The organism is Burkholderia lata (assembly GCF_902499335.1).
GTDB classification, from domain to species: domain Bacteria; phylum Pseudomonadota; class Gammaproteobacteria; order Burkholderiales; family Burkholderiaceae; genus Burkholderia; species Burkholderia lata_B.
In genome coordinates this window covers 1-55,037 of the sequence record NZ_CABVQK010000007.1, presented here as the reverse complement: position 1 = coordinate 55,037, position 55,037 = coordinate 1, and the positions used below count along the sequence as shown (strand labels likewise).

Genomic DNA, 55,037 nt, shown 5'->3' with positions numbered 1-55,037 from the left:
CAGCGGAAGGTTCGGCGTGATGGCCTGCGGCAGGGCTTGCACGGCCCGCGCCGCCCGCGTCGTGTTCGCCTTCGCCGAGCGACACTGAATTATCCGCCATCGCACGCGTGAGGCGCTCCAGCACGCCGTTTTTGACGGCATCATACCCGCGTTTGACCGCCCACTCAAACGCGTAGGCATCGGCCGAACCGTGGCTTTTGATCACGAGACTCTTCAGCCCCAGCAGCGCCGCGCCGTTGTACTGGCGGTGGTCGACGCGCTTCTTGAAACGCATCAGGACAGGCAGTGCGAGCAGCGCCATCAGCTTCGACATCAACGAACGGCCGAACTCCTCGCGGATGATGTCCGACAGCATCTGCGCGAGCCCCTCGGACGTCTTCAGCGCGACGTTGCCGACGAAGCCGTCGCACACGATCACGTCGACCGTGCCCTTGTAGATGTCGTTGCCTTCGACGTTGCCGCGGAAATTGAGCGTGCTGGCGCGCAGCAGTTCGCCTGCGCGCTTGATCGTCTCGTTGCCCTTGATCACCTCTTCGCCGATGTTCAGCAGGCCGATCGTCGGACGCTCCTTGCCTTCGAGCGCGGCCACGAGTGCGTGCCCCATTTCCGCGAACTGCAGCAGATGCTGCGGTTCGCAGTCGACGTTCGCGCCGAGGTCCAGCATCATCGTGTAGCCGGTCGGGTTCGGCAGCGCGAACGCGATCGCGGGCCGCTCGATGCCGGGCAGCGTCTTGAGTACGTAACGGGAAACGGCCATCAGCGCGCCGGTATTGCCGGCGGAGATGCAGGCCTGCGCCGCGCCTTCCTTGACGTGGTTGAGTGCCACGCGCATCGAAGAATCCTTCTTCTTGCGCAGCGCCACTTCGACAGGGTCGTCCATCGCCACGACTTCGGTGGCGGGAACGATGGTCAGCGCGGGATCGTCGAGGGCTTTCAGCTTTTTCAGCTGAGCGCGGATCGCGCTTTCGATGCCGACGAGCATCAGGTGCGCATCGGGATGCGCGCGGACGAACTTGACTGCCGCGGGAACGGTCACGGACGGGCCGTGGTCGCCTCCCATGCAATCGATTGTGAGCTTTACGGTCATGGAATGCGACGAATTTCAGGCACAAAAAAGCGGCAGTTGAATGCCGCCTTTTTGTTGAGCCAGGAAAGTGTCAAGCGAACCAGTTGTCACGCGAACGGCAAGCGTAGCGCGCAACGCGTGACTTGACGCTTAGTCGTTCTTCGTCTTGACGACTTTCTTGCCGCGATAGTAGCCGTTCGGGCTGACGTGGTGACGCAGATGCACTTCACCCGTGCTCGGCTCGACTGCCAGCGGCGCTGCCGTCAGGAAATCGTGCGAACGATGCATGCCGCGCTTCGACGGCGACTTCTTGTTTTGCTGGACTGCCATGACTAACTCCTAAATAATTTTCCGGATTCTAACACAGCCCGATCCGGCGCTTAACTACCCTGGCCCAAAGCCTTTACGCCTTCCCGCGCCACAACTGCTTAGTGTTTCTTGGTGCCGTCACCGTCCTTCTTCAGCGCTTCCAGCGCTGCGAACGGATTCGGCCGTTTGCCTTCGTCCCCGGCTTCTTCGGACTCCTCGTCCGTCTCTTCCGCGGGACCGCTCGCACCCGACACGAGGCTTTCGTGAACTGCCGGGCAAACCTCGTGCTTGGGCACGAGCGGCAACGAAAGCAGCAATTCCTCTTCGATCAAGTCGACGAGATCGAACTGGCGTGAGCCCACGATCACATCGGCTTCATCGTCGTCGAGCGGAAATTCTTCAGCTTCTTCTTCGGTCGCAACGACCCGGTACGTCATGTCGACACCGAACGCCTGGTCGTACGGGGTCATGCAGCGCTGGCACGTGAGCCACGCATCGCCGTGCACCGCAAGGCGCAGATACGGCTGCTGCCCGTCGGCGCCGTCGTCCTGCAATTCCTTCTGGGTGAACCCTTCCGCCTGCCATGTGAAGGCCGTGTCGCGATCTGGCGCGTCCGCAGGCACTTCGTTTAACATGCGCGGCAGTTGCGAGAGGCGCACCGCGCCTGCTGCCTGCCGCCCGCTGCGGGCGAACTCGAACAGGTCGATCGCGTGCGGATCAAGGGCCGCCGCAGGTTTGCCAGAAGAAGTGTTCATGTGCGCTCCTGCCTACAGGCTGACTTGCGGATCCGGCTTGGCACCGCTCGCGTACGGCTCATCCACGGATGACGTACTTTACTTCCGAAGACCCGGCAGGCACCACCACGGAAGCCTGCCGACGAAAAGCGGGAAAGCATACCTGTTTTACCTTTTGCGGTCAATCACTTAAGCTTGCGTCCGCGCAACACTGCACCACACCCGACGACTTACCGATCCAACCAACCATGCCGGATACCGTTTGCCGCCCGCCGCGGCTGATTCTTGCCTCCAGTTCACGCTACCGCCGCGCGCTCCTCGAGCGCCTCGGCATCCCCTTCGACGTCGTGTCGCCCGACCTCGACGAAACCCCGCACGACGGCGAAACGCCGGCCGCGACCGCCCTGCGCCTCGCCGAGGCGAAAGCGCGTGCCGTCGCTGCCACGATCGACGCGCCGGACGGCGTGCTCGTGATCGGGTCGGACCAGGTCGCGACCTTCGACGGGCTCCAGATCGGCAAGCCCGGCACGCATGAGCGCGCGCTCGCGCAGCTCGTGTCGATGCAGGGCCGTGAAGTCGAATTCCACAGCGCGCTCTGCCTGTACGACAGCCGCACGGGCGAAGCGCAGGTCGAGGACCTCGTCACGTGCGTGCGCTTCCGCTCGCTGCCCGAGGCCGAACTCGACGCGTACCTGCGTGCGGAAACGCCGTACGACGTCGCCGGCAGCGCCAAGTCCGAAGGGCTCGGCATCGCGCTGCTCGATGCGATCGACTCGAACGACCCGACCGCCCTCGTCGGCCTGCCGCTGATCGCGCTCACGCGCATGCTGCGCGTCGCCGAATATCCGTTGTTTGCAACCACCCGTGGAGACCGCGCATGACCGCCGGCACGCTTTACCTCGTCCCGAACACGCTTGGCGAAGGCGACGAATCGATGCTCGCGGCCGTGCTGCCCGCGACCGTGCAGGCGCGCGCCGGCACGCTCGGCTATTACATCGGCGAGAACGCGAAGACGACGCGTGCATTTCTGAAGAAGATCGGCACGACGCGCCCGATCCAGGAAATCGAGATCAGCGAACTGAACGTCAATACGCCGGCCGGCGCCATCGACCGGCTGCTCGCGCCCATACTGGCCGGCGCGGACGCCGGCCTCGTGTCGGAGGCCGGCTGCCCGGCCGTCGCCGATCCCGGCGCATTGCTGGTGCGCCGCGCGCACGAGCGCGGCGTGAAGGTCGTGCCGCTCGTCGGGCCGAGTTCGATCCTGCTCGCGCTGATGGCGTCAGGCCTGAACGGCCAGAGCTTCGCGTTCAACGGCTACCTGCCGGTCGACGCGGCCGCGCGCGCGAAACGCCTGCGCGAACTCGAGCAACTGTCGCGCAAGGCGCGCCAGACGCAGATCTTCATCGAAACGCCGTACCGGAATCAGGCGATGCTCGACACGCTCGTCGCGACCTGCGCACCGTCGACGCAGATCTGTGTCGCGGCCGACCTGACCCTCGCGACCGAGACGATCGCGAGCCGCACCGCAGCAGACTGGAAAAAGGCGCCCGCGCCGAATCTGCACAAGCGCCCGGCGATCTTCCTGCTGCTGGCGAACTGACGCCGCAGCGGGCGAACCGCCAAGCGACCGGCGGGCCATCGCGGCCCGCCCGCTTCCGGTCAGCGCAAGCTGACCGACGCGCCGCCGGCCGTCAGCGCCTTCATCGCGGCGCCGCCGACGGCCGCGCCGAACTTGCGCGCGACACGGTTCGTCAGGCTTTCCTTCACCGTATAGTCGACGAGATCCGGCGCCTTCAGCACGTCCCGCGCGACCGTATCGGTCGTGCCGTAGCCGTCGGCGAGCCCGAGCTCGACGCTCTTCTCGCCGGTCCAGAACAGGCCCGAGAACATGTCGGGCGTCTCGTGCAGCCGCTTGCCCCGGCCATCCTTCACGGCCTTGATGAACTGCGCATGCACCTGGTCGAGCAACGCCTGCGCATGCGCGTCCATCTTCGGCGTTTCCGGCGAGAACGGGTCGTAGAAGCCCTTGTTTTCGCCCGACGTATGCAGGCGCCGCTCGACGCCGAGCTTGCCCATCAGCCCAGTAAAGCCGAACCCGTCCATCAGCACGCCGATCGACCCGACGATGCTCGCCTTGTCGACGAAGATCTTGTCGGCCGCAGACGCGATGTAATAGCCGCCCGATGCGCACATGTCGGTCACGACGACGTACAGCGGCTTGTCCGGATACTTCGCACGCAGCCGGCGGATTTCGTCGTAGACCATCCCGGCCTGCACCGGGCTGCCGCCCGGGCTGTTGATCCGCAGCACGACCCCGGCCGTGCCGTCGTCGTCGAACGCAGCGTCGAGCGCCGTGTTGATGTCGTCGGCATTTGCGTTGACGCCGGCCGCGATCTCGCCGTCGATCGTCACGAGTGCCGTATGCCGCCCGCTCGAAGAAAACTTCGAATCGCTCGAGAAATCGATCAGCGCGAACGCGAACAGCACGAATACGGCGAGGAACGCGAAGCGGAAGAAGATCTTCCAGCGTCGCGCCGCGCGCTGCTCCTTGACGGCCGCGAGCGCGATCCGCTCGAGCGCCGCACGCTCCCAGTTCGGTTCACGGCTGTCGGGACGGGCGGAGGAATCCGGGGAATTCGGTTGGTCGGCCATGCAGTGTTGTCGTTAGTCGGTCGTGGCGGGAACGGCGGGACGCAGGTCGGCGTCGGGCACCCAGAATACCGCACGCCCGTCGGACGTGTCGCGCTCGTCGACCTCGACCGGCCGCAGGCGGCCGCCGCGGCACGGGCCGCCGACGCACTTGCCGGTGTTCGGCTCGTAGATCGCGCCGTGCGTCGCGCACATCAGGTAAAGGCCCGACGATTCGAAGAACTGCCCTTCCGCCCAGTCGAGCTCCATCGGCACATGCGCACAACGGTTCAGGTAACCGTATGCCTGGCCCTCGTAGCGCACGAAGAACACGACGGCCTGCTCGCCGCGCAGCGTCGCGTCAACGCGCACGCCGGCTCCGCCGTCGGCCAGCGCATCCGATGCGCACACGCGCACGGCGTCCGGCGCCGCGCTCATGCGTGCTCCCGCAGCCACGCGGCCAGCGCGTCGACGTCCGGCGCGACGAAGCGCGGCGTGAGCGCAGCCAGCGCGTCGGCCGTGTGCGCGCCGTACGCAACGCCGACGCCAGCCGCTCCGGCGCTCGCCGCCATCTGCAGGTCGTGCGTCGTGTCGCCGATCATCACGGTGCGCGACAGGTCCTGCCCCAATTCCCGGGACAGTTCATGCAGCATCGCCGGATGGGGCTTCGAGAAGGTTTCATCCGCGCAGCGCGTCGCATCGAACAGGCTCGTCAGCTTCGACTGGTCGAGCACGCGATTCAACCCGACCCGACCCTTGCCGGTTGCAACGGCGAGCAGATAGCCCGTGTCGCGCAGCTCGGCGAGCAGTTCGCGCACGCCGGCAAACAGCTCGATGCGCTGGTCGTCGAGCAGATAGTGATAGCGGTAGCGCTCGGCGAGCCGCGAATAGTCGGACGGATCAAGGGTCGGAGCCGTAATCTGCAGCGCATCGCGCAACCCGAGGCCGATCACGTAACGCGACGCCTCGTCGGACGGCGTGGGCAGGCCGAGATCGCGGCATGCGGCCTGGATGCTGTGCGCGATGTGCGCAGTCGAATCCATCAGCGTGCCGTCCCAGTCGAAGACGATCAGGTCAAATTGCTGTCGAGCCATGCGGTTCAGGCGGTATCGCGCAGTGCGCTGAGTTGATCGAGGAAGCGCCGGCATTCGTCCGGCAGCGGCGCATCGAACTGCAGTGCCTCGCCGGTCAGCGGGTGGGCAAGCCGCAGCCGGTACGCATGCAGGAACATCCGTTTCAACGACGGCTGCGCATTCGCGCGCGCCAGCGCCTTGTTCAGTGCGAAATCGCCATATTTGGCATCGCCGGCGATCGGCAGGCCGAGATGCGCGAGGTGCACACGGATCTGATGGGTCCGCCCCGTCTTGAGTTCCGCTTCGACGAGCGCGTACTCCGGCCAGCGGTCGACGAGGTTGAACACCGTATGCGACGGCAGCCCGTCGTCCTGCACGCGCACGCGACGCTCCCCTTCCGGGGTCGAATACTTGAACAGCGGCGCCTTCACCGCGCGGCGGCGACCCCAGTCGGGCTGCCATTCGCCGTGGACGCACGCAAAGTAGCGCTTGTCCATCTTGTTCTCGCGAATCTGTTCGTGCAGCCCCACCAACGCCGTGCGCTTCTTCGCGAGCATCAGGACCCCGGACGTCTCGCGGTCGAGCCGGTGCACGAGCTCGAGGAATTTCGCGCGCGGGCGCGCCTGGCGCATCTGCTCGATCACGCCGAACGCGACGCCGCTGCCGCCGTGGACGGCGACCCCGGCCGGCTTGTCGATGACGAGCATCGCGTCGTCCTCGTACAGCACGTTGAAATTCGCGGGCGGCACGACGGGCGTGTCGGCGCGCGCGAGGTCCGCCGCGGCCACGCGCACGGGCGGCACACGGACGACGTCGCCATGGGCAAGCCGATACTGCGCATCGACCCGACCCTTGTTTACGCGGACTTCGCCGCTGCGGAGGATCCGGTAAATATGGCTTTTCGGCACGCCTTTACAGACGCGCAACAGGAAGTTGTCGATTCGCTGACCGGCCGAGTTTTCGTCGATCTCGATCATCGATACCTGGCCGCTTGCGACCGAATTCTGGGATATTTTGCCTAACTCGTTCATACTGAATATAATTTTGCCCAGCCTGACGTTGCGGGCGGCCTCACCGGCCGGCCCGGACCAACCGGGCAAGGCGCAAGCGCAAACCGTTATTTTACTTGCGCCGGGGGTCTGCTGCTCACCCCTAATCAAAGAGATGCAGCAAGTTGCACGCACGGCGCCGCCCGTCGGCAAGGATCGCGCCCACAGGCGGATTCGGTCGGCAAGGCGCCGCGGTAACGGAAAGTTGGTTGAAAAGAATTTGATCGGCAGCCCGACGGCGCGAAGTGCGTCCGCGCAGGCTGCCGGTTGCGAAAATTACGGCGTTGCGCCCGATTTGGCTCCGCGAAGCGTGCGGGGCCTGGCGACGTCAAACCAGGGAAGTACACCCCAGGCGGGAAAGTCGGGCTGGATTCGATACTCCCCGCTGCGGCCCAAGCCGCAGCATCTGCCGCCCGTTGGCACGCGCGACGCATGACGTCGCGCCCCGCGGCAGTGCCCGGCCTCAGGCTTAGCGCGCTCTGACAGCGTGCGGTGTGTGGACGCCGTGCTTTGAAGCCGTGTTCGCAGGTGCCCTATGGCCGCCGGCCCCGTCTTTCGGGCCCAAGCGCCTCTTCAGGCAATTCTCCCCGCCATCGTTCCCGCTCCAGCGTGCTTGTGACAACACAACAAGGCGCGGCCTGCCGTCGTTCCCGCCCTCGCGACTGACAACCGCGAGGCGCCGCCAGCAGAGCCGCCTGGAGTCGTTCATGAAACGCATGCTGTTCAATGCGACGCAGCAGGAGGAGCTGCGCGTCGCCATCGTCGATGGGCAAAAGCTCATCGACATCGACATCGAGACAGCCGGGCGCGAACAGCGCAAAGGCAATATCTACAAAGGTGTCATCACCCGTATCGAGCCGTCGCTCGAAGCGTGCTTCGTCAACTACGGCGAAGACCGCCACGGCTTCCTGCCGTTCAAGGAAGTCGCCCGCCAGTACTTCAAGGAAGGCATCGACATGCGCTCCGCGCGCATCCAGGATGCCCTGCGCGAAGGCCAGGAACTGATCGTCCAGGTCGAGAAGGAAGAGCGCGGCAACAAGGGCGCTGCCCTCACCACGTTCATCTCGCTCGCCGGCCGCTATCTGGTGCTGATGCCGAACAACCCGCGCGGCGGCGGTGTGTCGCGCCGGATCGAAGGCGACGAGCGCCAGGAACTGCGCGAGACGATGGCGCAACTGCAGATCCCGGACGGCATGAGCATGATCGCCCGTACCGCGGGCATCGGCCGCAGCGCCGAGGAACTGCAGTGGGACCTGAACTACCTGCTGCAACTGTGGCGCGCGATCGAAGCGGCGTCGCAAAGCGGCAACGCCGGCCAGCCGATGCTGATCTACCTGGAATCGAGCCTCGTGATCCGCGCGATCCGGGACTATTTCCAGCCCGATATCGGCGAAATCCTGATCGATACGAACGAAATTCACGATCAGGCCCGCGCATTCATGGACATCGTGATGCCGGACAACGTCGCGAAGGTGAAGCGCTACCACGACGACGTGCCGCTGTTCTCCCGCTTCCAGATCGAGCACCAGATCGAGACCGCGTACTCGCGCACGGTGCCGCTGCCGTCGGGCGGCGCGATCGTGATCGACCACACCGAAGCGCTCGTCGCGATCGACGTGAACTCGGCGCGCGCGACCAAGGGTGCGGACATCGAGGAAACGGCCACCCGCACGAACCTCGAAGCAGCCGACGAAGTCGCCCGCCAGCTCCGCCTGCGCGACCTCGGCGGCCTGATCGTGATCGATTTCATCGACATGGAATCGGCGAAGAGCCAGCGCGAAGTCGAGCAGCGCCTGAAAGACGCGCTCAAGCACGACCGCGCGCGCGTCCAGATGGGCAAGATCTCCCGTTTCGGCCTGATGGAACTGTCGCGTCAGCGCCTGCGTCCGGCCCTGTCGGAAGGCAGCCACGTGACCTGCCCGCGTTGTAACGGCACCGGTCACATCCGCGACACCGAATCGTCCGCGCTGCAGGTCCTGCGGATCATTCAGGAAGAAGCAATGAAGGAAAACACCGCGGCGATCCACTGCCAGGTGCCGGTCGAGGTGACCGCCTTCCTGCTCAACGAAAAGCGTCAGGAAATCAACAAGATCGAGTCACGCTTCAAGGTCGGCATCGTGCTGATCCCGAACAAGCACCTCGATACGCCGCACTACAAGCTCGAGCGCCTGCGTCACGACGACGCGCGCCTTGACGATCCGCGCGCGTCCTGGAAGATGGCCGAGGAAGCAGCACGCGAACTCGAGTCGGAAACCGGCTACAGCAAGCGCACGGCGGAAGTGAAGCCGAAGCAGGAAGCCGCGGTCAAGGGCATCACGCCCGAGCGTCCGGCCCCGACCCCGGCGCCGCAGCGTCCGGTCGAGCCCGTTCCGGCACCCGCGCCTGTCGCCGCGGCAAGCGGCGGCTTCATCGGCTGGCTGAAGGGCCTGTTCGGCGTGTCGCCGGCTCCGGCGCCCGCACCGGTTGCTCCGGCACCGGCGAAGGAGCAGGCAGCCCGTCCGGCTCGCGGCGAACGCACCGAGAAGTCCGAGCAACGCGGCGAACGCGGCGGCGATCGCAACCGCAACCGTCGCGGCGGCGCCCAGCAGGCGCAAGGCGGCCGCGACCAGGCTGCAGCAGGCCGTGGCCAGCCGCAACGCCAGGAACGCGAAGGCAAGGAAGCACGCGAACCGCGTGAAGCACGTGAGCCGCGTGAAGGCCGCGAACCGCGCGAGGCTCGTGAACCGCGTGAAGGTCGCGAGAACCGCGAAGGCCGTGAGGGTCGCGAGGGCCGTGCCCCGCGCGAAGGTCGCGAGCCGCGTGAAAGCCGCGAGCCGCGCGAACCGCGTGAGAACCGCGAGCCGCGCGAGCGTGCCGAGCAGCCGGAAGGCGTCGACGCAGCCGGTCGTGGCGAGCGCCAGGAACGCGGTGAACGTCGCGAGCGCGGCGAGCGCCGCAAGCCGACCCAGCATGCGGCTACGCTCGAAACCGTCACCCGTGGCGAAACGCATCCGGAACCGGAAACCGACGAGGCCCTCGCAGAAGCACTGCCCGGCGCCGAGCTGGCAGCCGACGCGGAAGCCGTCGCGCGTGATGGCGAGGAACGCCGCCGTCGCCGTCGCGGCCGCCGTGGCGGCCGTCGCGAGCGCGAGGAAGACGGCGCAGTCGTCGACCACGCCGAGCAAGGCGCAGAGGGCGAAGCCACCGTGCAAGCGGTGACGCCGGAAGCACCGGCTGCTGCCGAACCGGCCCACACGGCCGCACCGGCAGTCGTCGTGGCAGCCGCCGCGGCAAGCGCCGTCGTCGCCGAAGCCGTGGTCGAGCGCCATGCCGAACCGGCAGCACCGGCCGCTGTCGAGCCGCAGCCGGCACCGGTACACGTCGAAGCAGCGCCTGTTGAAGCAGCCGTTGTCGCCCAGGCAGCAGAACCGGCACCGGTCGCGCCGGCCGTCGATACGGAAGCCGGTCCGGCTCCGGTCGCGGTTTCGCCGACCGACGCGTTCGAAGTGCCGGCAGCGCCTGCCGCTGTCGAGGCGCCGCAGCCGGCGCCCGTCGAGCAAGCCGCACCGGCCGTGACGACGGAAGCCGCTCCGGTGGCTGCCGAGCCGGCCCATGTCGAAGCAGCGCCGGTCGAGGCCGTCGCCGCGCCGGCACCGGCTCCGGCTCCCGCCCAACCGGCAGCCGCGCCCGCTTCGGCGAGCCTGGATGTCGTGCTGGAGCAGGCCGGTCTCGTCTGGGTGAACACGGACGCCGGCAAGTTCGCCGCTGCACAGGAAGCCGCGTCGCACCTCCCGCGCCCGGCTCGCGTGCCGCGCGAACGCAAGGCGCTGCCGCCGGCCGATACGGCCCCGATGCAGCAGGTCGAAACGACGCATCACTGATCGACGCATCGTCCGACCAGGAAAAGCCCGCCTCCGGCGGGCTTTTTCACGTCCGCGCTGCGGGTTTCCGCCCACCGGACCCGCCCGCCGCTTGCGGCTAAAATAGAGATCTGGTTCGCACTTCTTTCAACATGTCCCGACGCATCATTCCTCTCGCCGACGTCAGCGGGATGCCGGACGTCTCCGGCGTCGCGCATGCCCCGGACGGTACGCTGGCCGACACGTTCGCCAGGCCGCTGCGCGACCTGCGCATTTCGGTGACGGATCGCTGCAACTTTCGCTGCGTGTACTGCATGCCGCGCGCCGTCTTCGACAAGGACTACCCGTTCCTGCCGCACAGCGCACTGCTCACGCACGAGGAGATCGAACGCGTGGCGCGACTCTTTGTCGCACACGGCGTCGAGAAGATCCGCATCACGGGCGGTGAGCCGCTGCTGCGCAAGAATCTCGAATTCCTGATCGAGCGCCTCGCCCGTCTGACCACCCATGACGGCCGCCCGCTCGACCTGACGCTCACGACCAACGGTTCGCTGCTCGCGCGCAAGGCGCGCGCGCTGAAGGACGCCGGGCTCACGCGCGTGACGGTCAGCCTCGACGCGCTCGACGATACGTTGTTCAAGCGCATGAACGATGCCGAGTTCGCGAGCGCCGACGTGCTCGACGGCATCTTCGCCGCCCAGGCCGTGGGCCTCGCGCCGGTCAAGGTCAACATGGTCGTGAAGCGCGGCACCAACGACAGCGAGATCCTGCCGATGGCCGAGCGTTTCCGCGGCACCGGCGTGATCCTGCGCTTCATCGAATACATGGACGTCGGCACGTCGAACGGCTGGAACATGACCGAGGTGCTGCCGTCGGCGGACGTCATCGCACGGCTCGCCGAACACTTCCCGCTCGTGCCGCTCGAGCCGCACACGGCGGCCGAAACCGCGCAGCGCTGGGGCTATGCGGACGGCAGCGGCGAGATCGGCGTGATTTCGAGCGTCACGCAGGCCTTCTGCGGCGACTGCACGCGCGCACGGCTGTCGACCGAAGGCAAGCTGTACCTGTGCCTGTTCGCATCGACGGGCCACGACCTGCGCGCGCTCGTGCGCGGCGGCGCGAGCGACGCCGAGATCGCGACCGCGATCGCCCGCATCTGGCAGGCCCGCACCGACCGTTATTCGCAACTGCGCGGCAGCGCGTCCGCCGAGGCTCTGCCCGACGGCGCCGGCAAGCGGGTCGAGATGTCGTATATCGGCGGCTGACGCACGCTGCCCCTCCCGCCTTCTCACGATGCCCGCTTCCGCCTCCCCCTCGATCGCCGGCCTGCTGCTCGCAGGCGGGCGCGCCACGCGCATGGACGGCGTCGACAAGGGCCTGCAGTTGCTCGACGGCACGCCGCTCGCGCTGCACGTGCTGCGCCGGCTCTCGCCGCAGGTCGACGAGACGCTGATCAGCGCGAATCGCCATGCCGATCGCTATGCCGAACTCGGTGCGCCGTTCGACGCGCGCATCGTCGCGGACGAAACGCCGGACTTCCCCGGCCCGCTCGCGGGCCTGCTCGCCGGCATGCGGGCGGCGCGCGCGCCGCTCGTCGCGTGCTCGCCATGCGACACGCCCTATCTGCCCGCCGACCTCGTCGCACGGCTGCAGGCGGCGCTCGACGCGCAGCAGGCCGACATCGCGATGGCGGTGACCGTTGACGCACAGCAGGCGCGCTCGCCGCAGCCGACGTTCGCGCTGCTGCGCACGTCGCTGGCCGACGATCTCGCCGCCCGGCTCACGGCCGGCGACCGCAAGGTGCGTGCGTGGTACGCACGCCACAAGACGGTCGAAGTCGAGTTTCACGACGAGCGTGCGTTTTACAATGCCAACTCCTGGCAGGAACTCGCCGCGCTGGCCCGCCGCTGACGGCACCCGTGCGGTTCCCGCCCGGCGCCCGCCGCACGCGAAACCCGCGCCCAGGCACCCTCCTCGCGCCACCGGCCACGAACCCGATACGCCTTGCGGCGCAGTCCGACTGATGATCACGCAATCCTCGCCCGCCTCCCGAACCGCACCCGATTCCGATGCCCCGCTGTCGCTCGCCGACGCGCAGGCACTCGCGTGCCGCTTCGCGGTGCCCGTCGACGCGTGTGACACGGTGACGCTGCGCGACGCGCTCGACCGCGTGCTCGCGGCCGACGTGAACGCGCCGTTCGACATTCCCGCGTACGACAACTCGGCGATGGACGGCTATGCGTTCGACGGCAGCGCCGGCACGCACGCGTCGGCGCAGGGAGACGTCGCGCTGACAGTCGCCGGCACCGCGCTCGCCGGTCATCCGTTCGACGGCGCCGTGGCGGCCGGATCATGCGTGCGCATCATGACGGGCGCGCCAATGCCGGCCGGCTGCGACACGGTGATTCCACAGGAACGCGTGCGCGTCGACGGCGACACGATCCACTTCGCCGCGCACGACGTCGCGCGCGGCGCGAACTGCCGCAAGGCCGGCGAAGATCTCGCGCGCGGTGCCTGTGCACTCGCAGCAGGCCGCATCCTTCGGCCGTCCGATCTCGGCTTAGTCGCGTCGTTCGGTATCACCGAGGTCACGGTGCGCCGGCGCGTGCGCGTCGCCGTGTTCTCCACCGGCGACGAACTGCGCGAGCCCGGCGAGCCGCTCGGCCCCGGCGCACTGTACGACAGCAATCGCGGGATGCTGATCGCGATGCTCGAAAGGCTGCATGTCGACGCGGTCGATCTCGGGATCGTCCGCGACGATCCGGCCGCGCTCGAAGCCGCATTGCACGACGCCGTCGCCGCGCAGGCCGACGCCGTCATCACGTCCGGCGGCGTATCGGTCGGCGAAGCCGACTTCACCCGCGACGTCATGGCGCAGCTCGGTGACGTGACGTTCGCCAGCCTCGCGCTGCGTCCCGGCCGTCCGCTCGCATGCGGCACGCTCGCACGCACGGCCGATGGCGCCGGTCACACGCTGTTCTTCGGGCTGCCCGGCAATCCGGTCGCGTCTGCCGTGACGTTCTACGCGATCGTGCGCCCCGCGCTGCTGACGCTGGCCGGCGCGCAGGCCCAGCCGCCGGCGATGCATACGGCACTCAGCACGCAAGCACTGAAGACGCGCCCGGGCCGCACCGATTACCTGCGCGGCATCGCGACGCGCGCCGCCGACGGCCGCTGGCACGTCGCACCGGCCGGCTCGCAGAGTTCCGCGTCGCTGAGCGGCCTCTCGGCCGCCAACTGTTTCATCGTCCTGGGCCACGATACCGCGGCAGTCGACGCGGGCACCCCGGTCGACATCCTGCCGCTCGACGGCCTGATCTGAATTCCACTATCGGTATATCTCTACGGGGGCAATCCGCACATGAAGAAACAAATTTCGTCGATCGCCGCGGGGCAGACCGCCAAGGCACTGATCCTCGTCTACCTGACGTTCAGCGTGCCGATCGTGCTGCTCGGCATTCTCGTCGCGTACATCCGCTACGGGATGGTCGAACTGAGCACGATCCTGAGCGCGCTGCTGCTGAACGCAATCCTCGGCTTCGTGCTGCTGTGGATCGCATGCCATGCGTACAACTGGGTCGCATCGCGCTTCGGCGGCATCGAGATCGTGCTGTCCGATCCGCCGGAGGAAGCGTGAGCGGCACGCCGCTGATCCGCGCGGCAGAGGCACGCGACGTCGGCGCGATCCTCGCGCTGATGCGCGAGCTGGCCGAGTTCGAGAAGCTGACGCACCTGTTCGTCGCGACCGAGGCCGATCTCGCCGACGCGCTGTTCGGCGAGCAGCCTGCCGCCGAGGCGCGCGTGGCCGAACACGACGGCGCGATCGTCGCGTATGCGCTGTTCTTCCACAATTATTCGACGTTCCTCGGCCGTCGCGGCCTCTATCTCGAGGATCTGTACGTGCAGCCGTCGCAGCGCGGCACCGGCCTCGGCACCGCGATGCTGCGCCATCTCGCGGCATTGGCCGTCGAACGCCGTTGCGCTCGCTTCGAATGGTCGGTTCTCGACTGGAACCAGCCTGCGATCGATTTCTACGAAAAGATGGGCGCGACCGTGCTGCCCGACTGGCGCATCGTTCGCGTCACGGGTGACGCGCTGGACACGCTCGCCGGGCATTGACCGCGGGCCGGCCACACCGGCACGCACTGCAAAAGAAAACGGGCGCCGCGGCGCCCGTTTTTGCTTTCCGGCCGATGTCGGCCATGTGCATCATGCGTCGTCCGCGTCGGCACCATCGGTACCTTCCGCGCCGAGCAGCCCGGCCGCCGTGTCGCCCGGCAACGCTTCGACCTGCTTCAGCTTGCGGTTCATCACACGCGTGCGCTGCTCGGCCGCCTCGATCGAGCGCGTGACCGTTTCGAGCTGCGACTTCGTGCGCGCAAGTACGTCGCCGAACTTGCCGAACTCCGTCTTCACCGCGCCGAGCACCTGCCACACCTCGCTCGACCGTTGCTCGATCGCGAGCGTGCGGAAGCCCATCTGCAGGCTGTTCAACAGTGCGGTGAGCGTCGTCGGGCCGGCGACCGTCACGCGATAGTCGCGCTGCAGCAGGTCGGTCAGCCCCGGGCGACGCAGGATCTCCGCATAGAGCCCTTCGGTCGGCAGGAACAGCAGCGCGAAATCGGTCGTATGCGGCGGCGCGACGTATTTCTCGGCAATCGTGCGCGCCTCCATCCGCACGCGTGCTTCGAGCGCGCGGGCCGCTTCCTCGACGGCCACCGCATCGGCGCGCTCCTGCGCGTCGATCAGGCGCTCGTAGTCCTCGCGCGGGAATTTCGCGTCGATCGGCAACCACACGGGCGGCGCGTCACGCGTGCCGGCCTCGCGCCCCGGCAGCCGGATCGCGAACTCGACGCGCTCGCTGCTCTTCGGCACCGTCGCGACGTTCTTCGCGTACTGCTCGGGCGTCAGCATCTGCTCGAGCAGCGCCTCGAGCTGCACTTCGCCCCAGGTGCCGCGCGTCTTCACGTTGGTCAGCACTTTCTTCAAGTCGCCGACGCCCGCCGCGAGCGTCTGCATCTCGCCGAGCCCGCGATGCACCTGCTCGAGCCGGTCCGACACGAGCTTGAACGATTCGCCGAGCCGATGCTCGAGCGTCGCGTGCAGCTTCTCGTCGACGGTGCGGCGCATCTCCTCGAGCTTCGCCGCGTTGTTCGTCTCGATTTCCTTCAACCGCTGTTCGAGCGTCGCGCGTACCTCGCCGATCCGGCGGTCGTTCGCCTCGGTCAGTTGCGTGAGCTGCCGGTTCAGCGTGTCGCCGAACAGCCTGAGCGCGCCCGTCTGCTCCTCGCGCGCCTGCTGCGCCTGGCGCTGCAGGCTCTCGCGCATCGCGTCGAACTGCTGCGCATTGCCGGCGACGAGCTTGCCGAGCTGCTGTGCGAAACCCTCGATCTGGTTGTTCTGCACGGTCGCCACGCTCGTCAGTTGCGCGGCGAGCGTCTGCTGAAGCTGCGCGAAGCTACCGGCCAGCTCGGTGCGCGAGCCGCGCGCGTTCTCGACGATCTCGCCGCGCAATTCGCGTTCGAGCCGCTCGACCGCACGCGCCTGCGCATGCGCGGCGTCCTCGATCTGGTCGCCCAGTACCGCCGCATCGTCGTGGCGGCCACCGCCACGCACGAGCGCGACGATCGCCACCGCAAGCGCGACGGCCAGCACGACGACCGCCGCAAGCAACAACGTCATCGTCATGCGCGCGGCTTCCCGATCACGTCAGGGTTGATCGGATTCGGCGGCTGCCCCGCGCGCGGCCCCTCGCCCAGCGCGGCGATCAGGTTGTCGGCGGCGAGGTTCGCCATCGCGCGGCGCGTTTTTTCGGTCGCGCTCGCGATATGCGGCGTCAGCACGACGTTCGGCACCTCGAGCAGCGCCGGATGGACCGTCGGCTCGCCTTCGTACACATCGAGGCCGGCGGCGGCGATCGTGCCGTCGCGCAGCGCGACGGCCAGCGCCGCGTCGTCGACGATCCCGCCACGCGCGATGTTGGTCAGCGTCGCGGTGGGCTTCATCTTCGCGAGCTCGGCCGCGCCGATCGTGTGATGGTTCTCCTTCGTGTACGGCAGCACGAGCACGACGTGATCGGCACGGGCGAGCAGCGCATCCTTCGACACGTATTCGGCATTCAGCTCGGCCTCGATCTCGGGCGCGACCCGCGACCGGTTGTGATAGATCACCTGCATCCCGAAGCCGCGCGCGCGGCGTGCAAGCGCCTGGCCGATGCGCCCCATCCCGATGACGCCGAGCGTCGAACCGTAAATGTCGCTGCCGAGGAAGCCGTCGTACGCCCACTTCTGCCAGTGGCCGGCCCGCAGCCAGTGTTCGGATTCGGCGATCCGGCGTGCTGCGGCCATCATCAGCGCCCAGCCGAAATCGGCGGTCGACTCGTTCAGCACGTCGGGCGTGTTGGTGCCGAGCACGTTCGCCGCATTAAACGCGGCCATATCGAAATTGTTGTAGCCGACCGCCATGTTCGCCACGGCGCGCAGGCGCGGCGCCGCCGCGAGCGCCGCCGCGCCGACCGGATCACCGGCCGTCAGCGCGCCGTCCTTGTCGGCCAGACGCGCGGCGAGCGCGTCGGGCGCGAGCGCGTCGCCGTTGTTCCAGTCGACCTCGAAATACTGCTTGAGCCGCTCGATCACGTCCGGAAAGATCGGACGCGCGACCAGGATCTTCTGCATCGCCATCTCCGCATGCCGCGGACGGATCGCAGCGCGCCGTGCGCCGCCGTGACCGCCCGCTCTAGGTTGAAAATCGTCAGCTTACGCCGTGAAGAAGATCCACGACGTCAGCAGGAATACCGGTATCAGCACGACCAGCGCCCAGCCGAGATACGCGAAGAAGCTCGGCATCTTCACGCCGCGCGATTCGGCGATCGCCTTCACCATGAAGTTCGGCGCGTTGCCGATATAGCTGTTCGCGCCCATGAACACCGCGCCCGCGGAAATCGCGGCGAGCGTCGACGCGCCGGTCGTCATCAGCGACTGCGCATCGCCGCCCGCGAGGTTGAAGAACACGAGATAGGTCGGCGCGTTGTCGAGGAACGACGACAGGATGCCGGTCGCCCAGAAGTACATCGCGTCGATCGGCTTGCCGTCCGGCCCCGTGACGAGATGGACGATCTGCGCGAACGCACCGTCGGCACCGGCACGCAGGATCACGATCACCGGTGCGATCGTCACGAAGATCCCCGCGAACAGCTTCGCGACTTCCTCGATCGGCGCCCAGTTGAACGCGTTGCCCTCGCGCGCGGAGCGCGGCGTCAGTGCGAGCGACGCGAGCGTCACGCCCACGAGTGCGACGTCGCGCACGAGGTTCTGCAATGCGACGTGCGTGCCCCATACGTCGAACGTGATGCCCGGCTTCCAGATGCCGCTCATCAGCACCAGGCCGATCACGGCCGCGAGCAGCACGAAATTGATCTTGCCGTCGATCGACAGCCGGGCGCTGTCGGGCGTCGGGTCGAGCACGGCCGGCCGCTCCTCGCCGCCCTTCCGGTAGAAGTACGTATCGAGCACGAAGAACAGCGTCAGCAGCACCGCGCAGATGAACAGCATCGGCAGCGCGAGGTGTGTGGTCGTCCAGAAGAAGCTCACGCCATTCAGGAAACCGAGGAACAGCGGCGGATCGCCGAGCGGCGACAGCGATCCGCCCGCGTTCGCGACGAGGAAGATGAAGAAGATCACGACATGCACGACATGCTTGCGGTTGTCGTTCGCGCGCAGCAGCGGCCGGATCAGCAGCATCGCGGCGCCCGTCGTGCCCATCACGCTCGCGAGCAGCGTGCCGAGCGCGAGGATCGCGGTGTTCAGCTTCGGCGTGCCGTGCAGGTTGCCGTTTACGCAGATGCCGCCCGCGACCGTATAGAGCGCGGTGAGCAGCACGATGAACGGAATGTATTCCTCGAGCAGCGCATGAACGAGCGTGCCGAACGCGGTGCCCGCGCCGAACGCGACCCCGAACGGGATCAGGAACACGATTGCCCACCCGGCCGCAATCTTGCCGAAGTGGTGATGCCAGAACACGGGGGCGACGAGCGGGAACAGTGCGATGGACAGCAGGATCCCGGCGAACGGGATGCCCCAGAGGGCAGACAGCGTGGCACCGTCGAGCGTTGCGGCCGATGCAAGCGCGGGAACGGCGCCAAGCGCGATCCCCGACGCCATGCCCGCCCAGGCGGCATGTCGTTTCATGCAGAACTTCCTTGTTCGAGTGGTAGTGGATGCGGCGGGCGCGTCATGCGCCCCGTACGACGATCACGTGAACGCGGTACGGGCCGTGCGCGCCCAGTACGATGGTCTGCTCGATATCGCCCGTGCGCGACGGGCCCGACACGAAATTGACCGCGCGCGGCAATTCGCCGCGCTCCGAGCGGATCAGTGCAAACGCGTCTTCATGACCGGCGACGATCCGCGACGCGGGAACGATCGCGATGTGTGTTTCCGGCAGCAGGCCGGCCGACGCATAGGTGTCGGGGCCGGACAACAGCACCAGCGAGCCCGTTTCGGCAGTCGCGCAAAAACAGCCCGTGAGGCCGACCAGATCGCCGTCGCGCGGCTTGCGGCATTCGACCGACAAGCCTGCGCCCGCCCAGTCGAAATCGGCAAGCGTGCGCCACGCGACGGCCTGCGTCGGCAGGCCGTGAGCGGAAAGGTAGCGGGCCGCGGCGGCCGGTACCTCGGCCAGCGTCGCGACTTCGTCGACCGTCGTCGACAGGCGTGCCGCTTCGTCGACGAATGCCGCGACGAGATCGGCCGGCGCCGGCGGGCGCGGACCCTCCGGATGACGGGCGAGATAGTCGGCAACGCCGTCGCGCTCGGCCGCATCGGGTTCGGCCGCACGCCCCTGCGCCGCGCGAATGCGCGCGAGGATCTGGCGACGGGCAGCGGAAGTGTCCATGAACGGTCCTCGTGACGTTGGCGGCGATACCGTCGGATTATACCGGCCGACCTCGCCGCCACGCAGTTTTGGCCGTTCGGCCGACGCCTACTTCGACGCGTCTTCCTCGACCGGCTGCGCGATGCCGAACACCTGGCGCAGGTACGCGAGATACGCCTTGTCGTCGCACATGCTCTTGCCCGGCGAATCCGACAGCTTCGCGACCGGCTGGCCGTTGCAGCGGACCATCTTGATCACGATCTGCAACGGCACGTAGCCGAGATCGTTGGTGAGGTTCGTGCCGACACCGAACGCAAGCTTGCTGCGGCCGCGGAACCGTTCGTACAACTGCATGACCTTCGGGATGTCGAGCGCGTCCGAGAACACGAGCACCTTGGTACGCGGGTCGCAACGGTTCGACTCGTAATGGCGGATCATCCGCTCGCCCCATTCGAACGGATCGCCCGAATCGTGGCGCGCACCGTCGAACAGCTTGCAGAAGTACATGTCGAAATCGTTCAGGAATGCGTCCATCCCGTAAACATCCGACAACGCGATCCCGAGATCGCCGCGGTATTCCTTCGCCCACATCTCGAAGCCGTAGGTCTGCGAATCGCGCAGCCGCGGGCCGAGCGCCTGGCATGCCTGCAGGTACTCGTGCGCCATCGTGCCGAGCGGCGTGATGCCGTGCTTCATCGCGTAAAGCACGTTGCTCGTGCCCGCGAACTGCGGGCCGAGGCCGTCGCGCAGCGTGAGCGCGACTTCCTCGTGCCAGACCTTCGAGAAGCGCCGGCGCGTACCGTAGTCGGCGATCTTGCAGTCGGCGAACTCGGGCTTCGCACCGAGCAGCTTGATCTTCTCGCACAGCCGCTCGCGGCCTTCGCGATAGTCGGGCTCGCGCTGCGTGTTGCGGAAATACACTTCGTTGACGATCGCGAGCACCGGGATCTCGAACAGGATCGTGTGCAGCCACGGCCCCGTGATCTCGATGTCGATTTCACCGTTGCCCTTCGGCGACGGCGTGATCGAGATGTACTTCTCGTTCAGGTGGAACAGCGCGAGGAAATCGACGAAATCGCTCTTGATGAAGCGCATCCGCCGCAGGTAGTCGAGTTCGACGTCGGAAAAACGCAGCGCGCACAGGCCGCGCACCTCGTCGCGGATCTCGTCGATGTACGGCACGAGATCGACGCCGGGCGTGCGGCACCGGAACCGGTATTCGACGCTTGCAGCGGGGAAGTGATGCAGGACGACCTGCATCATCGTGAACTTGTAGAGATCCGTGTCGAGCAGCGAAGTGATGATCATGATTACGGCACCGCCAATATCGTGACAGGGCCTCGGCGCACCGCGCGCCGCCCGGTCTGTCGGCCATGTTACCCGAATGCGGGCCCGACCATCGTGAAACCGCCTGCGGCCCTGCTCCGGTCGCACCGCCCTGCCGGCACACGGCACACGCGCCCCCGCTGGTGCGTCCCTTCGCCGGCCCCTTGGCGGGGCCCCATAAACTAATCACGAAACGATATAAGCCGGATAGCCGACCACGCCATGCGGGTTTTGCGCTTCAGTTACAATGCCGGTTTTGGCGCAATCGCCACCCCATATATACCGCCAAGCAGGAGCGTTTTAATGACTCACGTTGTGACCGAAGGCTGCATCAAGTGCAAATACACGGACTGCGTGGATGTGTGCCCGGTGGATTGCTTCCGTGAAGGTCCCAACTTTCTCGCCATCGATCCGGACGAGTGCATCGACTGCGCCGTGTGCGTCGCCGAGTGCCCGACCAATGCGATCTATGCCGAAGAAGACGTTCCGGGCGACCAGCAGCAGTTCACCGCGCTGAACGCCGAGCTGGCGAAGGACTGGCCGTCGATCACGAAGACCAAGCCGGCACCGGCCGACGCGGACGAGTGGAAGGACGTGCAGGAGAAGCTGCACCTGCTCGAACGCTGATCGCGCGGCGGCCGCAAAAATTTTTTGTGCGCCGCGGCTCAAAAGTATTGACGACCTGATCAACGCTCCATATAATCTCGTTTCTCTGCTGTTGTTGTTTGTTCCCCGATAGCTCAGTCGGTAGAGCGCCGGACTGTTAATCCGTAGGTCCCTGGTTCGAGCCCAGGTCGGGGAGCCAAAAACGCAAAGGCCCGTTGAAAGTGGACGGGCTTTTTGCTGGTAGACAAACAAGCATGCAGATGTACCGATTTATTCCCCGATAGCTCAGTCGGTAGAGCGCCGGACTGTTAATCCGTAGGTCCCTGGTTCGAGCCCAGGTCGGGGAGCCAAATAGCGAAAGGCCCGTCATTCGACGGGCCTTTTGTTTTTCCGGCCCGCCTTTCATCGCCCGGTCGCGCGCATGCTAGAGTCTCTGTCCCGCATTCGCATCCGGTTCCGTCGATGAAGCACCGCATCCTCCGCTCAGCCCCCTTCGCCCTCCTGCTTTCCGCATTCGCCGCGGCACCGCTCGCGCACGCGGAGGAAGTCGGCAGCGTCAACACCCATTTCCGTGTCACGGGCTCCGATCGCGTGGTCGTCGAGGCGTATGACGATCCGGTCGTAAACGGCGTGACCTGCTACGTGTCGCGCGCCCGCACCGGCGGGATCAAGGGCACGCTCGGCGTCGCCGAGGATCCCAGCGAAGCGTCGATCGCATGCCGGCAGGTCGGCCCGATCAGCTTCAAGGAGCCGCTCAAGCAGCAGACCGACGTGTTCAGCGAGCGCATGTCGTTCATCTTCAAGACCCTGCACGTCGTGCGCGTGGTCGACGCCAAGCGCAACACGATCGTCTACCTGACCTACAGCGACCGCATCGTCAGCGGCAGCCCGAAAAACGCCGTCACCGCGGTGCCGATGCCGGCCGGCACGACGATTCCGGTCAAGTAAAGCCCGCGCCTGCCGGGTGCGCGAGCGATACACTGTCGATTCGACCGCTCCCGCGCCCGATCATGTCCGCCACCCGCCTTCCCGACTCCGCACGCTACTGGCGCACGCCGCTGCTGCCGGATGCGGATCTCGTCACGGCCACCTATCGCGACCACACGTTCGCGCCCCACTGGCACGACGCGTACACGATCCCGTGATTCTCGAAGGCGCGGAACGCTTCACCTATCGCGGCAGCGGCTACGTCGCCGAAACCGGCTCTGTGCCCGTGATCAATCCCGGCGAGGTGCATACGGGTTCGCGCGCAGCCGACGAGGGCTGGTGCTATCGCGTCAGCTACATGCCGGTCGAATTCATTCGCGAACTCACCCGTGCGATCACCGGCCGCCCGCAGGACGCGCCGTGGTTTGCGCCCGACGTGATTCGCGACGCCGATCTTGCCGCCCGGCTCACGCTGGCGCACCGGATGATGGAGGCCGGCAGCGAGCGCGCACTGCCGTCGCAGGCACACGGGCTGCCGGCTGCCGGCGATCCGGTGACCGGCGTACCGCGCGTCTACGATCCGCTCGCTGCCGAAACGGCAATGCTCGATGCGTTGTCGACGCTGATCGTGCGCCATGCCGACGCACTGCCGCGACCGGCACCGCTCGCGGCGGACGAACCGCGCGTCGACGCGATGCGCGAGCGGCTCGCCGCCGATCTCATGTGCGCGGTGACACTCGACGAAGTCGCTCAGGCGGCCGGCCTGTCGCCGTTCCACGCGGCGCGCCTGTTCACCCGCACGACCGGCATGCCGCCGCATGCCTGGCGCAACCAGTTGCGCCTGCAGCGCGCGCTGGCGCCGCTGCGCGCGGGCGTACCCGTCGCCGACGTCGCGGCGGCCAGCGGCTTCGTCGACCAGAGCCACTTCACACGGCATTTCAAGCGCATGTTCGGCGTGCCGCCCGGGCGCTGGCAGGCAAGCTGACGCGTAGCGTCCGGCCCACCACCGCACCGCCACCGGCGCCGGCGCGCGGGAAAGCCTCCGCCCCCATCCCGCGAGCGCAAGAACATACAAGCCGGCACACCACCAGCCCGCTATCCTCCAGTTCATGGAGGAGCACCCCTTGAACCCGACACCCGCATCGCCCGCTCGCCGCCCATTGAACGAATGGCTCGACGGCGCGCGCGACACGATTCCGATGATGATTGGCGCCGCCCCGTTCGGCGTGATTTTCGGCACGCTCGTTGGCGGCGGCCCGCTCGCCGCGTGGCATGGTGCGCTGATGTCGCTCGCCGTGTTCGCGGGCTCCGCGCAGTTCATCGCGCTCGGCCTGATCGCGGGCAGCGCGAGCTTCGTCGTCGTGCTCGCGACCACGCTGATCGTGAACTTGCGTCACCTGCTGTACAGCGCAACGCTCGCGCCCTATGTCGCGCACCTGCCGCTGCGCTGGCGCGCGACGCTCGGCGCGCTGATGACCGACGAGGTATTCGCGGTCGCCTATGCGCACTACCGGCATTTCCCGCCCGGTGCGATCGGCCCCCACTACTTCTTCGGATCCGGGCTCGCGATGTACCTGAACTGGCAGGTCTGGACGCTCGCCGGCATCGGCTTCGGCGCGGCGTTCCCGGGCCTGCAGTCGCTCGGCCTCGATTTCGCGATGGCGGCGACCTTCATTGCGATCGTCGTCCCGCAGCTCGGCACGCTGCGCTATTTCGCGGCGGCCGTGACGGCCGGCACGCTGGCGTACTTCTGGCAGGGCTGGCCGTACAAGCTCGGGCTGCTCGGCGCGGTCGCCGCCGGCGTCGCGATCGGCGTCGCGCTCACGCTGCTGCACGAACGCACACGTGCCGGCTCGCGTACGGAGGCCGCATCGTGAACTACGCGCTGCTGATTCTCGGGATGGCCGTCATCACGTACGCGATCCGCTCGACGCTGTTCCTGTTCGGCGAACGGCTGACCTTCCCGCCGCTCGTGCGGACCGCACTCGGCTTCGTGCCCGTCACCGTGCTGACCGCGATCATCGTGCCGATGACCGTCTCGCCGCATGGCGGCACGGCCGAGTTGACCTGGCGCAATCCGCAGCTCGTCGGTGCGCTGGCGGCCGTGCTCGTGTCGGCGGCAACCCGCCGCCCGCTCGTGACGATCGCGGCGGGGCTTGCGGTGTTCTTTTTCTGGCAAGGGGTCGTGCTGCCTCACTGGCTGCCCGCCTGAGCACACGCTCGGTCGCGCGCGCTCAAGTTTCCGCCCGGCAGGCCGATATAGGGGATGAAGACCCGCCACCGGCCTCGGCGCGCACCGGTCAGTCGACGCTGCGCCCGCCCCGGTGCGCCGTGCCGGCCGTCGGCTTGCGCGGGCCGCCATCGAGACGATTCATGGGCCAGATCACCCTTTCCCTCAAGGACGACACGCTAGAGTCCCTGCGCAAGGACTACGACGCGTTCGTCCGCGTGTCGCTGAAACTCGACCCGCAGTTCGCGACGCCGTCGTTCGAGGATTTCCTGCGCGCCAAACTGCTCGACAACATGGTGCCGCTGACCGAGCACGCGGTGCAGCGGATGCTGCAGGGCGGCCAGTACGCGTGGGCAAAACGCACGCTCGACAAGGAATTTCCGGACGTCGTCGCGATCCTGATGCGACAGGCCGGCGAATTCGGTTTCGGCTTCGCATCGCGTTCCGAATGGACCCCCGATGAGCTCGCGAAGGCTTGCCGCGACTGGGCGAAAGCGATCGTCGCCGAAGCCCAGGGCGACCCGTCGCTGATCGACCCGCTCGCCTCGCAGATCAAAGGGGCCGCGCAAGACATCCAGACGCTCGAGGAACTGATGCAGACGCCTGCATGGCGGCTCGCGGAATCGCTGCGACAACGGGTCTACGAGGCCAAGCTCGCGTGCGAGATGAGCGTCGGCAGCACCGCGCGCGACAAGCTCGGCGAACTGCGCGGGCTGCTGCGGCTCGGGCTCGCGCACGGCTCGTTCCAGAAGCAGGAAGCGCAGCAGATCATGGAATACCTGCGGCTGCTGAAGCCGGAGATCTTCGTCGAGGAACCGTACGACGTCTTCGCCCGGCTCGCCGCATGGCTGCGTAGCGTATTCACCCCGGCTGCCGCGCGGCCGGCGCAGGGCCAGGGACAAGGGCAAGGACAGCGCCGGCCGTAACGGCACGCTGATGCGCATCGACAGATGAATATGGCCCGGTTCGCGCAATGCGAACCGGGCCGTCGGATGGCCACCGTCGCGATGCACCGTCCGGGACGAGCGTCGCGCGGCACCAGGCACCGCTTACTGCGTGGCGCCCTGAGCCGATGCACCGCCCTCCGCGCCGACCGACGCGCCGCCTTCGGTCGCTTCGCCGGCCTTCGCCTTGGCCGAGCCGACATGGCTCTTGGCCGACTTCGCGGCATGCTTCGTGTGCTTCTTGGCCGAGTGAACGGCCGACGACGCCGTATCTTTCGCGCCATCGGCTGCCGCGCCGACTGCATCGGTTGCACCGCCGACTGCATTGCCCGACGCGTTCGCGCCCGCACTGCCCTGCATGCCGGCACCGGCACCGGCACCCGCCGCCGGCGTCTGCGCCTGTACGCCGGCACCGGCTGCACCCTGCACCGCCGTGCCCGTCTGGGCAAATGCGGCCGACGTGGCGAACGCCGTCAGCGCGGCACCGATCAGCATCGTACGAATCTTGGACATGGCAATTCTCCTCAGGAAGTTGTGCGCCCGAACCGCAGCGATGCAGTCCGGTGCGTCCCCCGCCACAACACGCGGCAGGTACGACAAAAGACCCGCGGCCCGCACGGCCGGTTCTCGAATCTCTCAGACTGTTACCCACCGTTTCATTTGCTGACGAATGGCTCACACTCCCTAACAACTGCATGCAGCGGCCGGCCGCGCTCGCGCGCCGGCCCGCGGTGCCGTATGATGCGAGGCGATTCCTCCCGCGCATTGCGCCCCTTCTTCGTCATGCCCAACCTGGATTTCACGCTGACCGGCGAATACGTCGAGCTGCACAACCTTCTCAAGATCACCGGCCTCGCGGACAGCGGCGGCACCGCGAAGCTGATCGTCGCGTCCGGCGCGGTGAAAGTCGACGGCGCGGTCGAACTGCGCAAGACCTGCAAGATCCGCGCGGGCCAGGTCGTCCTGCTCGGCGACACGCGCATTGCCGTGCGCGAAGCCTAGGGATCTGTTCCCCCTGCCTGCGACATGGCCATCGGCGCGCGCGTTCGACACGGTTCGAATAAAGCCGTAAGCTAGCCGTCTCTCAAAATAAATACATATAGCGCGGGCCCGCACCCGCGCGAGCGCCCATTCCATGTCGCATTCCGGTCTTACGCGGACGGCCGCCGCGCCGCCGTCCCTGTCCAGTCACGCCGCCGATACCGCGCGCCTCGCCGCGCCGCTCGCGATCGCACAGCTCTCGCAGATGGCGATGAGCGTCACCGACACGGTACTGCTCGGCTCGCTCGGCCCCGATTCGCTTGCCGCGGGCGGACTCGGCGCGAACTTCTTCTTCGTCATCGTCACGATCCTGCAAGGCGTGCTGTCGTCGGTCAGCGTCAGCGTCGCGCATGCGCGCGGCGCCAAGGCCGATGAGCGCGTACCGCACATCTACTGGACCGGCTTCGCGCTGTCCGTGCTGCTGGCGATTCCGGCGATCATCGCGCTGTCGCTGTCCGAACCGATCCTGCTGATGTTCCACGAGCCGCCATTGCTCGCGCATCACGTCGGCGAATACACCGGCATCCTGCGCTTCGCGGCGCTCGGCAGCCTGATCGGCGTCGGGCTGATGCGCGCATTCCTGCCGGCGATCGGCGCGGCGCGCCGGCTGCTGTGGGTGTCGATCGGCGGCGTCGGCGTCAACGGCGTGCTGAACTACGGGCTGATCCACGGCGCGTTCGGGCTGCCGCGCCTCGGCTTCCTTGGCTCGGCGGTCGCGACGACGATCACGATCTGGCTCACCGCGCTCGCACTGATCTGGCTGCTGCACGGCCGGCAGCGCTTTCGTCATTTCGTCACCGCCGCGCGCCCGAAGCTGCCGATGATGGGCGAACTGATCGGCATCGGCTGGCCCGTCGCGATCACGTACGGGGTCGAGTCGACGCTGTTCCTCGCGACCGGCCTGACGATCGGCGTGCTCGGCGCGACGTCGCTGGCCGCGCACCAGATCGCACTGAACGTCGCGTCGGTGGCGTTCATGGTGCCGCTCGCGATCGGCCAGGCCGCCAACGTGCGGGTCGGTTACTGGGTCGGCGCAGGGGCACCCGTCGCCGCGCGGCATGCGGGCTTCGTCGCACTCGGCCTCGGTGTCGCGTTCATGACGCTGTCGGGCATCGTGCTGGTCGTCGCGCCGCATGCGATCGTCGGCCTGTACCTGAACCTCGACGATCCGGCCAACGCGGCCACCGTGTCGCTCGCCGCATCGCTGCTCGGCATCGCCGCGGTGTTCCAGATCGTCGACGGCGCGCAGACCGTCGCGTCGGGTGCGCTGCGCGGCCTGAAGGACACGCGCATCCCGATGCTCGCGGCGACCCTCGGCTACTGGGGCATCGGCTTTCCGACCGGCTACTGGTTCGCGTTCCACGTGGGGCTCGGTGCGCGAGGCCTCTGGTGGGGCCTCGCCGCCGGCCTCGCAAGCGTGGCCGTGCTGATGGCGTGGCGCTTTCATCTGAAGAGCGGGTCGCTCGTGACGTCGCCGCACTGAGCGCGACACGACGCGAAATCCGAGCCGGCGCTATGCTTGCCGGTTGAAGATCTCAAGACGCCGCGCGAGCGGCGCGACTGCCTCAAGATACGTCTGATTACGTCTGATGCCGCGCGACGACGCGCGGCCTTTCCCCTTTCCTGGAGGAGTGGATCATGAACGAAGCAGTTCGGATGGAACGCGATACGTTCGGCGAGATCGCCGTGCCGGCCGACCGGCTCTGGGGCGCACAGACCGAGCGCTCGCTGCAGAATTTCCGGATCTCGACCGAGAAGCAGTCGCCCGAGCTGATCCACGCGCTCGCGATCGTCAAGCGCGCCGCAGCGGCCGTGAACCAGTCGCTCGGCGTGCTGGCCGACGACAAGGCGCGCGCGATCATCGACGCGGCCGACGAGATCATCGCCGGCAAGCATCCGCGCGAATTCCCGCTCGCCGTGTGGCAGACGGGCTCCGGCACACAGACCAACATGAATCTCAACGAGGTGATCGCGAATCGCGCGAGCGAACTGATGGGCGGCGAGCGCGGCGAAGCGCGCAAGGTTCATCCGAACGACGACGTGAACCGCGGCCAGTCGTCGAACGATGTGTTCCCGACCGCGATGCACGTCGCGGCCGCGTACGCGATCGTCAATCACCTGCTGCCGGCGCTGCGCACGCTGCGCACGACGCTCGACGCGAAGTCGAAGGCGTTCGCCGATATCGTGAAGATCGGCCGCACGCACCTGCAGGACGCGACGCCGCTCACGCTCGGCCAGGAGTTTTCCGGCTACGTCGCGCAGCTCGACCAGGGCATCCGTCACGTCGAATCGGCGCTACCGCACCTGTACGAACTCGCGCTCGGCGGCACCGCGGTCGGCACGGGGCTGAACGCGCATCCGGAGTTCGCGGTGCGCGTCGCCGATGAAATCGGCCGGCTCGCGAAGCTGCCGTTCGTGACGGCACCGAGCAAGTTCGAGGTGATGGCGGCCGCCGATGCGCTGGTGTTCGCGCACGGCGCGCTGAAGACGGTCGCGGCCGGCCTGATGAAGATCGCGAACGACGTCCGCTGGCTCGCAAGCGGGCCGCGCTGCGGGCTCGGCGAGCTGTCGATTCCCGAGAACGAGCCGGGCAGCTCGATCATGCCGGGCAAGGTGAACCCGACGCAGTCGGAAGCCGTGACGATGCTGTGCTGCCAGGTGTTCGGCAACGACGTCGCGGTCAACGTCGGTGGCGCGAGCGGCAATTTCGAGCTGAACGTGTTCCGGCCGATGATTGCGCACAACGTGCTGCAATCGGTGCGGCTGCTCGCCGACGGCGCGCAGAGCTTCAACGACCACTGCGCGGTGGGCATCGAGCCGAACCGCTCGCGGATCGACCTGCTGCTGAATGAATCGCTGATGCTCGTGACGGCGCTCAATCCGCACATCGGCTACGACAAGTCGGCGCAGATCGCGAAGAAGGCGCACAAGGAAGGCACGACGCTGAAGGCGGCCGCGCTCGCGCTCGGTTACCTGACCGAGGCGGAATTCGATGCGTGGGTGCGCCCCGAGCAGATGATCGGGCAGTAACGGCAGGAAAACGGGCGCGGCGCGATGCGCGGCGCCCGCAGCGGTCAGACCGCGCCCTTCGCGACCTCTTCCGGTTTCATCTCGACGATCTTGTCGAGCGCGGCCCGCACGTCGGCCGCGTATTTCGCGAGCACCTTCTGCTCGTCCGTCTCGGGCACGAACGGCGGCACCGGCACCGGGTTGCCGTTCTCGTCGACCGCGACGAACACGACGAGGCAATCGGTCGTCTGGCGCAGCACGCCGCCCTTCGGGTCGCCGGCATGCACGGACACATGGATGTGCATGCTGGTGCGGCCCGTCGCGACGACGCGCGCCTTCAGCTCGACCAGATTGCCGACCAGGATCGGACGCTGGAAGCGGATATTGCCGACGCTGACCGTCACGCAATAGCGGCTCGACCAGACGGCCGCGCACGCATACGCGACCTCGTCGATCCACTTCATCAGCGCGCCGCCATGCACCTTTCCGCCGAAGTTCACGGACGACGGCTCGGCGAGGAAGCGGAATACGGTTTCGGTGCGGTCGAGGGCCGCCGGTACGGGGGAGGATTGGGGCATCTTGTTGGCTCCAGGCGGCAGGGGCGCTGTAATCGGGCCATTATACGTTGCACTGCGGCAACGCGTCGCGGGGCGCCCCGTGTGGCGCGGCTGCCGGGGCCCTGCCCGGCGCACACGCGGCCGGCACCGGTCAGCGGCGCACCGTGATGCCCTGATCGATCGTTCCGTACATCTCGAGGCTGCCGCCGCGCTCGCCGGTCGCGCCACCGCCCTGCGCACAGGCCGTGCAGACGAGCGCGGCCGCCAGCAAACAGAAAATCGTCTTCATCGTTGCATCGTGTCACGTGCGGCAGCCCGCTGCTGCCGCTTTCGGCCATTCTACGCGCGCGCCGCAAGCGGCCGCAGCCTAGTTCCGCCGCATCGACCGCGCGCGCGCCACTGCATCCGACATTTCAGCCAAAAGCGAAACATCGAATGCGCACGCCCACTACACTGAGGATCATCCCGCCTGACGAGACACGACGATGACCGACCAAGACGACCACCACTTTCCGGGCCTGAGCCGCATCGGCTCGCTGATTGCCGACCCCGGGCGCGCCGCGATGCTGTGGGTGCTGATGGACGGCAGTGCACGGCCGGCTGGCGAACTGACGATGATCGCGGGGTTGTCGCCGTCCGCCGCAAGCGCCCACCTCGCGCGCTTGACCGAAGGCGGCCTGCTCGCGCTCGACGTGCGCGGCCGGCACCGCTACTACCGGATCGCATCGGCCGACATCGCGGCATCGCTCGAGGCGCTCGCGAACGTCGCCCGCGCGGCCGCACCGCATCGCCCGGTTCCGGCGCCGTCCCGCACGGTCCCGGCCGAACTGCGCTATGCGCGCACCTGCTACGACCACATGGCCGGCGAACTTGCGGTGCGCATCTTCGACGGGCTCACCGCGCGCGGCTGGCTGCTTGCCGACGGCGACGCGATCGAGACCACCGAACTCGGCACCCAGGCGCTCGCACAATGGGGCATCGACGTCGCGCAGCAGCGCACGCGCCGGCGCCGCTTCGCGTGCGGCTGCCTCGACTGGAGCGAGCGGCGCTCGCATCTCGGCGGCGCACTCGGTGCGGCGCTGCTCGAGAGCTTCTGCGCGCACGGCTGGATCGAGCGCTCCGCACGGCCGCGCGTGCTGCGCGTCACCGTGCCCGGACAGCAGGTTTTCGACGGGTGGCTTACGTCCGCTTGACGCCTGCATTGCGTCTGCACGACAACGGCGCGCGATCGACAGGTTTTGTTACATCGCGTGCCAATCGACTTACAAAACACAGAGCATTGAAACAGGCCGAGCGGATATTGTGAACTCAACGGCACGAATCGACGCGCCGCGACAATGACGAAGACGCTCATCATGGCCACCCTGTTCACGCTCAAGCGAACCGCCCGCTGCACGCTGCTCGCGTTCGTCGCGCTTGCGGCACTGCCCCCCGCATTCGCGCAATCGGCCGGTGCCCCGCCCTATGCGGCCGCGGCACGGCAACCGGGCGGCGATCCGCCCAGCCGTGTCGCACGACTCAATTACCTGTCGGGCGCCGTGACGACCGAACCGGCCGGCACCGATACGTGGTCGTATGCCGCCGTGAACCGGCCGCTGACGACCGGCGACCAGCTCTGGAACGACGCCGGTGCGCGCTCGGAACTGCACGTCGGCTCGACCGCGGTGCGGCTCGGCGAGTCGACCAGCCTGTCGGTGCTGAACCTCGACGACACGACGACCCAGCTGAAAGTGGGGCTCGGCACCGTGTCGACGCACGTGCGCGATCTGCCGGCCGGCGGATCGTACGAAATCGACACGCCTAACCTCGCGCTCGGCATCACGGGCCCCGGCGACTATCGCGTCGACGTCGCGCCGGACGGCGCGAGCACGACGGTCACGATGCGCAGCGGCAGTGCGACCGTCTACGGGAGCAACGGGCAGTACCCGCTGTCGCCCGGGCAGCAGGTCGTGTTCACGGGCACCGACCTGCAGGTCGCGCAGCAATCCGCCTCCCCGGGGCCCGATGCGCTCGACCAGTGGGCCGCCAGCCGCGACGCGGCCGAGGAGCGCTCGGTGTCGGCCCGCTATGTGTCCCGCGACATTCCCGGCTACCAGGATCTCGACGCGAACGGCACGTGGCGCGAAACCCCGAATTACGGTCAGGTCTGGGTGCCGAACGACACGCCGGCCGACTGGGCGCCGTATCACGACGGCCACTGGATCTGGCAGGCCCCGTGGGGCTGGACGTGGGTCGACGACGCGCCGTGGGGTTTCGCGCCGTATCACTATGGCCGCTGGGCGTACGTGGACGATAGCTGGGCCTGGGTACCGGGCCCGCTGGTCGTCAGCCAGCCGCCGGTCTATGCGCCGGCACTCGTCGCGTTCGTGGGCGGTGGCGGCGGCCCCGACTGGAGCGTCGCGCTCACGGTGGGCGGCGTCGCCGCCGCCGGCTGCGCATGGTTCGCGCTCGGCCCGGGCGAACCGTGGCATCCGGGCTGGGGCGGCTGGAGCCCGCACTACTACGACCGCCTGAACCGCAACATCGTGGTGAACAACGTCAACGTGAACAAGACCGTGAACGTGACGAACATCACCAATATCACCAACATCAACAAGACGTACGTGAACTTCCGCGCGCCGCATGCGATCACGGCCGTGCCGGCGTCCGCATTCGTGCACGGCCAGCCTGTCGCGCACTTCTCGCAGCATGTCGATCCGCAGCAATGGCGCAATGCGCACGTCACGCCGGGTACGCCGGGCATTGCGCCGGTGCGCCAGAGCTTCACGGGCGGACTGCGCAATGCGAGCTATCGTCCGCCGGCGGCGATCGCTCAGCACCCGTACGTCGCAACGCGCAATCCCGCCGTGCCGGCCGCGTATCACGACCAGGCCGCGGCTCACCTCGCACAGCAAGGCGGGCGCGTGCCGGGTGCCGGCGCGCCCGTCGTGAAGACCAACGTGCCGGCCGACTACACGGCTCGTCCGGTCCGCGTTCCGGGCAAGCCGGGCGGCGGCGCATGGGCGATGCACAACGTGCAGCTCGTGAATCCGCACGGCCCCGTCGTGCAGCCGGCTCGTGCGCCTCGCGAAGGCCAGCCGGCCGCCGTGCAGGCCGGGCGGCCGGAGGCACCGATGCCGGGCATGCCGAATGTCGCGCGGCCGGCGAACGGCGAAAACCCCAACGCACCGCGTTTCGCCAACGGCGGCATGCCGCAGGCACCCGGCAACCCGATGCCGCATCAGGCATTCGGGCCCGGCAACGGCGTCCCGCATCCGCCGGTCGCGACCAACAGTCCGTCGGGCATCGGCAATGCGCACGCCGCCGAGGCGCCGTCGCCCGCGTGGATGCAGCCGCACACGCCGATGGAACGTCAACGCCCTGCTCCGCCGACCGCGCTGCATGCCGCAGGACAGAATGCGCTGCCGCCGGTGCGCAGCGCAGCGATCCCGCATCCGGACGGCATGCCGACTGCGCAGGGCGCGCAGCCCGGCAGCCGGAACGAAACGCCGCGTGCACTGCCGCAACCGCGGCTCGACAACACGGCGCAGATTCCGCAGCCGCGTCCGCGCCCCGATTTGCCGACGCCGGCCCAGCATGGGCAACCCCAACCGGAACGGGCGGCTCCTGCGCCACAACCGCGCCCCGAATTCGCGCAACCGTCGCCACACCGCGAAGTCGCTCCGCCACATGTGAACGAGTACCGTCCGCCGGCCCCCGCCGTACATGACATGCCGCGCCCGCAACCGCAGGCGCCGCGCATGGATCCACGGCCGCAACCCGCTCCGCGTATGGAGCCGAGACCGCAACCGGCGCCACGCATGGAGCCGCGCCCGTCGATGCCTGCCCCGCACATGGAACCGCGGCCGCAACCGGCGCCGCGCGTCGAGGCGCCGCACCCGAGTAACCCGCCGCCGCAAGGCGGTCACGAAGAGCGGCATCGCCAGTAAGTGCCGCAAACGTGAAACAAAAAGGCCCGACCGGTATCAGCCGGTCGGGCCTTTTTCCTGCGGGGCGCGGATCGATGCATCCGCGCGGCCCGTCGTGCGCGATCAGACCGCCATCGGCGCGGTCAGCGGCTCGTGGTGGCGGTAGCCGACCAGCGAGAAATCGGACGGCTCGATCTGCTCCAGCCACTCGGGTGCGTAGACGCCCGTCTTCGCGTATTCCGGCACGCGCTCGGCAATCTCGAGCCGCGGGCTGTCGTAAGGCTCGCGCGTAAGCTGGCGCTGCAGCATGTCGAGCTGGTTCTCGTAGATGTGCGCGTCGCCGATGAAGTACGTGAACCAGCGCGGCGTGTAGCCCGTCAGCCGGCCGACGAGCGACAGCAGCGCGGCCCCTTCCGTCAGGTTGAACGGCGTGCCGAGGCCGACGTCATTGCTGCGGATGTACAGGCACAGCGAGATTTCGCGCTTCGTCGCATTCGGCAGGAACTGGTACAGCAGATGGCACGCGGGCAGCGCGATCTCGTCGAGCACGGCCGGATTCCACGCGTGAAACAGGATCCGGCGATCGGACGGGTTCTCCATGATCGTGTCCAGGCACTGGCGCAACTGGTCGATCGCCTTGTACAGCAGCACCTTCGGCGCGCCGTCTTCGTCGAAACGCGTGACGATCCGGAAGCCTCGGCGCGTCGCGTCGGCGATCTGTGCGTCGGCGCCCGCGTCGAGCACCTTGTATCCCGGCCACTGGCGCCATTGCACGCCATACACGTCGCCGAGATCGTCGACGCCCTGGCGATACGGGTTCGCGAGCCACTGCGCGTTCTCGTTCGCGTTCGCGTCCCACACCTTGCAGCCGAGCGCGCGGAAATCGGCCGCGCTGCGCGATGCGCGCAGGAAGCCGACCAGTTCGCCGATCGCGGACTTGAACGCGAGCTTCTTGGTCGTCACGGCCGGGAAGCCTTGCTGCAGGTCGAAGCGCAACATCGCGCCCGGCATGCTGATGGTGCGGATCCCCGTGCGGTTCTCCTGCCAGGTGCCGGTATCGAGAATGGTACGAACGAGATCGAGATACTGTTTCATGCGGGTTCCTTCGGCCGCGAGGGCGGCCGTACCCGCCAATTTTAGCAAGCGTGCTGCGGAAGGCCCGACAACGGCGCCGAAAACCCTGCCAGCGTGTCGCCGCGATCGCGCATGCCGTGCGCGCACATCAGCCGGTAGAGCGTGACGCGCGACACGCCAAGTTCGCGCGCGGCATCCGCGAAACGGCCGCGATGGCGCAACAACGCCTGCTCGATCACCTGCCGTTCGGCCGCCTCACGCGCCTCCAGCAGCGACACGGGCGCGAGCGTCGCAAAGTCGTTCAGCTCGAGATCGGCCGCGGTGATCATCCGGCCCTCCGACATGACGATCGCGCGGCGCACGCGGTTGATCAGTTCGCGCACGTTGCCCGGCCACGAGTAGCCGTACAGCGACGCGACCGCGTCAGGGGAAAAACCGCGCAGGCGACGATGCGCATCGCCCTTGAAACGCTCGAGCATGTGGCGCGCGAGTACCTCGATGTCCTTGCCGCGCGCGCGCAGCGGCGGCTCCTCGATCTTCAGCACGCACAGGCGATGGAACAGGTCCTCGCGGAACCGCCCTTCGCGCAGCGCCGCCTCCATGTCCACGTGCGTCGCGCAGATCACGCGCACGTCGACGGGCACCGACACATGGGCACCCAACCGCTCGATCTTGCCTTCCTGCAGGAAGCGCAACAGGCTTGCCTGGCTTTCGAGCGGCAAGTCGCCGATCTCGTCGAGAAACAGCGTGCCGCCGTTGGCGGCCTCGACGCGACCGATCTTGCGTTGGTTCGCGCCGGTGAACGCGCCGCGCTCATAGCCGAACAGCTCGGCCTGCAGCAGCGTCGACGGAATCGCGCCGCAGTTGATCGCGATGAACGGCGCCTGCGCGCGCGACGAGCGTTCGTGAATCGCGACCGCCGTCAACTCCTTGCCGGTACCCGATTCGCCGGAGATGAACACCGGCGCGTCGGTCGCCGCGACACGGCGTATCGTCCTGAAGAGACCGAGCATCGCATCGCAGGTCCCGACCATTTCGCCTTCGCTGCGTCCCGCGCCGACAGGCGGCGCAACGGGCTCGGTCAGCGCGATCATGCCGTGCGCATGACCGACGGTCTCGACGATCCGCGCCGTCTCGTACGGCATCGTCACGTAGTCGAAACAGTAGTCGCGAATGAGATGGCGCAGCGTGGCGTCCTGCAACTGGCCACGGCGCGTCGCAGCGATCCAGCCGATGTGCTGAATGCTCAGACAAGATTCGAGTTCGCGCAGGTCCGAGGGCTTGAAGCCCGGCGAAAAATCGAGCAGCCCGGCCGTTGCAACGCCATGCTGTACGACGCGTCGTACGTCCCGCACGGTTTCCGCGAGATCGACACGCCAACCGCATTCGTCGAAATGGCCGCGCAACGCGTCGTTCGGTTCGCGCGAATAGTAGATCACGTGCCGCTGATCGGCGCCCATATGCTCACCCCGTTCATCAACCGTCTAACGATTGCCGTGCACGCCAGGTCACGTGCGAAAGGATCGAATCGGGTCAGCCGAAGGCGGCTCGATTCGCCATGCCGATGCGCGGCGACGACAAGGCCTCGCATGATGGCGCTTATCTCGCGTCCAGTTATTTTGATCAAGACAGCTTAGTTATAGGCACTGAATACGACAATCCGATTTCAGCGCAGTGAGCGATACGGCCGAATCGCTCAGGAGGTCGATGCATGTCAATCGTCTGCACATAGCACCTGCGCAGCGATATGTTCTCTCATCAACACGTGCGACGATTTTCGTCCTTGAAGCGTAACGAATGAATCCGCAGAATTCCCGAGCCCCCTCGTTTCACGTCTGAAACATTTTCAGCCGTTTTTAGACACAATTCGCAACGCTTGCGCACGAATCGCAGTCTCTACAACGGTCCCGGCGCGATGGCATGCATTTCGCTGAATACGGAAACCGTCGGAGACAGCGACCATGCGAAAACATCTTTTACTTTCTTTCGTGCCGATGGCCATTGCGGTCGCGGCCGCCGGCCCGCCCACACCCGCACGCGCGGACGAAGGCACGAATCCGGATCGCGCCACGCTCCTTGCCGCAAACGCGCCGAGCATGCAGCACGGCAACGGGTTCGGCATCGTGACCGTGTCGTCACCGAAACCGCTGCAGGCCGGCAAGACTTCGGTGACGCTGTGGGACGAGATCCCGCCGCCCCAATTGCCGCTGCCCATACCGCTCCCGTTGCCGCAGCCGGGCGACGTGCAGCACGCGATGGAAGGCACCGCGCAAGGCAGTACGCATCAGTGATGCCCGAGCCGATCCATTTGATAAGGATCACGTATTGATTTGAGCGGGCCGGACAGCATCGATCAGAGGCCGGTATCGGCGATCTCGCAACACGAAACGGTTTTGTGCTCCGTCCCCCGGCGGGCACTCTTTTTATTCATTCCGTCGCCGCGACGCATTGCCTCGAGCGTCGCGGCGCGCAGCACGGAAAGGCGGATGCGCACACCAGGAACCGGCGCGCGCCGCCGTTCCGGTAGAATCGGCGCCATTCCGGTTTTCCTCTCCCACGACCTTCATGACGACGTTGACCCTGATCGTCGCGCGTGCCCGCAACGGCATCATCGGCCGCGACAACCAGTTGCCCTGGAAACTTCCCGAAGATCTCGCCTTCTTCAAGCGCACGACGATGGGTGCACCGATCGTGATGGGCCGCAAGACCCACGAGTCGATCGGCCGGCCGCTGCCGGGCCGCCGCAATATCGTCGTCACGCGCGACGCGACGCGACGCTTCGACGGCTGCGACACCGTCACGTCGCTCGCCGACGCGCTGGCGCTCGCCGCGCGCGACGGGGTGCCCGAAGCGTTCCTGATCGGCGGCGCCCAACTCTACACGGAAGGCCTCGCACTCGCCGACAAGCTGGTCGTCACCGAGATCGATGCCGACTTCGACGGTGACGCGTCGTTTCCGGCGCCCGACGCCGCGCAGTGGCAGGAAGTGTCGCGCGATGCGCACCAGGCGGCCGCGCCGAACACGTTCGGCTATGCGTTCGTCGTCTACGCGCGCAAGCGCGGCTGACGCGTCGCGCGCCATGAAAAAAGCCCGACCGGCTTACGCCGGTCGGGCTTTTTCGTTTGATGGCGGCCGATGCCGCGCGCCGCTTACTGCCCGGCGATCGTCATCTGCTCGATCAGCACCGAGCCCGTTTCCTTCGTGCCGCGCACGATCGAATCGGCGCCGATCGCGACGATATGCCGGAACATTTCCTGCAGCGTGCTCGCGACGGTGATTTCCTCGACCGGATACTGGATCACGCCGTTCTCGACCCAGAAGCCCGCCGCGCCGCGCGAATAGTCGCCCGTCACGTAGTTGACGCCCTGCCCCATCAGCTCGGTCAGCAGCAGGCCCGTGCCGAGCTTCTTCAGCATCGCGTCGAAATCGTCGCCCGGCTGCGTGCTCGAGCTGCGCAGCGCGAGGTTGTGCGAGCCGCCCGCGTTGCCGGTGGTCTGCGTGCCGAGCTTGCGCGCCGAATAGGTCGACAGGAAGTAGCCTTCGACGACGCCATCCGTGACGACGCTGCGCGCACGCGTGCGCACGCCTTCCTCGTCGAACGGCGCGCTGCCCATCGCACGCGGCACGTGCGGATCCTCGACGACCTGGATGTGCGGCGCGAACACCGGCTTGCCGAGGCTGTCGACGAGGAACGACGTCTTGCGGTACAACGCACCGCCGCTCACCGCCTGCACGAACGCGCCGAGCAGGCCGGCCGCGAGCGGCGCCTCGAACAACACGGGCACCTTGCGGGTGTCGAGACGGCGCGCGCCCATCCGTGCGAGCGCACGCTCGGCCGCGTAACGGCCCACCGCTTCGGGCGCCGCGAGATCGATCGCGCTGCGCTTCGACGAATACCAATCGTCGCGCTGCATGTGACGGCCGCTGCCCGCGATCGGCGCGCATGCGATGTAGTGGCGCGAATACGGGTAGCCGGACAGGAAGCCGCGCGACGTCGCGAGCACGAACTGCGAATGCTGGGCCGACACGCTCGCGCCTTCCGAATTGCGGATCTGCGGGCTGACCGCGAATGCGGCGTCTTCCGCGCGGCGGGCAAGCTCGACAGCCTCGTCGGCCGTCAGCGCCCACGGGTGGTACAGATCGAGGTCGCGCGGGTCGGTTTCAAGCAGCTCGGCCTCGGCCAGGCCGGCCGCCTCGTCCTCGGCCGTGAAGCGCGCGATGTTGTATGCAGCGGCAACAGTATCCTTGATCGCGCCCGGCGAGAAATCCGACGTGCTCGCGTTGCCGCGCTTCTTGCCGATGAACACGGTCACACCGACCATCTTGTCGCGGTTGTGCTCGATCGTTTCGACTTCGCCGCGGCGCACCGACACCGACAGGCCGTCGCCCTCGGAGATTTCGGTCGCGGCATCCGTCGCGCCGAGCGCCTTCGCATGGCGAAGGATGTCGGAGGCGATTTCTTTGAGCTGGTCCTGCGTGTGCGGGAAATAGCGCGCTTGTACGTCGAGATTGGCTGCCATCGTCTGGATATCCGGTGGCGGGCGGGCGCCCGCATGTTCAAAATGTTGCGTATCCCGCGATCATAGCAAGGTCCGGGGCCGGACACCGACAAGCTTGGGGTGTCCGCGGCGCGATACAATGCCGTCCATGACACGCAAAACCCGAATCCAGCCGATCGAGCATGCCGCCGAAGACGACGACAATGGCTACGATCGCCCCAGCAAATCCCAGTTGAAGCGCGAGATGCACGAGTTGCAGGTGCTCGGCCAGGCGCTCGTCGATCTGCCGAAGGACGCCCTCAAGCGCATGCCGATGCCCGAAAGTCTCGCGGACGCCGTTCGCGAGGCACGCCGGATCACCGATCACGAAGGCAAGCGCCGCCAGCTCCAGTACGTCGGCCGCGTGATGCGCTCGCTGACGGACGACGAAACGGCCGCGCTGCGCACTGCACTCGACGCACAACGCGGCGTGAACAAGGCTGCAACGGCCCGCCTGCACTGGATCGAGCGCACGCGCGACCAGTTGCTCGCCAACGACGACGCGCTGACCGAATTCCTGCGCCAGCACCCGGAAGCGGATATCCAGGAAGGCCGCACGCTGATCCGCAATGCACGCAAGGAAGCGCAGCAAGGCAAGCCGCCGCGCTATTTCCGCGAGCTGTTCCAGTGGATCAAGACCGCCAGCGGCACGCCCGATGCGGGTGACGATGCGCCGGACGACACTGAAGACGACCATGACGACGAAGCGTAACCACCCGGACGAGCTCGTCGTCGGCCTCGTGTCGATCAGCGACCGCGCGAGCACGGGCGTCTACGAGGACAAAGGCATTCCGGCACTGCAGGAGTGGCTCGCCGGTGCGCTCACGTCGCCGTGGCGCGCCGAAACGCGCCTGATCCAGGACGATGCGCCCACGATCTCCGCCACGCTCGCCGAGCTGGTCGACGTCGCGGGGTGCGATCTCGTGCTGACGACGGGCGGCACGGGCCCCGCGCGCCGCGACGTGACGCCCGAGGCCACGCTGGCCGTGGCGACGAAGGAAATGCCGGGATTCGGCGAACAGATGCGGCAGATCAGCCTGAATTTCGTGCCGACCGCGATCCTGTCGCGACAGGTCGCGGTGATCCGCGAGACAGCCGACCATGCGGCGCTGATCATCAACCTGCCCGGCCAGCCGAAGTCGATCCGGGAAACGCTCGAAGGGCTGCGCGATGCCGACGGCCAGTCGACCGTGCCCGGCATTTTCGCCGCGGTGCCCTACTGCATCGACCTGATCGGCGGCCCGTACATCGAGACCGACGCCGCGGTGGTCGCGGCGTTCCGGCCGAAAAGCGCTCGGCGCTGAGCCCGGCGCGGAGCCTTTACCCAGCGCTGAGCGCGTGCCGGCCCGCTCAGGCGGCCGGCGCGGATTCGTCTGCCGAAGCCGATGCGGCCGGAATCAGGAAATGCTCACGGTAGTACTTCAGCTCGTCGATCGACTCGTGGATGTCCGCGAGCGCCGTGTGCATCGCGCGCTTCTGGAAGCCCTTGTAGATCGCGGGCTGCCAGCGGCGGCACAGCTCCTTGAGCGTGCTGACGTCGAGGTTGCGGTAGTGGAAGAACCGCTCGAATTCGGGCATCCAGCGCGCCATGAAGCGGCGGTCCTGGCAGATCGAGTTGCCGCACATCGGCGACTTGCCGGGCGACACGTACTGCGCGAGGAATGCCTGCAGTTGCTCGGCGGCTTCCGCCTCGGTCACGGTCGACGCGCGCACGCGGTCAATCAGGCCCGAGCGGCCGTGCGTCGACTTGTTCCAGTCGTCCATCTTCGCGAGCGTTTCGTCACTCTGGTGGATCGCGAACACGGGGCCTTCGACGGCGATGTCGAGCGTGGAATTGGTCACGACGACCGCGATCTCGATGATGCGGTCGTTATCCGGGTCGAGGCCCGTCATCTCCATATCGAGCCAGACGAGGTTCAACTCGTTGCGCACGAGCGCGGGCTGGCTGGTGGAAGCGGCGGTATCGGTCATGAGTCATCCTGGAAAATGGCGGACGGCGCGCGGCGCCGCCCGGGCGGCCGGCATCGCATCAGCGGGCCCGGTCCGCAAGAACATATAATTCTCGCATAGAACCCTTTGGCGCCTTCGATGTCACCCTTTTCGTTCACCCTGCTGTTCGCGCTCGCCGTGCTCGCGATGGTCGTCACCAAGCTGTGGCTCGCGTCGCGGCAGATCCGCTTCGTCGCGGCGCACCGCAACGGCGTCCCCGCGCAATTCAGCGCAACTATCCCGCTGACCGCCCACCAGCGCGCGGCCGACTATACGGTCGAGCGCACCCGGCTGACGATGCTCGAGATCGTCGTCAGCGCGGCCGTGCTGGTCGGCCTCACGCTGCTCGGCGGCGTCGGCGCGCTCGACACGCTGCTCACCGGCTGGCTCGGCCGCGGCTACGGGCAGCAGGTCGCGCTCGTCGCTGCGGTGCTCGTGATCACGAGCGTCATCGACATCCCGTTCGAGTACTACCGCCAGTTCGGAATCGAACAGCGCTTCGGCTTCAACCGGATGACGAAGCGGCTGTTCTTCACCGACATGTTGAAAAACTCGCTGCTCGGCGCCGCGCTCGGCCTGCCGCTGCTGTTCGTCGTGCTGTGGCTGATGAACCAGGCCGGCAGCCTGTGGTGGCTGTGGACCTGGATCGTCTGGGTCGCGTTCCAGATGCTCGTGCTGCTGATCTACCCCACCTTCATCGCACCGATCTTCAACAAGTTCGAGCCGCTGAAGGACGACGCGCTGCGCGCGCGCATCGAGTCGCTGATGAAGCGCTGCGGCTTTGCGGCGAAGGGGCTGTTCGTGATGGACGGCAGCCGCCGCTCCGCGCACGGCAACGCGTACTTCACGGGCTTCGGCGCGTCGAAGCGGATCGTGTTCTTCGACACGCTGCTCGCGCGCCTGTCCGGCCAGGAAATCGAGGCCGTGCTCGCGCACGAACTCGGCCACTTCAAGCGCCGCCACGTGATGAAGCGCATGCTCGTGTCGTTCGTGCTGAGCCTCGTGCTGCTCGCGCTGCTCGGCTGGCTGGCGCAACGCACGTGGTTCTATACGGGGCTCGGCGTCACGCCGTCGCTCGACACGAGCAACGCGGGTGCCGCGCTCGTGCTGTTCTTCCTCGCGATTCCCGTGTTCCTGTTCTTCGCGACGCCGTTCGGCAGCCTCACGTCGCGCAAGCACGAATTCGAGGCCGACGCGTTCGCGGCCAGCCAGACCGATGCGCAGGATCTCGTCAGCGCACTCGTCAAGCTCTATGAGGACAACGCGTCGACGCTGACGCCCGACCCCGTCTACACGGCCTTCTACTACTCGCATCCGCCTGCGTCGCAGCGGATCGACCGCTTGCTGCAGCACGCATGAGCCGCCCGACCTCCCGCAAGCCGGCCCCGCGTGCGTCGAACGCGCAACGGGTCGAAGGCCGCGTGATCGCGGCGCACGGGCGCCACTACATCGTCGCACCCGACGACGGCGGCCCGATGCTGCAGTGCTTCCCGCGCGGCAAGAAGAGCGATATCGCTGTCGGCGACCGTGTCGCGTACGAACTCGCATCGGCCGACCAGGGCGTCATCGTCGAGATCGGCGAGCGGCGCAACCTGCTGTACCGTTCGGACCAGTTCAAGTCGAAGCTGTTCGCGGCCAACCTCGACCAGCTGCTGATCGTGCTCGCGACCGAGCCCTACTTCAGCGAGGACCTGCTCGGCCGCGCGCTGATCGCCGCCGAGGCGAACGAGCTGAAGCCGCTCGTCGTGCTGAACAAGATCGACGTCGAAGCCGCGCTGCCGGTCGCGCGCGAGCGCCTCGCGCCGTACCGCGCACTCGGCTACGACGTGCTCGAGCTGTCGGTGAAGGGCTCGCCCGACGATGCGCGCGCACAACTGATGCCGCACCTTACCGGGCATTCGACGATCCTGCTCGGCCAGTCCGGGATGGGCAAGTCGACGCTCGTGAACCTGCTCGTTCCCGATGCCGAAGCCGCCACGCGCGAGATTTCGGCCGCGCTCAACAGCGGCCGTCACACGACGACGTTCACGCGCCTCTACCCATTGCAGGGCGGCGGCGCGCTGATCGATTCGCCGGGCTTCCAGGAATTCGGCCTCTACCACCTCACGGAAGGCCGTCTCGAGCGCGCATTTCCGGAGTTCCGGCCGCTGCTCGCCGACTGCCGTTTCTATAATTGCCATCATCTGCACGAACCTGGCTGCGCGATTCTGGAAGCCGTCACCGACGGCCGCATCGCACCGTCGCGGCATGCGCTGTACGCGCAGCTCGTGCACGAGGCGAGCCAGATCGTCCGCTGATCGCGCGGCACGCGCGCGACGGCCAGCCGGTGCCATGCGGGCCGGCTTTCACCGACAGGAGCCGCGATGCGTTTCAAGGCACCCAATCTCGCGACGGCGCAGCATTGGGCCAACGTGCTTCAGGTGGCCGGCATCGGTTGCGAGCTGCACAACTGCTACGCGACCGGCGCGCTCGGCGGCCTGCCCGCCGACGCGTGCACGCCGGAGCTGTGGCTCGACGACGAACGCGACGACGCGCTCGCGCGCCGGCTCCTCGATGCCGCGTCGCACGGCCCGTCGGCCGGCGCCGCGCCGTGGCGCTGCCGGCAGTGCGGCGAGGCGCTCGAAGCCCAGTTCACCGCGTGCTGGCAATGCGGCGCCATACGCGACCCGCTCGACGACTGATCCACAGCAAAAAGGCCGGCTTCAAGCCGGCCTTTTGCCTTTCATCGGGTACCGCACTGCCCCGTCACGACACCCAGACGGCGAGCGTCAGCATCAGCAGCAGAATCATCCACAGGATCACCGCGCGCCAGACGAGGCCAACCGCGGATTGCAGCGTGCGCGGCGTGCAATCGTCACCGACTGTCAGCGGACCGCTGTCGCCGACTGCCAGCGCATCGAGGCTCGACGGTTCCGCGAGCGGCCCCGCGAGGCGTGCGCCGAGCGCTCCGCTGCCGGCTGCCAGCAGGACGCCATCGTTCGGATCGGGCCACTGGCGCGTGTGGTTGCGCCACGCGTAGATCGCGTCCTCGAAATTGCCGACGATCGCGAAGCCGAGCGCGGTCAATCGCGAGGGAATCCAGTCGATCACGAAGAACGCGCGCTGCGCGAACGTCGAGAAAGCCGCCGTGCGGTCGTCGCCCGGCGTCGACCAGCTGCGCGCGAGGTACTCGGAAATCCGGTACAGCACGGCGCCGGCCGGGCCGATCGGCAGCACATACCAGAAGAACACGCCGAACACGTGGCGATGCGATGCGACAACGGCGTGAATCAGCGTATGGCGGACGATTTCGCCGACCGGCATGTCGACCGTGTCGATGCCCGTCCACTCGTGCAGGATTTCGCGCGCACGCGGCACGTCGTCGTTGTTGAGCGCGAGGTGGATATCGGTGAAGTAGTGGCTGAACTGGCGGAAGCCGAGCGTGAAATACACGACGACGACGTTCCAGATGAATGCGAGCACGAAGCTCACCTTGTACAGCAGGAAATAGATCAGCGCGACGATCAGCACCCACGGCAGCACGACCGCGAGCCAGGCAAGGATGCCGTGCTTCTGCTTGCCTGCGTCGAGACCATGCGCGACGGTTTCCGCATGAAACTGGAACAGCGCGAACACCGGATTGTTCGGCGACAACGCGCGGACCTGTTCGATGATGAGGGCGAGGAGAACCGAAAAGAAAGTCATGCGTGGCGCCGTCTTCGGAGTTATGTCATTTTTTGCATAACGATAGCACAGCGTAAGCACCGGATGGCTGCCGGTGCGGTCGCCCGGCGGCCTGCCGCGCGCCCTGGACGCCGTGCGCGCCTAGCCGGCGGCCAAGAAGCGGTACAGATTGCGCAACATGCCGGCAGTTGCGCCCCAGATGAAGTAATGCCCGCCGGGTTCGCCGTTCGGATAGGGCATCGCAAAAAAACGACGCTCGCCGCCTTCCCAGCGGAACACCCGGACCTGATGGTTCGCGGGATTCATCAGGAACGCGAGCGGCACCTCGAAAATCTCGGCGACTTCGAACGTGTCGGCCTGCACGGTGAACGGCGGATGCACGAGGCCGACCACCGGCGTCACGCAAAAGCCGGTGCCGGTCAGGTAGTCGGGTAGCGCACCGAGGATCTCGACACGCTCGTCTGCCAGTCCGATCTCTTCCTTCGCCTCGCGCAACGCGGTTGCCGTTGCATCGTGATCGAACGGCTCGCGACGACCGCCGGGGAAGCTGATCTGTCCGGCGTGGTCGTTCAGGTGGTCGGCGCGCTGGGTCAGCAACATGGTGAGGCCGGACTCGCGGACGACAAGCGGCACGAGGACGGCCGCGCTACGCGGATCGATGCCCTCCTGCAGCCTCGCTTCGCCCGGCTCGACGCTCCATTCGAGCGTGCGCGCGAAACGGCCGCGCAGCCCGGACGGCGTCATCAGGCTGGAGTCGATGGCCGGCAGGCCGGCGCTGGTGCCTTCAACCGGCAATACTTCGGGATCGATGATGGGGCGGCGATTCAATGGGACTCTCGAGTTCGTGTCGTATCGAGCATATTGTCGCGCCAGAATGAAAAAAGCACCCGGGTGGGTGCTTTTTCCTTACAGCTCTTACTCTTGGGAAGCTGCTGCGGCGCGATCCTTCGACACCAGCTTTTCCTTGATACGAGCCGACTTGCCCGAACGCTCGCGCAGGTAGTACAGCTTCGCACGACGCACATCACCGCGGCGCTTCACGACGATGCTTGCCAGCAGCGGCGAGTACGTCTGGAACGTACGCTCGACGCCTTCGCCCGACGAGATCTTGCGAACGATGAAGTTCGAGTTCAGGCCACGGCTGCGAATCGCGATCACGACGCCTTCGTAAGCCTGAACGCGCTTGCGGGTACCTTCAACCACGTTCACGTTCACGATCACCGTGTCGCCCGGGGCGAATTCGGGGATCGTCTTGCCGGCGAGCGCGCGCTCGATTTCTTCCTGCTCAAGTTTTTCGATCAGATTCATTACTGACTCCTTATGCCATCGTGTCGGCGTTGGCACCCGCCTGCTTCCAGGCCTGGCCCCGATAGAGGATGGATTCACATCAGGCACCGCGCACGCATGCGCGGCACCGCCAATTCCCGCCCGCGACGCCGCCTCAGGAGGCGTTCTTCGCTTCGCGTGCGAGGTTCGCAAGCCATGCCTCGTCGGCACGACTCAACAACTTCTCGCGGCGCGCCCGGACGATCAGGTCCGGCCGCTTCCGCAACGTATTCCGCAATGCTTCCTGCCGCCGCCACCGCTCGATCTCGGCATGATGCCCGCCGAGCAGCACGTCCGGCACGCGCACGCCGTCGTATTCCTCAGGGCGCGTGTAGTGCGGACAATCGAGCAGGCCGTCAGCGAAACTGTCCTGCACGGCCGACAGCGAATCGTTCAGCACACCGGGCAGCAACCGCACGACGGCATCCATCATCGCCATCGCCGGCAATTCTCCGCCGGACAGGACGAAATCGCCGAGGCTGATTTCCTCGTCGACGCAACGATCGAGCAGGCGCTGGTCGATCGCTTCATAGCGGCCGCACAGCACGACGACACCGGGTTCCTGCGCCATCCGCACCGCACGATCGTGCGTGAGCGGCGCACCCTGCGGCGACATCATCACCACACGCGTGCTTGCGATACCCTGTTCCGCCTGTGCCGCTTTCGCGGCATCGATCGCGGCTTCGAGCGGCCTGGCCAGCATCACCATGCCCGGACCGCCGCCGTACGGACGATCGTCGACCGTGCGGTAGTTGTCCGTCGTGAAATCACGCGGGTTCCAGGTGCGCAGCCCGAAGCGCCCTTGCTTGACGGCCCGGCTGGTGATCCCCCAGTCGGTCAGTGCACGGAACATCTCGGGAAAGAGCGTGACGACGTCGAACTGCACCGCGCTCTCGTTAACCTGGTTCATTTCAGTAATCGGCTTCCCAGTCGACGACGATGCGACGCGCCGCCTGATCCACCGTTTTGACGTATACGCCGACGAACGGAATCAACCGCTCGTCGGTAGTCGGCTGACCGTCTTTGCCGGTCGCCGGATACTCGACACGCATGATCGAATGCACGCCATTGTCGATCATCCCGCTCACCTTCCCGAGTGCCACCGATTGCTCGTTGACGACGTCGAGACCGATCAGGTCGACCCAATAGAATTCGTCCGCGGTCAATGCCGGGAAATCTTCCCGGCGCACGAACACGCGAAAGCCGCGCATGGCGAGCGCGGCATCGCGGTCGCTGACGCCCGCGGTTTGCGCAACGACGGTGTCGCTGTGCGTCTTCGACTGCATGACGCGGACGGAAAGCCGCTCCGCACCACGTTCCAGCCACCAGCGGCGCGCGTTGAGCAGCGCATCGCCACCGCGACCGGCGTCGGCATGCGCCGCCACCTTGACCCAGCCCTTCAGGCCATAGGCGTCGACCACCGCCCCGACCTCGACGGCATCGTCGGGCCAGGCTTGCGCCACTTCGAGACTACCCTGCTCGGCAGCCTGACCGGCGTTCGCGACAGCGTCGCGCTCGACCGGCTTGCGGACGAATGCGCCAAACGACGCACGCCCGCGCCTTGCATTACCGGAATCGTGACCCGCCATCTAATGCACCTCACAGCCGGCACGACCGGCACACCGTGCCATGTTAGGCAGCCGGTTGCGCCTTTTGCGCTTCCTTCACGAGACGCTGGACGGTCGGCGACAGTTGCGCGCCAACGCCTTGCCAGTACGTCAGGCGATCCTGAGCGATACGCAGCGATTCGCCCTTCGTGGCGACCGGGTTGTAGAAGCCGACGCGCTCGATGAAGCGGCCGTCACGACGGTTGCGCGAATCGGTAGCAACGATGTTGTAGAACGGGCGCTTCTTCGAGCCGCCACGAGCCAGACGGATGATAACCATATGATGTCCTTCGGGAAAACCGGGTTCGAAACTACTGAAACACGCGATTATAGCCGGAAACCAGAGGTACAACAAACACTTACGCGTAAAAAATCCACGGGCGGCCTGTCCGCCGGGCATACAATCGTCGTGTCCGGGACGTTCCACACAGTCATGCCGCCCCTTCGCGCCGCCTCGACGCGCCGTGCTCAGCCCCGTTTCGCGGCGCTGCTTGCCGGCCTTGCCTGCCTCGCGTCCGCACCGGCGATTGCCGCGCCGTTGCCGGTGGGCGAACTCGTCGTGCCGTCCGGCTTCCACGTCGAAGTGCTGACCGACGCGGTACCGACCGCCCGCGAAATGGCGTGGTCGCCGCGCGGCATCCTGTATGTCGGCACGCGGGAAGGCCGCGTGCATGCGCTCGTGATGCACGAGGGCCGGATCAGCGCGCGCTACGTGATCGCGTCCGGGCTCGACATGCCGGTCGGGGTCGCCTACCGTGACGGCGCACTCTATATATCAGCCGTATCGCGCATCCTGCGTCTCGATCATATCGACGACCGGCTCGCCACGCCGCCCGCACCTGCCGTCGTCACCGACGCGCTGCCGACCGAACACCATCACGGCTGGAAATTCATCGCGTTCGGCCCCGACGGCAAGCTGTACGTGCCGACCGGTGCGCCGTGCAACGTCTGTCTCGCCAACCGCAGCCGCTACGCGATCATCGCACGCATGAAAACAGACGGCAGCGGGAGTGAGGTGGTCGCCCGCGGCGTACGCAATACGGTCGGCTTCGCGTGGCACCCCGATTCGGGCGAACTGTGGTTTACCGACAATGGGCGCGACATGATGGGCGACGACGTGCCCGACGACAAGTTGAACCGCGCACCGCGCGCCGGCCTCGACTTCGGTTTCCCGTACTGCCATGGCGGCGACACGCCCGACCCCGAATTCGGCGGCGCCGACGTATGCCGCCGCTATGTGCCGCCCGTGCTGAAATTGGGCGCGCATGTCGCGGCACTCGGCATGCGCTTCTATACGGGGCCGATGTTTCCGGCGTCGTATCGCAATAACGTGTTCATCGCCGAACATGGCTCGTGGAACCGCAGCACGAAGGTCGGCTACCGCGTGATGCGCGTGGTCGTCTCGGCGGACGGCAGCCAGGCGCGCCAGACCCCATTCGTCACGGGCTGGCTACGCCCCGACGGCACGGTATGGGGCCGCCCCGCCGACGTGCTGCCGCTGCCGGATGGCTCGCTGCTCGTCAGCGACGACTACGCGGGGGCGATCTACCGCGTGACCTATGCGGCACCTTGACGCAGTACAGGGGTGACCGGGCCCGACCGGGCATCGTAGAATGCGTGCCGGGCCGCGCGCCCGCGCCGGCCCGCCGGCCACCCATGCCAACGACAATACGCCGCCATCCATGTCCAGCAGCACCGCACCGTCCCGCCGCTTTCGCTCCAAGACGCTCACCGCCGCCCTCGCGTTCCTGCTCGGATCGCTCGGCGCGCACCGCTTCTATCTGTATGGCTTGCGCGACGTGTACGGCTGGGCACACCTGCTGGCGACGATCGTCGGCATCCCGGGCTTCCTCTTGCTCGCCGCGACCCAGCGCAGCGCCGGCCTCGGCTGGTGGCTCGCGGTACCCGGCGCAATCTCGTTGCTGGCAGCATTCCTCGCCGCGCTCGTCTACGGGCTGCGTCCCGACGAAAAATGGGACGCGCAATTCAACGCGGAAACGGGCAAGCACAGCAAGTCGGGCTGGACCGTGATCTTCGTGGTGATCTTCTCGCTGCTGATCGGCGCGTTCCTGCTGATGACCGCACTCGCGCTGTCGTTCCAGACGTATTTCGAGTCGCAGGTCGAAGCGGCCAAGCAGATTTCGCAGTAAGCGTAACGACCGCGACGAACCGGCACCCTGCACCGTTTCAACACGCCAGTCAGAACAGGTTCAATTGCATGTCGTCACGCGACTGCGTCGACCGCGCGCCAACTGAACGAACGGCAACGCGCGGCGCCGGCGCCGCGGCGGCCGGCGCACCGCGAAACTGCGACAGATCGAGAATGCCGTTCGTGCGCTCGTTCAGCCCGAGCCGCTTGACGGCCTGGCGAAAGCGCTGCCGCAGCAGGTCGGCCCAGATCCCCTCGCCTTTCATCCGTTTCGAGAAATCCGAGTCGTAGTCTTTGCCGCCGCGCATGTCGCGCACACGGTTCATCACGCGTTCCGCCCGGTCGGGAAAATGCGCGGCAAGCCAGTTCTTGAACAGCGGCGCGACTTCCCACGGCAGCCTCAGGATGATGTAGCTCGCGTACGTTGCGCCGGCTTCCGCGCACGCCTCGAGTACGCGCTCCATATCGGGCTCCGTGACGAACGGAATCATCGGCGCAATGCTCACGCCGACCGGCACGCCCGCCTCGCTCAGCGCACGAATCGTACGCAACCGTCGCGCCGGTGTTGCCGCGCGCGGCTCGAGCGTGCGCGCGAGATCGGCATCGAGCGTCGTGATCGTGACCGCCGCCATCACCTGCCCGCGTTCGGCCATCGGCGCGAGCAGGTCGAGATCGCGCTCGATCAGCGACGACTTCGTGATCGCGGCGAACGGTAACCCGCGATCGTGCATCACCTGGATCACGCTGCGCGTGATGCGCAGGTCGCGCTCGACCGGCTGATAGGCGTCGGTATTGACGCCGAGCGCGATCGGCTCCGGTACGTAGCGCTTGCGCGAAATCTCGCGCTCGAGCAGTTCGGCCGCATTGACCTTCGCATAGATGCGGCTTTCGAAATCGAGCCCAGGCGACAGGCCGAGATAACTGTGCGTCGGCCGTGCGAAGCAGTAGATGCAACCATGCTCGCAGCCTCGATACGGATTGAGCGATACGCTGAATGGAATGTCGGGCGACTGATTGTGCGTCAGGATGCTCTTCGCACGCTCCTCGAATACTTGCGTGCGCAGCGGCGCGGGGAAATCGGCATCGTCCGACTCGTGCGTCCAGCCATCATCGACCGCTTCACGCTGCGCGATCTCGTATCGCCCCTGCAGGTTGTCGACCGCACCGCGCCCCTTGCGGGGCACGGGCGGCGCTACCGGAAATTCGTTGTCGGATCGATCGTCCACGTGCCCACCCATTCGCCTGCGCCCAATACTGTACATTTATACAGTATTGGGCGCAGCATGCCAAGGGCGGGATAAAGGGCCCGACGTCCTCCTGCGGCCGCGTCAGTCACCCACTGCGATCGTCAGCGTTTCCTTGATTTCTTCCATCACGACATAGCTCTTCGACTGCACGGCGCCGGGCAACTGCAGCAGGATGTCGCCGAGCAGCTTCCGGTAGTCGGCCATCTCGCCAATCCGCGCCTTGATCAGGTAGTCGAAATCACCAGACACCAGATGGCATTCGAGCACCTCGTCGATCTTCATCACTTCCCGGCGGAATTGCTCGAACATGTTGCCGCCCTTGTGGCCGAGCGTGATCTCGACGAACACCAGCAGCGCGGCATCCAGCTGGTGCGGATCGACCCGCGCGTGATAGCCGGTGATCACGCCATCCCGCTCCATGCGCCGGACACGCTCGATACACGGCGTGACGGTCAGTCCGACCTGTTCCGCGAGGTCTTTCATCGCCATCCGGCCGTCGTCCTGGAGCAGTTTCAGGATGCGCCGGTCGAGCTTGTCGAGCGAGCGTACTGGCTGACGTTGCGTTCTCATTTGTTTATTCTGAAAACCTGAAAAATACGATAACAAAACCTACACATTCGACAATACCATAGCGCAAAAAACTAGATCAGCTAGAGGTTACACGGAGCCGCAGGTGCGCCCGGCCTCGATCTGGTCCCTTCCATCTGGAGCAGCTATGCGAGTCGTCATTCTGGGCAGCGGTGTGGTGGGCGTGGCAAGCGCGTATTACCTCGCGCGCGCCGGTCATGAAGTCACGGTGATCGACCGGGAAGCCGGCCCGGCGCTCGAGACGAGCTTCGCGAACGCAGGCCAGATCTCCCCTGGCTATGCCGCACCGTGGGCCGCGCCCGGCGTGCCGCTGAAGGCCGTCAAGTGGATGTTCGAAAAACACGCGCCGCTCGCGATCCGCCTCGACGGCACGCGCTTCCAGCTCCAGTGGATGTACCAGATGCTGCGCAACTGCACGGCCGAGCGCTATGCAGTCAACAAGGGCCGCATGGTCCGCCTCGCCGAATACAGCCGTGACTGCCTGCAAGCGCTGCGCGCCGATACCGGCATCGAGTACGAAGGCCGCACGGGCGGCACGCTGCAGCTGTTCCGCACGCAGCAGCAACTCGATGGTGCAGCGAAGGACATCGCCGTCCTGCAGGAAGCGAACGTGCCGTTCGAACTGCTGTCGCCGGCCGACCTGAAGAAAGCCGAACCGGCACTCGCCGCCGTCTCGCACAAGCTGACGGGCGGCCTGCGCCTGCCGGGCGACGAAACGGGCGACTGCCAGCTGTTCACGACGCGCCTTGCGGCGCTCGCCGAATCGCTCGGCGTGAAGTTCCGCTACAACACGCCGATCGATGCGCTCGCGATCGCGGGCGGCAAGATCGCCGGCGTGCAGTGCGGCAGCGAGACGGTGCGCGCGGACGCGTACGTCGTCGCACTCGGCTCGTACACGACCAGCTTCATCTCGAACCTGATGAAGATCCCCGTCTATCCGCTGAAGGGCTATTCGATCACCGCACCGATCGTCAACGAAGCGGCCGCCCCCGTGTCGACCGTGCTCGACGAGACCTACAAGATCGCGATCACGCGTTTCGACCAGCGCATCCGCGTCGGCGGCATGGCGGAAATCGTCGGCTTCGACAAGAAGCTGCGCGCCGCGCGCCGCGAAACGCTCGAAATGTGTGTGAACGACCTGTTCCCGGGCGGCGGTGACACGTCGAAGGCAACGTTCTGGACGGGCCTGCGCCCGATGACGCCGGACGGCACGCCGATCGTCGGCCGCACGCCTGTGTCGAACCTGTTCCTGAACACCGGCCACGGCACGCTCGGCTGGACGATGTCGTGCGGCTCGGGCCAGCTGCTCGCAGACCTGATCTCGGGCAAGATGCCCGCGATCCAGGCCGACGACCTGTCGGTGCATCGTTACCTGAAGGACGTGGCCGGCCAGACGCGCCCGGCATACGCATAAGCCGATGACGCCCGCGGCCATACGGGCCGCGACAGGCATCAAAAAGAAAGGCGCCCCGAGGGGCGCCTTTTTCATTTCACCGAATCGTCAGCCGGTCAGAACTGGTCTTCCGTCAACGCGAGCACGCCCTCGTTGCCCTTCGTGCCGACGATCGACGCTTCGAATGCGCCTGCCTGCACCAGCACGTGCTCCGCATAGCATTGCGCGATCGCGATCTTCGCATCGAAGAACGCCGGGTCGCTTGCGCGGTTCGCCTGCGCGGCCACCAGCGCGCGGCCCATCTGCCACCCGCACAGCACCACGCCCGCCAGCTTCAGGTACGGCACGCTGCCCGCGAACACCGCGTTCGGGTCCTGCTTCACGTTCGCCACCACGTAATCGACCACCGACGACAGCGCCTTCGCACCCTTCTCCAGCTGCGCCTTCACCGATGCGGCCGCCGCGCCGTCCAGCTTGCCCAGCGCCGCCACCGTCTCGCCGATCTCCACGATCAGCGCCTTCGCCACCGCGCCGCCGTCGCGCATCGTCTTGCGGCCCACCAGATCGTTCGCCTGGATCGCCGTCGTGCCTTCGTAGATCGCCAGGATACGTGCATCGCGGTAATACTGCGCCGCGCCCGTCTCCTCGATGAAGCCCATCCCGCCGTGCACCTGTACGCCCAGGCTCGCCACGTCGTTCACCATCTCCGTGCTCCAGCCCTTCACCACCGGCACCAGATACTCGTAGATTGCCTGATGACGTGCCCGCGTCGCCTCGTCCGAATGGCGGTGGGCAATGTCGCTGTGCGCGGCGGCCACGTAGGCCAGCGCCCGCGCGCCTTCCGTCAGCGCGCGCATCGTGCCGAGCATGCGGCGCACGTCCGGGTGATGGATGATCGTCACCGACTGCTTGGCCGAGCCGTCCACCGGGCGGCTCTGCACGCGTTCCTTCGCGAATTCCGCGGCCTTCTGGTATGCGCGGTCGGCCACGCCGATCCCCTGCATCCCGACGCCGAAGCGCGCCGCGTTCATCATGATGAACATGTATTCGAGGCCGCGGTTTTCCTCGCCGACCAGGTAGCCGATCGCGCCGCCGTGGTCGCCGTACTGCAGCACCGCCGTCGGGCTCGCCTTGATCCCGAGCTTGTGCTCGATCGACACGCAGTGCACGTCGTTGCGTGCACCCAGCGAGCCGTCGTCATTGACCATGAACTTCGGCACGATGAACAGCGAGATGCCCTTCACGCCTTCCGGCGCGTTCGGCGTGCGCGCCAGCACCAGGTGGACGATGTTGTCCGCCATGTCGTGCTCGCCCCACGTGATGAAGATCTTCGTGCCGAACACCTT

57 protein-coding genes, 2 tRNA genes and 1 pseudogene (1 of these 60 running past the window's edge) are annotated in these 55,037 nt (G+C 67.0%); 31 read left to right on the top strand and 29 right to left on the bottom strand.

From position 1 onward, the window contains the following. From plsX to BCO18175_RS18290, 3 genes are all read right to left on the bottom strand, one after another. On the bottom strand, positions 1–1,087 hold the 5' portion of the coding sequence (plsX, locus tag BCO18175_RS18300) for a phosphate acyltransferase PlsX (protein WP_174983008.1). Its footprint begins 20 nt before the window's first position; only the first 1,087 of its 1,107 coding nucleotides appear in the window; its start codon is at positions 1,085–1,087; the stop codon falls past the left edge of the window. A 129-nt stretch (positions 1,088–1,216) separates the two neighbouring features. Further along, the gene (gene rpmF, locus BCO18175_RS18295; protein WP_006051932.1) at positions 1,217–1,396 is read right to left on the bottom strand and encodes a 50S ribosomal protein L32; all 180 of its coding nucleotides are present in this window, start codon (positions 1,394–1,396) and stop codon (positions 1,217–1,219) included. Positions 1,397–1,494: 98 nt separating this feature from the next. After that, a complete protein-coding gene (locus BCO18175_RS18290) occupies positions 1,495–2,130 on the bottom strand; it encodes a DUF177 domain-containing protein (protein WP_174983006.1) in 636 nt (211 codons plus the stop codon). 227 nt (positions 2,131–2,357) lie between these two features. Between BCO18175_RS18290 and BCO18175_RS18285 the strand changes: the two genes are divergently transcribed. Continuing rightward, complete coding sequence (locus BCO18175_RS18285; RefSeq protein ID WP_174983004.1) at positions 2,358–2,990, top strand: Maf-like protein; 633 nt, start codon at positions 2,358–2,360, stop codon at positions 2,988–2,990. Beyond that, complete coding sequence (locus BCO18175_RS18280; protein WP_174915642.1) at positions 2,987–3,709, top strand: SAM-dependent methyltransferase; 723 nt, start codon at positions 2,987–2,989, stop codon at positions 3,707–3,709. Before BCO18175_RS18285 ends, BCO18175_RS18280 begins: the two co-directional genes overlap by 4 nt. A 59-nt stretch (positions 3,710–3,768) precedes the next feature. On the opposite strand, the gene BCO18175_RS18275 is transcribed toward BCO18175_RS18280, so the two are convergent. From BCO18175_RS18275 to BCO18175_RS18260, 4 genes are read right to left on the bottom strand one after another with little or no spacing between them, the layout of a single operon-like run. Further along, positions 3,769–4,761: a S49 family peptidase gene (locus tag BCO18175_RS18275; RefSeq protein ID WP_174983002.1), complete on the bottom strand. Its 993-nt coding sequence runs from the start codon at positions 4,759–4,761 to the stop codon at positions 3,769–3,771. A 12-nt stretch (positions 4,762–4,773) separates the two neighbouring features. Next, positions 4,774–5,175, bottom strand: a complete 402-nt coding sequence (locus BCO18175_RS18270) for a Rieske (2Fe-2S) protein (protein ID WP_043181955.1) — start codon at positions 5,173–5,175, stop codon at positions 4,774–4,776. Further along, entirely contained in the window at positions 5,172–5,831 is a 660-nt protein-coding gene (locus BCO18175_RS18265) for an HAD-IA family hydrolase (protein WP_174960347.1), read from the bottom strand. Before BCO18175_RS18265 ends, BCO18175_RS18270 begins: the two co-directional genes overlap by 4 nt. A 5-nt stretch (positions 5,832–5,836) precedes the next feature. After that, complete coding sequence (locus BCO18175_RS18260; protein WP_174915663.1) at positions 5,837–6,841, bottom strand: RluA family pseudouridine synthase; 1,005 nt, start codon at positions 6,839–6,841, stop codon at positions 5,837–5,839. Positions 6,842–7,566: 725 nt separating this feature from the next. On the opposite strand from BCO18175_RS18260, the gene BCO18175_RS18250 reads away from it, so the two are divergent. The 6 genes from BCO18175_RS18250 to BCO18175_RS18225 all read left to right on the top strand — a co-directional run bounded on the left by BCO18175_RS18250 (position 7,567) and on the right by BCO18175_RS18225 (position 14,817). Next, entirely contained in the window at positions 7,567–10,719 is a 3,153-nt protein-coding gene (locus BCO18175_RS18250) for an Rne/Rng family ribonuclease (RefSeq protein WP_174983000.1), read from the top strand. Positions 10,720–10,850: 131 nt separating this feature from the next. Further along, on the top strand, positions 10,851–11,963 hold the full coding sequence (gene moaA, locus BCO18175_RS18245; RefSeq protein WP_174915638.1) for a GTP 3',8-cyclase MoaA: 1,113 nt from the start codon (positions 10,851–10,853) through the stop codon (positions 11,961–11,963). Between the two features lie 28 nt (positions 11,964–11,991). Beyond that, on the top strand, positions 11,992–12,609 hold the full coding sequence (mobA, locus tag BCO18175_RS18240) for a molybdenum cofactor guanylyltransferase MobA (protein ID WP_174982998.1): 618 nt from the start codon (positions 11,992–11,994) through the stop codon (positions 12,607–12,609). Positions 12,610–12,721: 112 nt separating this feature from the next. Then, positions 12,722–14,020 (top strand): molybdopterin molybdotransferase MoeA, encoded by a 1,299-nt coding sequence (moeA, locus tag BCO18175_RS18235; protein ID WP_174982996.1) that lies wholly within the window; start codon positions 12,722–12,724, stop codon positions 14,018–14,020. A gap of 39 nt (positions 14,021–14,059) precedes the next feature. After that, the gene (locus BCO18175_RS18230) at positions 14,060–14,335 is read left to right on the top strand and encodes a hypothetical protein (RefSeq protein WP_006476519.1); all 276 of its coding nucleotides are present in this window, start codon (positions 14,060–14,062) and stop codon (positions 14,333–14,335) included. Further along, entirely contained in the window at positions 14,332–14,817 is a 486-nt protein-coding gene (locus BCO18175_RS18225) for a GNAT family N-acetyltransferase (RefSeq protein ID WP_174982994.1), read from the top strand. Before BCO18175_RS18230 ends, BCO18175_RS18225 begins: the two co-directional genes overlap by 4 nt. A 90-nt stretch (positions 14,818–14,907) precedes the next feature. Here the strand turns inward: BCO18175_RS18225 and rmuC are convergent, their stop codons facing one another. From rmuC to pncB, 5 genes are all read right to left on the bottom strand, one after another. Further along, positions 14,908–16,386 carry a DNA recombination protein RmuC gene (gene rmuC / locus BCO18175_RS18220; RefSeq protein WP_174982992.1) on the bottom strand — a complete coding sequence of 493 codons (1,479 nt, stop codon included), beginning with the start codon at positions 16,384–16,386 and terminating at the stop codon, positions 14,908–14,910. Then, positions 16,383–17,372 (bottom strand): 2-hydroxyacid dehydrogenase, encoded by a 990-nt coding sequence (locus BCO18175_RS18215; RefSeq protein ID WP_174982990.1) that lies wholly within the window; start codon positions 17,370–17,372, stop codon positions 16,383–16,385. The genes rmuC and BCO18175_RS18215 overlap by 4 nt, the downstream gene beginning before the upstream one ends. Positions 17,373–17,453: 81 nt before the next feature. Then, positions 17,454–18,884: a sodium:proton antiporter gene (locus BCO18175_RS18210; RefSeq protein WP_174982988.1), complete on the bottom strand. Its 1,431-nt coding sequence runs from the start codon at positions 18,882–18,884 to the stop codon at positions 17,454–17,456. A 43-nt stretch (positions 18,885–18,927) separates the two neighbouring features. Further along, positions 18,928–19,590 (bottom strand): LutC/YkgG family protein, encoded by a 663-nt coding sequence (locus BCO18175_RS18205; RefSeq protein ID WP_174982986.1) that lies wholly within the window; start codon positions 19,588–19,590, stop codon positions 18,928–18,930. A gap of 87 nt (positions 19,591–19,677) precedes the next feature. After that, entirely contained in the window at positions 19,678–20,877 is a 1,200-nt protein-coding gene (pncB, locus tag BCO18175_RS18200) for a nicotinate phosphoribosyltransferase (protein WP_174915630.1), read from the bottom strand. A 321-nt stretch (positions 20,878–21,198) separates the two neighbouring features. On the opposite strand from pncB, the gene fdxA reads away from it, so the two are divergent. The 8 genes and pseudogenes from fdxA (at position 21,199) to BCO18175_RS18160 (ending at position 25,584) form a co-directional block, all read left to right on the top strand. Then, the gene (fdxA, locus tag BCO18175_RS18195) at positions 21,199–21,522 is read left to right on the top strand and encodes a ferredoxin FdxA (protein ID WP_174915629.1); all 324 of its coding nucleotides are present in this window, start codon (positions 21,199–21,201) and stop codon (positions 21,520–21,522) included. Between the two features lie 102 nt (positions 21,523–21,624). After that, positions 21,625–21,700: transfer RNA gene (locus BCO18175_RS18190), tRNA-Asn, on the top strand. A 75-nt stretch (positions 21,701–21,775) separates the two neighbouring features. After that, a tRNA-Asn gene (locus tag BCO18175_RS18185) sits at positions 21,776–21,851 on the top strand. 112 nt (positions 21,852–21,963) lie between these two features. Continuing rightward, entirely contained in the window at positions 21,964–22,449 is a 486-nt protein-coding gene (locus BCO18175_RS18180) for a CreA family protein (RefSeq protein WP_174915628.1), read from the top strand. Between the two features lie 62 nt (positions 22,450–22,511). Next, positions 22,512–23,413 (top strand): annotated as a pseudogene (locus tag BCO18175_RS18175) (AraC family transcriptional regulator). A 124-nt stretch (positions 23,414–23,537) separates the two neighbouring features. Further along, positions 23,538–24,305: an AzlC family ABC transporter permease gene (locus BCO18175_RS18170; RefSeq protein WP_011351381.1), complete on the top strand. Its 768-nt coding sequence runs from the start codon at positions 23,538–23,540 to the stop codon at positions 24,303–24,305. After that, positions 24,302–24,640: an AzlD domain-containing protein gene (locus BCO18175_RS18165; protein WP_174915625.1), complete on the top strand. Its 339-nt coding sequence runs from the start codon at positions 24,302–24,304 to the stop codon at positions 24,638–24,640. Before BCO18175_RS18170 ends, BCO18175_RS18165 begins: the two co-directional genes overlap by 4 nt. A 161-nt stretch (positions 24,641–24,801) precedes the next feature. Next, positions 24,802–25,584: a DUF4088 family protein gene (locus tag BCO18175_RS18160; RefSeq protein WP_174970282.1), complete on the top strand. Its 783-nt coding sequence runs from the start codon at positions 24,802–24,804 to the stop codon at positions 25,582–25,584. A 123-nt stretch (positions 25,585–25,707) separates the two neighbouring features. Here the strand turns inward: BCO18175_RS18160 and BCO18175_RS18155 are convergent, their stop codons facing one another. Beyond that, on the bottom strand, positions 25,708–26,115 hold the full coding sequence (locus BCO18175_RS18155) for a hypothetical protein (RefSeq protein ID WP_174982984.1): 408 nt from the start codon (positions 26,113–26,115) through the stop codon (positions 25,708–25,710). A gap of 270 nt (positions 26,116–26,385) precedes the next feature. On the opposite strand from BCO18175_RS18155, the gene BCO18175_RS18150 reads away from it, so the two are divergent. The 3 genes from BCO18175_RS18150 (at position 26,386) to fumC (ending at position 29,673) form a co-directional block, all read left to right on the top strand. After that, on the top strand, positions 26,386–26,604 hold the full coding sequence (locus BCO18175_RS18150; protein WP_006486208.1) for an RNA-binding S4 domain-containing protein: 219 nt from the start codon (positions 26,386–26,388) through the stop codon (positions 26,602–26,604). A 133-nt stretch (positions 26,605–26,737) separates the two neighbouring features. Beyond that, the gene (norM, locus tag BCO18175_RS18145; protein ID WP_174970280.1) at positions 26,738–28,126 is read left to right on the top strand and encodes a multidrug efflux MATE transporter NorM; all 1,389 of its coding nucleotides are present in this window, start codon (positions 26,738–26,740) and stop codon (positions 28,124–28,126) included. Positions 28,127–28,281: 155 nt separating this feature from the next. Then, complete coding sequence (gene fumC / locus BCO18175_RS18140; protein ID WP_174915621.1) at positions 28,282–29,673, top strand: class II fumarate hydratase; 1,392 nt, start codon at positions 28,282–28,284, stop codon at positions 29,671–29,673. A gap of 44 nt (positions 29,674–29,717) precedes the next feature. Here fumC and BCO18175_RS18135 read toward each other — a convergent pair whose 3' ends face one another. After that, complete coding sequence (locus BCO18175_RS18135; protein WP_096472781.1) at positions 29,718–30,230, bottom strand: acyl-CoA thioesterase; 513 nt, start codon at positions 30,228–30,230, stop codon at positions 29,718–29,720. 130 nt (positions 30,231–30,360) lie between these two features. Next, complete coding sequence (locus BCO18175_RS18130; RefSeq protein WP_174982982.1) at positions 30,361–30,498, bottom strand: hypothetical protein; 138 nt, start codon at positions 30,496–30,498, stop codon at positions 30,361–30,363. Between the two features lie 196 nt (positions 30,499–30,694). Here BCO18175_RS18130 and BCO18175_RS18125 point away from each other — a divergent pair, with 196 nt between their 5' ends. Together BCO18175_RS18125 and BCO18175_RS18120 are read left to right on the top strand one after the other, a co-directional pair. Then, positions 30,695–31,402: an ArsR/SmtB family transcription factor gene (locus BCO18175_RS18125; protein WP_011351374.1), complete on the top strand. Its 708-nt coding sequence runs from the start codon at positions 30,695–30,697 to the stop codon at positions 31,400–31,402. A 162-nt stretch (positions 31,403–31,564) separates the two neighbouring features. Beyond that, the gene (locus tag BCO18175_RS18120; RefSeq protein WP_174983439.1) at positions 31,565–34,138 is read left to right on the top strand and encodes a DUF6600 domain-containing protein; all 2,574 of its coding nucleotides are present in this window, start codon (positions 31,565–31,567) and stop codon (positions 34,136–34,138) included. A gap of 102 nt (positions 34,139–34,240) precedes the next feature. Here BCO18175_RS18120 and BCO18175_RS18115 read toward each other — a convergent pair whose 3' ends face one another. Together BCO18175_RS18115 and BCO18175_RS18110 are read right to left on the bottom strand one after the other, a co-directional pair. Next, complete coding sequence (locus BCO18175_RS18115) at positions 34,241–35,212, bottom strand: thymidylate synthase (RefSeq protein WP_174915619.1); 972 nt, start codon at positions 35,210–35,212, stop codon at positions 34,241–34,243. A 41-nt stretch (positions 35,213–35,253) separates the two neighbouring features. Beyond that, a complete protein-coding gene (locus tag BCO18175_RS18110) occupies positions 35,254–36,651 on the bottom strand; it encodes a sigma-54 dependent transcriptional regulator (protein WP_174982980.1) in 1,398 nt (465 codons plus the stop codon). A gap of 501 nt (positions 36,652–37,152) precedes the next feature. Between BCO18175_RS18110 and BCO18175_RS18105 the strand changes: the two genes are divergently transcribed. Then, positions 37,153–37,482 carry a hypothetical protein gene (locus BCO18175_RS18105; protein ID WP_174982978.1) on the top strand — a complete coding sequence of 110 codons (330 nt, stop codon included), beginning with the start codon at positions 37,153–37,155 and terminating at the stop codon, positions 37,480–37,482. 62 nt (positions 37,483–37,544) lie between these two features. On the opposite strand, the gene BCO18175_RS18100 is transcribed toward BCO18175_RS18105, so the two are convergent. After that, complete coding sequence (locus tag BCO18175_RS18100) at positions 37,545–37,730, bottom strand: hypothetical protein (protein WP_174982976.1); 186 nt, start codon at positions 37,728–37,730, stop codon at positions 37,545–37,547. Positions 37,731–37,756: 26 nt separating this feature from the next. Between BCO18175_RS18100 and BCO18175_RS18095 the strand changes: the two genes are divergently transcribed. Continuing rightward, positions 37,757–38,257: a dihydrofolate reductase gene (locus BCO18175_RS18095; RefSeq protein ID WP_174915615.1), complete on the top strand. Its 501-nt coding sequence runs from the start codon at positions 37,757–37,759 to the stop codon at positions 38,255–38,257. Between the two features lie 83 nt (positions 38,258–38,340). Here BCO18175_RS18095 and pmbA read toward each other — a convergent pair whose 3' ends face one another. Next, on the bottom strand, positions 38,341–39,711 hold the full coding sequence (gene pmbA / locus BCO18175_RS18090) for a metalloprotease PmbA (protein WP_174915614.1): 1,371 nt from the start codon (positions 39,709–39,711) through the stop codon (positions 38,341–38,343). Between the two features lie 127 nt (positions 39,712–39,838). Between pmbA and yjgA the strand changes: the two genes are divergently transcribed. Together yjgA and mog are read left to right on the top strand one after the other, a co-directional pair. Continuing rightward, positions 39,839–40,441, top strand: coding sequence for a ribosome biogenesis factor YjgA (yjgA, locus tag BCO18175_RS18085; RefSeq protein WP_277403750.1), 603 nt, complete (start codon positions 39,839–39,841; stop codon positions 40,439–40,441). Beyond that, positions 40,425–41,033 (top strand): molybdopterin adenylyltransferase, encoded by a 609-nt coding sequence (gene mog, locus BCO18175_RS18080; protein WP_174915612.1) that lies wholly within the window; start codon positions 40,425–40,427, stop codon positions 41,031–41,033. Before yjgA ends, mog begins: the two co-directional genes overlap by 17 nt. Positions 41,034–41,079: 46 nt before the next feature. Here mog and orn read toward each other — a convergent pair whose 3' ends face one another. Then, the gene (gene orn, locus BCO18175_RS18075; RefSeq protein WP_174982971.1) at positions 41,080–41,700 is read right to left on the bottom strand and encodes an oligoribonuclease; all 621 of its coding nucleotides are present in this window, start codon (positions 41,698–41,700) and stop codon (positions 41,080–41,082) included. Between the two features lie 117 nt (positions 41,701–41,817). Between orn and BCO18175_RS18070 the strand changes: the two genes are divergently transcribed. The 3 genes from BCO18175_RS18070 to BCO18175_RS18060 all read left to right on the top strand — a co-directional run bounded on the left by BCO18175_RS18070 (position 41,818) and on the right by BCO18175_RS18060 (position 44,399). Beyond that, positions 41,818–43,077 carry a M48 family metallopeptidase gene (locus BCO18175_RS18070; RefSeq protein WP_174970274.1) on the top strand — a complete coding sequence of 420 codons (1,260 nt, stop codon included), beginning with the start codon at positions 41,818–41,820 and terminating at the stop codon, positions 43,075–43,077. Further along, entirely contained in the window at positions 43,074–44,015 is a 942-nt protein-coding gene (rsgA, locus tag BCO18175_RS18065; RefSeq protein ID WP_174915610.1) for a ribosome small subunit-dependent GTPase A, read from the top strand. The genes BCO18175_RS18070 and rsgA overlap by 4 nt, the downstream gene beginning before the upstream one ends. Before the next feature lie 66 nt (positions 44,016–44,081). Beyond that, a complete protein-coding gene (locus BCO18175_RS18060) occupies positions 44,082–44,399 on the top strand; it encodes a DUF2007 domain-containing protein (protein ID WP_174915609.1) in 318 nt (105 codons plus the stop codon). A gap of 64 nt (positions 44,400–44,463) precedes the next feature. Here the strand turns inward: BCO18175_RS18060 and BCO18175_RS18055 are convergent, their stop codons facing one another. The 6 genes from BCO18175_RS18055 to rpsP all read right to left on the bottom strand — a co-directional run bounded on the left by BCO18175_RS18055 (position 44,464) and on the right by rpsP (position 48,594). Next, positions 44,464–45,402 carry a CobD/CbiB family protein gene (locus BCO18175_RS18055; protein ID WP_021159740.1) on the bottom strand — a complete coding sequence of 313 codons (939 nt, stop codon included), beginning with the start codon at positions 45,400–45,402 and terminating at the stop codon, positions 44,464–44,466. Positions 45,403–45,522: 120 nt separating this feature from the next. Next, positions 45,523–46,209, bottom strand: a complete 687-nt coding sequence (locus tag BCO18175_RS18050) for a CoA pyrophosphatase (RefSeq protein ID WP_174982969.1) — start codon at positions 46,207–46,209, stop codon at positions 45,523–45,525. An 87-nt stretch (positions 46,210–46,296) separates the two neighbouring features. Next, positions 46,297–46,689, bottom strand: coding sequence for a 50S ribosomal protein L19 (rplS, locus tag BCO18175_RS18045; RefSeq protein WP_174915607.1), 393 nt, complete (start codon positions 46,687–46,689; stop codon positions 46,297–46,299). A 133-nt stretch (positions 46,690–46,822) separates the two neighbouring features. Next, positions 46,823–47,617: a tRNA (guanosine(37)-N1)-methyltransferase TrmD gene (gene trmD / locus BCO18175_RS18040; RefSeq protein WP_174982967.1), complete on the bottom strand. Its 795-nt coding sequence runs from the start codon at positions 47,615–47,617 to the stop codon at positions 46,823–46,825. A gap of 1 nt (position 47,618) precedes the next feature. After that, on the bottom strand, positions 47,619–48,296 hold the full coding sequence (gene rimM, locus BCO18175_RS18035) for a ribosome maturation factor RimM (protein WP_174982966.1): 678 nt from the start codon (positions 48,294–48,296) through the stop codon (positions 47,619–47,621). 43 nt (positions 48,297–48,339) lie between these two features. Continuing rightward, the gene (gene rpsP / locus BCO18175_RS18030) at positions 48,340–48,594 is read right to left on the bottom strand and encodes a 30S ribosomal protein S16 (RefSeq protein WP_006476550.1); all 255 of its coding nucleotides are present in this window, start codon (positions 48,592–48,594) and stop codon (positions 48,340–48,342) included. Between the two features lie 153 nt (positions 48,595–48,747). Between rpsP and BCO18175_RS18025 the strand changes: the two genes are divergently transcribed. Both BCO18175_RS18025 and BCO18175_RS18020 read left to right on the top strand, forming a co-directional pair. Then, entirely contained in the window at positions 48,748–49,887 is a 1,140-nt protein-coding gene (locus BCO18175_RS18025) for a PQQ-dependent sugar dehydrogenase (protein WP_174982964.1), read from the top strand. 109 nt (positions 49,888–49,996) lie between these two features. Continuing rightward, positions 49,997–50,464: an NINE protein gene (locus tag BCO18175_RS18020; RefSeq protein ID WP_174915603.1), complete on the top strand. Its 468-nt coding sequence runs from the start codon at positions 49,997–49,999 to the stop codon at positions 50,462–50,464. A 49-nt stretch (positions 50,465–50,513) separates the two neighbouring features. Here BCO18175_RS18020 and BCO18175_RS18015 read toward each other — a convergent pair whose 3' ends face one another. Continuing rightward, a complete protein-coding gene (locus tag BCO18175_RS18015) occupies positions 50,514–51,701 on the bottom strand; it encodes a PA0069 family radical SAM protein (protein ID WP_174982962.1) in 1,188 nt (395 codons plus the stop codon). A 90-nt stretch (positions 51,702–51,791) separates the two neighbouring features. Further along, positions 51,792–52,280, bottom strand: coding sequence for an Lrp/AsnC ligand binding domain-containing protein (locus BCO18175_RS18010; RefSeq protein WP_011351353.1), 489 nt, complete (start codon positions 52,278–52,280; stop codon positions 51,792–51,794). Positions 52,281–52,425: 145 nt separating this feature from the next. On the opposite strand from BCO18175_RS18010, the gene BCO18175_RS18005 reads away from it, so the two are divergent. Further along, the gene (locus tag BCO18175_RS18005) at positions 52,426–53,712 is read left to right on the top strand and encodes a D-amino acid dehydrogenase (protein ID WP_174982960.1); all 1,287 of its coding nucleotides are present in this window, start codon (positions 52,426–52,428) and stop codon (positions 53,710–53,712) included. A 95-nt stretch (positions 53,713–53,807) separates the two neighbouring features. On the opposite strand, the gene BCO18175_RS18000 is transcribed toward BCO18175_RS18005, so the two are convergent. Beyond that, positions 53,808–55,037 (bottom strand): acyl-CoA dehydrogenase (locus tag BCO18175_RS18000; RefSeq protein WP_174982958.1); only part of this gene is annotated, 1,230 nt, incomplete at its 5' end.

Bases quoted from the DNA above. Each gene is read 5' to 3' on its own strand.
- norM (WP_174970280.1), top strand. From the start codon at position 26,738: ATGTCGCATTCCGGTCTTACGCGGACGGCCGCCGCGCCGCCGTCCCTG.
- BCO18175_RS18005 (WP_174982960.1), top strand. From the start codon at position 52,426: ATGCGAGTCGTCATTCTGGGCAGCGGTGTGGTGGGCGTGGCAAGCGCG.
- rimM (WP_174982966.1), bottom strand. From the start codon at position 48,296: ATGGCGGGTCACGATTCCGGTAATGCAAGGCGCGGGCGTGCGTCGTTT.
- BCO18175_RS18025 (WP_174982964.1), top strand. From the start codon at position 48,748: ATGCCGCCCCTTCGCGCCGCCTCGACGCGCCGTGCTCAGCCCCGTTTC.
- BCO18175_RS18120 (WP_174983439.1), top strand. From the start codon at position 31,565: ATGGCCACCCTGTTCACGCTCAAGCGAACCGCCCGCTGCACGCTGCTC.
- BCO18175_RS18110 (WP_174982980.1), bottom strand. From the start codon at position 36,651: ATGGGCGCCGATCAGCGGCACGTGATCTACTATTCGCGCGAACCGAAC.
- BCO18175_RS18100 (WP_174982976.1), bottom strand. From the start codon at position 37,730: ATGGCGCCGATTCTACCGGAACGGCGGCGCGCGCCGGTTCCTGGTGTG.
- BCO18175_RS18070 (WP_174970274.1), top strand. From the start codon at position 41,818: ATGTCACCCTTTTCGTTCACCCTGCTGTTCGCGCTCGCCGTGCTCGCG.
- rpsP (WP_006476550.1), bottom strand. From the start codon at position 48,594: ATGGTTATCATCCGTCTGGCTCGTGGCGGCTCGAAGAAGCGCCCGTTC.
- rsgA (WP_174915610.1), top strand. From the start codon at position 43,074: ATGAGCCGCCCGACCTCCCGCAAGCCGGCCCCGCGTGCGTCGAACGCG.
- BCO18175_RS18125 (WP_011351374.1), top strand. From the start codon at position 30,695: ATGACCGACCAAGACGACCACCACTTTCCGGGCCTGAGCCGCATCGGC.
- BCO18175_RS18285 (WP_174983004.1), top strand. From the start codon at position 2,358: ATGCCGGATACCGTTTGCCGCCCGCCGCGGCTGATTCTTGCCTCCAGT.
- BCO18175_RS18150 (WP_006486208.1), top strand. From the start codon at position 26,386: ATGCCCAACCTGGATTTCACGCTGACCGGCGAATACGTCGAGCTGCAC.
- BCO18175_RS18215 (WP_174982990.1), bottom strand. From the start codon at position 17,372: ATGCAGAAGATCCTGGTCGCGCGTCCGATCTTTCCGGACGTGATCGAG.
- trmD (WP_174982967.1), bottom strand. From the start codon at position 47,617: ATGAACCAGGTTAACGAGAGCGCGGTGCAGTTCGACGTCGTCACGCTC.
- pmbA (WP_174915614.1), bottom strand. From the start codon at position 39,711: ATGGCAGCCAATCTCGACGTACAAGCGCGCTATTTCCCGCACACGCAG.
- BCO18175_RS18275 (WP_174983002.1), bottom strand. From the start codon at position 4,761: ATGGCCGACCAACCGAATTCCCCGGATTCCTCCGCCCGTCCCGACAGC.
- orn (WP_174982971.1), bottom strand. From the start codon at position 41,700: ATGACCGATACCGCCGCTTCCACCAGCCAGCCCGCGCTCGTGCGCAAC.
- fumC (WP_174915621.1), top strand. From the start codon at position 28,282: ATGAACGAAGCAGTTCGGATGGAACGCGATACGTTCGGCGAGATCGCC.
- BCO18175_RS18020 (WP_174915603.1), top strand. From the start codon at position 49,997: ATGTCCAGCAGCACCGCACCGTCCCGCCGCTTTCGCTCCAAGACGCTC.
- BCO18175_RS18210 (WP_174982988.1), bottom strand. From the start codon at position 18,884: ATGAAACGACATGCCGCCTGGGCGGGCATGGCGTCGGGGATCGCGCTT.
- BCO18175_RS18115 (WP_174915619.1), bottom strand. From the start codon at position 35,212: ATGAAACAGTATCTCGATCTCGTTCGTACCATTCTCGATACCGGCACC.
- mog (WP_174915612.1), top strand. From the start codon at position 40,425: ATGACGACGAAGCGTAACCACCCGGACGAGCTCGTCGTCGGCCTCGTG.
- fdxA (WP_174915629.1), top strand. From the start codon at position 21,199: ATGACTCACGTTGTGACCGAAGGCTGCATCAAGTGCAAATACACGGAC.
- BCO18175_RS18055 (WP_021159740.1), bottom strand. From the start codon at position 45,402: ATGACTTTCTTTTCGGTTCTCCTCGCCCTCATCATCGAACAGGTCCGC.
- BCO18175_RS18015 (WP_174982962.1), bottom strand. From the start codon at position 51,701: ATGGGTGGGCACGTGGACGATCGATCCGACAACGAATTTCCGGTAGCG.
- rpmF (WP_006051932.1), bottom strand. From the start codon at position 1,396: ATGGCAGTCCAGCAAAACAAGAAGTCGCCGTCGAAGCGCGGCATGCAT.
- mobA (WP_174982998.1), top strand. From the start codon at position 11,992: ATGCCCGCTTCCGCCTCCCCCTCGATCGCCGGCCTGCTGCTCGCAGGC.
- rplS (WP_174915607.1), bottom strand. From the start codon at position 46,689: ATGAATCTGATCGAAAAACTTGAGCAGGAAGAAATCGAGCGCGCGCTC.
- BCO18175_RS18160 (WP_174970282.1), top strand. From the start codon at position 24,802: ATGGGCCAGATCACCCTTTCCCTCAAGGACGACACGCTAGAGTCCCTG.
- BCO18175_RS18105 (WP_174982978.1), top strand. From the start codon at position 37,153: ATGCGAAAACATCTTTTACTTTCTTTCGTGCCGATGGCCATTGCGGTC.
- BCO18175_RS18250 (WP_174983000.1), top strand. From the start codon at position 7,567: ATGAAACGCATGCTGTTCAATGCGACGCAGCAGGAGGAGCTGCGCGTC.
- BCO18175_RS18265 (WP_174960347.1), bottom strand. From the start codon at position 5,831: ATGGCTCGACAGCAATTTGACCTGATCGTCTTCGACTGGGACGGCACG.
- BCO18175_RS18010 (WP_011351353.1), bottom strand. From the start codon at position 52,280: ATGAGAACGCAACGTCAGCCAGTACGCTCGCTCGACAAGCTCGACCGG.
- BCO18175_RS18130 (WP_174982982.1), bottom strand. From the start codon at position 30,498: ATGAAGACGATTTTCTGTTTGCTGGCGGCCGCGCTCGTCTGCACGGCC.
- BCO18175_RS18260 (WP_174915663.1), bottom strand. From the start codon at position 6,841: ATGAACGAGTTAGGCAAAATATCCCAGAATTCGGTCGCAAGCGGCCAG.
- BCO18175_RS18205 (WP_174982986.1), bottom strand. From the start codon at position 19,590: ATGGACACTTCCGCTGCCCGTCGCCAGATCCTCGCGCGCATTCGCGCG.
- BCO18175_RS18155 (WP_174982984.1), bottom strand. From the start codon at position 26,115: ATGTCCAAGATTCGTACGATGCTGATCGGTGCCGCGCTGACGGCGTTC.
- BCO18175_RS18095 (WP_174915615.1), top strand. From the start codon at position 37,757: ATGACGACGTTGACCCTGATCGTCGCGCGTGCCCGCAACGGCATCATC.
- BCO18175_RS18180 (WP_174915628.1), top strand. From the start codon at position 21,964: ATGAAGCACCGCATCCTCCGCTCAGCCCCCTTCGCCCTCCTGCTTTCC.
- BCO18175_RS18170 (WP_011351381.1), top strand. From the start codon at position 23,538: ATGGAGGAGCACCCCTTGAACCCGACACCCGCATCGCCCGCTCGCCGC.
- BCO18175_RS18280 (WP_174915642.1), top strand. From the start codon at position 2,987: ATGACCGCCGGCACGCTTTACCTCGTCCCGAACACGCTTGGCGAAGGC.
- BCO18175_RS18290 (WP_174983006.1), bottom strand. From the start codon at position 2,130: ATGAACACTTCTTCTGGCAAACCTGCGGCGGCCCTTGATCCGCACGCG.
- rmuC (WP_174982992.1), bottom strand. From the start codon at position 16,386: ATGACGATGACGTTGTTGCTTGCGGCGGTCGTCGTGCTGGCCGTCGCG.
- BCO18175_RS18060 (WP_174915609.1), top strand. From the start codon at position 44,082: ATGCGTTTCAAGGCACCCAATCTCGCGACGGCGCAGCATTGGGCCAAC.
- yjgA (WP_277403750.1), top strand. From the start codon at position 39,839: ATGACACGCAAAACCCGAATCCAGCCGATCGAGCATGCCGCCGAAGAC.
- pncB (WP_174915630.1), bottom strand. From the start codon at position 20,877: ATGATCATCACTTCGCTGCTCGACACGGATCTCTACAAGTTCACGATG.
- BCO18175_RS18135 (WP_096472781.1), bottom strand. From the start codon at position 30,230: ATGCCCCAATCCTCCCCCGTACCGGCGGCCCTCGACCGCACCGAAACC.
- BCO18175_RS18230 (WP_006476519.1), top strand. From the start codon at position 14,060: ATGAAGAAACAAATTTCGTCGATCGCCGCGGGGCAGACCGCCAAGGCA.
- moaA (WP_174915638.1), top strand. From the start codon at position 10,851: ATGTCCCGACGCATCATTCCTCTCGCCGACGTCAGCGGGATGCCGGAC.
- BCO18175_RS18270 (WP_043181955.1), bottom strand. From the start codon at position 5,175: ATGAGCGCGGCGCCGGACGCCGTGCGCGTGTGCGCATCGGATGCGCTG.
- moeA (WP_174982996.1), top strand. From the start codon at position 12,722: ATGATCACGCAATCCTCGCCCGCCTCCCGAACCGCACCCGATTCCGAT.